Source organism: Brevibacillus formosus (genome assembly GCF_003013405.1).
In the GTDB taxonomy this organism is placed as follows: Bacteria; Bacillota; Bacilli; order Brevibacillales; family Brevibacillaceae; genus Brevibacillus; species Brevibacillus formosus.
Genome location: NZ_PXZL01000034.1, coordinates 115,344 through 157,647, shown reverse-complemented (window position 1 = coordinate 157,647; position 42,304 = coordinate 115,344). Strand labels below are relative to the sequence as shown.

At 46.4% G+C, this 42,304-nt stretch carries 48 protein-coding genes; 36 read left to right on the top strand and 12 right to left on the bottom strand.

Translation table 11 applies throughout. The features are described 5' to 3' along the window. Positions 1-261 precede the first annotated feature (261 nt). Positions 262-423, top strand: a complete 162-nt coding sequence (locus tag C7R91_RS29525) for a hypothetical protein (protein ID WP_160309994.1) — start codon at positions 262-264, stop codon at positions 421-423. Between the two features lie 995 nt (positions 424-1,418). After that, positions 1,419-1,799 (top strand): hypothetical protein, encoded by a 381-nt coding sequence (locus tag C7R91_RS26190; protein WP_307723645.1) that lies wholly within the window; start codon positions 1,419-1,421, stop codon positions 1,797-1,799. Between the two features lie 79 nt (positions 1,800-1,878). Here the strand turns inward: C7R91_RS26190 and C7R91_RS26185 are convergent, their stop codons facing one another. Continuing rightward, positions 1,879-2,334, bottom strand: a complete 456-nt coding sequence (locus C7R91_RS26185; RefSeq protein WP_047074310.1) for a PLAT/LH2 domain-containing protein — start codon at positions 2,332-2,334, stop codon at positions 1,879-1,881. 194 nt (positions 2,335-2,528) lie between these two features. On the opposite strand from C7R91_RS26185, the gene C7R91_RS29520 reads away from it, so the two are divergent. Then, positions 2,529-2,669 (top strand): hypothetical protein, encoded by a 141-nt coding sequence (locus C7R91_RS29520; RefSeq protein ID WP_160309993.1) that lies wholly within the window; start codon positions 2,529-2,531, stop codon positions 2,667-2,669. Positions 2,670-3,298: 629 nt separating this feature from the next. After that, on the top strand, positions 3,299-4,093 hold the full coding sequence (locus C7R91_RS26175) for a hypothetical protein (protein WP_047074309.1): 795 nt from the start codon (positions 3,299-3,301) through the stop codon (positions 4,091-4,093). A gap of 622 nt (positions 4,094-4,715) precedes the next feature. On the opposite strand, the gene C7R91_RS26165 is transcribed toward C7R91_RS26175, so the two are convergent. The 3 genes from C7R91_RS26165 to C7R91_RS26155 all read right to left on the bottom strand — a co-directional run bounded on the left by C7R91_RS26165 (position 4,716) and on the right by C7R91_RS26155 (position 6,725). Further along, on the bottom strand, positions 4,716-5,072 hold the full coding sequence (locus C7R91_RS26165; RefSeq protein ID WP_236697984.1) for a DUF4183 domain-containing protein: 357 nt from the start codon (positions 5,070-5,072) through the stop codon (positions 4,716-4,718). A gap of 209 nt (positions 5,073-5,281) precedes the next feature. Further along, positions 5,282-5,566 (bottom strand): DUF4183 domain-containing protein, encoded by a 285-nt coding sequence (locus C7R91_RS26160; protein WP_047074305.1) that lies wholly within the window; start codon positions 5,564-5,566, stop codon positions 5,282-5,284. Between the two features lie 283 nt (positions 5,567-5,849). Next, positions 5,850-6,725 (bottom strand): hypothetical protein, encoded by an 876-nt coding sequence (locus C7R91_RS26155; RefSeq protein ID WP_047074303.1) that lies wholly within the window; start codon positions 6,723-6,725, stop codon positions 5,850-5,852. A 602-nt stretch (positions 6,726-7,327) separates the two neighbouring features. On the opposite strand from C7R91_RS26155, the gene C7R91_RS26150 reads away from it, so the two are divergent. The 5 genes from C7R91_RS26150 to C7R91_RS26130 all read left to right on the top strand — a co-directional run bounded on the left by C7R91_RS26150 (position 7,328) and on the right by C7R91_RS26130 (position 11,258). Then, entirely contained in the window at positions 7,328-7,921 is a 594-nt protein-coding gene (locus C7R91_RS26150) for a YdeI/OmpD-associated family protein (RefSeq protein WP_047074301.1), read from the top strand. Between the two features lie 153 nt (positions 7,922-8,074). Continuing rightward, complete coding sequence (locus C7R91_RS26145; protein ID WP_047074299.1) at positions 8,075-8,650, top strand: sigma-70 family RNA polymerase sigma factor; 576 nt, start codon at positions 8,075-8,077, stop codon at positions 8,648-8,650. Then, complete coding sequence (locus C7R91_RS26140) at positions 8,640-9,701, top strand: hypothetical protein (protein ID WP_174769389.1); 1,062 nt, start codon at positions 8,640-8,642, stop codon at positions 9,699-9,701. The genes C7R91_RS26145 and C7R91_RS26140 overlap by 11 nt, the downstream gene beginning before the upstream one ends. A 165-nt stretch (positions 9,702-9,866) precedes the next feature. Beyond that, positions 9,867-10,235, top strand: a complete 369-nt coding sequence (locus C7R91_RS26135) for a hypothetical protein (protein WP_047074297.1) — start codon at positions 9,867-9,869, stop codon at positions 10,233-10,235. A gap of 192 nt (positions 10,236-10,427) precedes the next feature. Further along, positions 10,428-11,258 (top strand): S1 family peptidase, encoded by an 831-nt coding sequence (locus tag C7R91_RS26130; protein WP_047074294.1) that lies wholly within the window; start codon positions 10,428-10,430, stop codon positions 11,256-11,258. A gap of 72 nt (positions 11,259-11,330) precedes the next feature. Here C7R91_RS26130 and hcp read toward each other — a convergent pair whose 3' ends face one another. Then, entirely contained in the window at positions 11,331-12,626 is a 1,296-nt protein-coding gene (gene hcp / locus C7R91_RS26125; RefSeq protein WP_047074293.1) for a hydroxylamine reductase, read from the bottom strand. A gap of 145 nt (positions 12,627-12,771) precedes the next feature. Here hcp and C7R91_RS26120 point away from each other — a divergent pair, with 145 nt between their 5' ends. Then, a complete protein-coding gene (locus C7R91_RS26120; protein WP_047074292.1) occupies positions 12,772-14,271 on the top strand; it encodes a nitrate/nitrite transporter in 1,500 nt (499 codons plus the stop codon). Positions 14,272-14,354: 83 nt separating this feature from the next. On the opposite strand, the gene C7R91_RS26115 is transcribed toward C7R91_RS26120, so the two are convergent. Next, on the bottom strand, positions 14,355-15,062 hold the full coding sequence (locus C7R91_RS26115; RefSeq protein ID WP_047074289.1) for a Crp/Fnr family transcriptional regulator: 708 nt from the start codon (positions 15,060-15,062) through the stop codon (positions 14,355-14,357). Positions 15,063-15,247: 185 nt separating this feature from the next. Here C7R91_RS26115 and C7R91_RS26110 point away from each other — a divergent pair, with 185 nt between their 5' ends. From C7R91_RS26110 to C7R91_RS26065, 10 genes are all read left to right on the top strand, one after another. After that, positions 15,248-16,288, top strand: coding sequence for a hypothetical protein (locus tag C7R91_RS26110; protein ID WP_047074287.1), 1,041 nt, complete (start codon positions 15,248-15,250; stop codon positions 16,286-16,288). Beyond that, a complete protein-coding gene (locus tag C7R91_RS26105; RefSeq protein ID WP_047074286.1) occupies positions 16,275-18,449 on the top strand; it encodes a molybdopterin oxidoreductase family protein in 2,175 nt (724 codons plus the stop codon). The genes C7R91_RS26110 and C7R91_RS26105 overlap by 14 nt, the downstream gene beginning before the upstream one ends. Then, complete coding sequence (locus C7R91_RS26100) at positions 18,442-19,011, top strand: 4Fe-4S dicluster domain-containing protein (protein ID WP_047074283.1); 570 nt, start codon at positions 18,442-18,444, stop codon at positions 19,009-19,011. Before C7R91_RS26105 ends, C7R91_RS26100 begins: the two co-directional genes overlap by 8 nt. 16 nt (positions 19,012-19,027) lie before the next feature. Then, entirely contained in the window at positions 19,028-19,561 is a 534-nt protein-coding gene (locus C7R91_RS26095) for a Rieske 2Fe-2S domain-containing protein (RefSeq protein WP_047074281.1), read from the top strand. Further along, a complete protein-coding gene (locus tag C7R91_RS26090) occupies positions 19,545-19,748 on the top strand; it encodes a hypothetical protein (RefSeq protein WP_047074279.1) in 204 nt (67 codons plus the stop codon). Before C7R91_RS26095 ends, C7R91_RS26090 begins: the two co-directional genes overlap by 17 nt. A 28-nt stretch (positions 19,749-19,776) precedes the next feature. Beyond that, positions 19,777-20,094 carry a hypothetical protein gene (locus C7R91_RS26085; protein WP_047074277.1) on the top strand — a complete coding sequence of 106 codons (318 nt, stop codon included), beginning with the start codon at positions 19,777-19,779 and terminating at the stop codon, positions 20,092-20,094. Between the two features lie 57 nt (positions 20,095-20,151). After that, positions 20,152-20,664, top strand: coding sequence for a hemerythrin domain-containing protein (locus C7R91_RS26080; protein WP_047074273.1), 513 nt, complete (start codon positions 20,152-20,154; stop codon positions 20,662-20,664). Between the two features lie 163 nt (positions 20,665-20,827). Next, positions 20,828-21,112 carry a DUF4183 domain-containing protein gene (locus C7R91_RS26075; protein ID WP_047074272.1) on the top strand — a complete coding sequence of 95 codons (285 nt, stop codon included), beginning with the start codon at positions 20,828-20,830 and terminating at the stop codon, positions 21,110-21,112. A 161-nt stretch (positions 21,113-21,273) separates the two neighbouring features. Further along, positions 21,274-21,570 (top strand): DUF4183 domain-containing protein, encoded by a 297-nt coding sequence (locus tag C7R91_RS26070; RefSeq protein ID WP_236697983.1) that lies wholly within the window; start codon positions 21,274-21,276, stop codon positions 21,568-21,570. Positions 21,571-21,706: 136 nt separating this feature from the next. Then, a complete protein-coding gene (locus C7R91_RS26065) occupies positions 21,707-22,606 on the top strand; it encodes an SDR family oxidoreductase (RefSeq protein WP_047074270.1) in 900 nt (299 codons plus the stop codon). A 7-nt stretch (positions 22,607-22,613) separates the two neighbouring features. Here C7R91_RS26065 and C7R91_RS26060 read toward each other — a convergent pair whose 3' ends face one another. Both C7R91_RS26060 and C7R91_RS26055 read right to left on the bottom strand, forming a co-directional pair. Further along, complete coding sequence (locus C7R91_RS26060) at positions 22,614-23,213, bottom strand: undecaprenyl-diphosphatase (protein WP_047074268.1); 600 nt, start codon at positions 23,211-23,213, stop codon at positions 22,614-22,616. A 143-nt stretch (positions 23,214-23,356) separates the two neighbouring features. Then, a complete protein-coding gene (locus C7R91_RS26055) occupies positions 23,357-24,022 on the bottom strand; it encodes a hypothetical protein (RefSeq protein ID WP_047074267.1) in 666 nt (221 codons plus the stop codon). A 272-nt stretch (positions 24,023-24,294) separates the two neighbouring features. Here C7R91_RS26055 and C7R91_RS29850 point away from each other — a divergent pair, with 272 nt between their 5' ends. The 10 genes from C7R91_RS29850 (at position 24,295) to C7R91_RS26010 (ending at position 33,615) form a co-directional block, all read left to right on the top strand. Beyond that, entirely contained in the window at positions 24,295-24,621 is a 327-nt protein-coding gene (locus C7R91_RS29850; protein ID WP_236697980.1) for a MurR/RpiR family transcriptional regulator, read from the top strand. A 9-nt stretch (positions 24,622-24,630) separates the two neighbouring features. Beyond that, positions 24,631-24,888 (top strand): phosphoheptose isomerase family protein, encoded by a 258-nt coding sequence (locus C7R91_RS29845; RefSeq protein WP_236697979.1) that lies wholly within the window; start codon positions 24,631-24,633, stop codon positions 24,886-24,888. A gap of 136 nt (positions 24,889-25,024) precedes the next feature. Beyond that, positions 25,025-26,356, top strand: coding sequence for an ABC transporter substrate-binding protein (locus C7R91_RS26045; protein ID WP_047074266.1), 1,332 nt, complete (start codon positions 25,025-25,027; stop codon positions 26,354-26,356). 29 nt (positions 26,357-26,385) lie between these two features. Next, entirely contained in the window at positions 26,386-27,333 is a 948-nt protein-coding gene (locus tag C7R91_RS26040; RefSeq protein ID WP_047074265.1) for a carbohydrate ABC transporter permease, read from the top strand. Between the two features lie 17 nt (positions 27,334-27,350). Beyond that, complete coding sequence (locus C7R91_RS26035) at positions 27,351-28,178, top strand: carbohydrate ABC transporter permease (protein WP_047074263.1); 828 nt, start codon at positions 27,351-27,353, stop codon at positions 28,176-28,178. 23 nt (positions 28,179-28,201) lie between these two features. Beyond that, positions 28,202-29,164: a GNAT family N-acetyltransferase gene (locus tag C7R91_RS26030; RefSeq protein ID WP_047074262.1), complete on the top strand. Its 963-nt coding sequence runs from the start codon at positions 28,202-28,204 to the stop codon at positions 29,162-29,164. Between the two features lie 31 nt (positions 29,165-29,195). Next, complete coding sequence (locus tag C7R91_RS26025; RefSeq protein ID WP_047074261.1) at positions 29,196-30,782, top strand: glycoside hydrolase family 3 protein; 1,587 nt, start codon at positions 29,196-29,198, stop codon at positions 30,780-30,782. Between the two features lie 65 nt (positions 30,783-30,847). Further along, positions 30,848-31,762 (top strand): N-acetylmuramic acid 6-phosphate etherase, encoded by a 915-nt coding sequence (gene murQ / locus C7R91_RS26020; RefSeq protein ID WP_047074259.1) that lies wholly within the window; start codon positions 30,848-30,850, stop codon positions 31,760-31,762. Positions 31,763-31,936: 174 nt separating this feature from the next. Beyond that, a complete protein-coding gene (locus C7R91_RS26015; protein ID WP_047074257.1) occupies positions 31,937-32,872 on the top strand; it encodes a cation diffusion facilitator family transporter in 936 nt (311 codons plus the stop codon). A gap of 125 nt (positions 32,873-32,997) precedes the next feature. Beyond that, positions 32,998-33,615 carry a DUF3267 domain-containing protein gene (locus C7R91_RS26010; RefSeq protein ID WP_047074255.1) on the top strand — a complete coding sequence of 206 codons (618 nt, stop codon included), beginning with the start codon at positions 32,998-33,000 and terminating at the stop codon, positions 33,613-33,615. Here C7R91_RS26010 and C7R91_RS26005 read toward each other — a convergent pair. Further along, on the bottom strand, positions 33,612-33,953 hold the full coding sequence (locus C7R91_RS26005) for a DoxX family protein (RefSeq protein WP_047074253.1): 342 nt from the start codon (positions 33,951-33,953) through the stop codon (positions 33,612-33,614). The genes C7R91_RS26010 and C7R91_RS26005 overlap by 4 nt on opposite strands. A 109-nt stretch (positions 33,954-34,062) precedes the next feature. On the opposite strand from C7R91_RS26005, the gene C7R91_RS26000 reads away from it, so the two are divergent. Then, positions 34,063-34,809: a Crp/Fnr family transcriptional regulator gene (locus C7R91_RS26000; protein ID WP_083995237.1), complete on the top strand. Its 747-nt coding sequence runs from the start codon at positions 34,063-34,065 to the stop codon at positions 34,807-34,809. On the opposite strand, the gene C7R91_RS25995 is transcribed toward C7R91_RS26000, so the two are convergent. Further along, positions 34,761-34,952: a DUF2569 family protein gene (locus tag C7R91_RS25995; protein ID WP_371863602.1), complete on the bottom strand. Its 192-nt coding sequence runs from the start codon at positions 34,950-34,952 to the stop codon at positions 34,761-34,763. The genes C7R91_RS26000 and C7R91_RS25995 overlap by 49 nt on opposite strands. Before the next feature lie 172 nt (positions 34,953-35,124). Here C7R91_RS25995 and cuyA point away from each other — a divergent pair, with 172 nt between their 5' ends. Further along, the gene (cuyA, locus tag C7R91_RS25990) at positions 35,125-36,129 is read left to right on the top strand and encodes a D-cysteate sulfo-lyase (protein WP_047074251.1); all 1,005 of its coding nucleotides are present in this window, start codon (positions 35,125-35,127) and stop codon (positions 36,127-36,129) included. Positions 36,130-36,207: 78 nt separating this feature from the next. Here the strand turns inward: cuyA and C7R91_RS25985 are convergent, their stop codons facing one another. Next, the gene (locus C7R91_RS25985; RefSeq protein WP_047074249.1) at positions 36,208-37,461 is read right to left on the bottom strand and encodes an MFS transporter; all 1,254 of its coding nucleotides are present in this window, start codon (positions 37,459-37,461) and stop codon (positions 36,208-36,210) included. Between the two features lie 191 nt (positions 37,462-37,652). Then, positions 37,653-38,177, bottom strand: a complete 525-nt coding sequence (locus C7R91_RS25980; RefSeq protein WP_047074248.1) for a DinB family protein — start codon at positions 38,175-38,177, stop codon at positions 37,653-37,655. Positions 38,178-38,492: 315 nt separating this feature from the next. Between C7R91_RS25980 and C7R91_RS25975 the strand changes: the two genes are divergently transcribed. From C7R91_RS25975 to C7R91_RS25960, 4 genes are all read left to right on the top strand, one after another. Continuing rightward, positions 38,493-39,458: a PfkB family carbohydrate kinase gene (locus C7R91_RS25975; protein WP_047074247.1), complete on the top strand. Its 966-nt coding sequence runs from the start codon at positions 38,493-38,495 to the stop codon at positions 39,456-39,458. Between the two features lie 12 nt (positions 39,459-39,470). Then, a complete protein-coding gene (locus C7R91_RS25970) occupies positions 39,471-40,364 on the top strand; it encodes an AEC family transporter (RefSeq protein WP_047074246.1) in 894 nt (297 codons plus the stop codon). Positions 40,365-40,393: 29 nt separating this feature from the next. Beyond that, on the top strand, positions 40,394-41,170 hold the full coding sequence (locus C7R91_RS25965) for a GNAT family N-acetyltransferase (RefSeq protein WP_047074244.1): 777 nt from the start codon (positions 40,394-40,396) through the stop codon (positions 41,168-41,170). 140 nt (positions 41,171-41,310) lie between these two features. Next, positions 41,311-42,294 (top strand): helix-turn-helix transcriptional regulator, encoded by a 984-nt coding sequence (locus C7R91_RS25960; RefSeq protein ID WP_047074242.1) that lies wholly within the window; start codon positions 41,311-41,313, stop codon positions 42,292-42,294. Positions 42,295-42,304: the final 10 nt, after the last annotated feature.

Below are 42,304 nucleotides of genomic sequence, written 5' to 3'. Positions count from 1 at the left end.
ACGAAATGGGGTCTTGACCAATCCTTAAAAGCTCCCTTTTTAATCAGTTAGGAACTTTATCTACACTCTGACCCGTCGTCTTTGGACGGGTCTTTTTTATTGGGAGGTTTTCGACAGAATCACGACCGTCTATTGCTTAGATGCTTGCAAATGTGATTGTTACAATAATTATATGGAAAATTAGATGAGCAATCAGGGAAGCAGGATGTTCTTCTTTCTTGGTGCAAAACAAACTCGAACAACAGTGGTGATGATCATTTAGTGCGCCAGTTTATTGATACTGGAACCGGAGAAATATTTTATTCGGAAGAAGTGCTACGCCGGCCAGACGAAATAGATGGCGCTGCGGTGGCAGCACTCCGTAAATATGCGGAAGTAACAACCAATGGAAATCTGAGCAAAGACATTGCCCGATTGGCTTGATTCCACCGTTAATGAAAAAAAGAAGGATTTGAAAGCCTTCGCCATCGGACCAGATCGATATAAGGTTGTAGTGGCTATGACAAAGAATCTGTTGCAGCGTGGTTCAAGTAGAAGTCAGGGATTAGCGAAGAAGATTGGCAAGATTATGAGGTAAACGACTACCCAATGGATGAACCATTTCAAGTTGAATCCAGGAAGGAATATGGCTACGAATCCATAACGGTGAGGGAATGGATTCATGACGTTAAATCGTTCCCTTGCACAGCTGGGTGGTGTGAATAATTTATCAGATCGGTAACAAAGTAAAGTCCGCTGGATAAGCGGACCTTTACATTACTTTTGTTGAAAGATAAAAGATCCATTGGCTACTCCCCTAGATTGTATATAAATCCTCGTGGGGAACCCTGGCGATGATATATAAATTCTGGCTATACCGTAAGGCTTTACCCTAAACTCCTTTACTCCATCCAAGATAAGCCAAAATGGTTTCCCACTGCTGTTGGAAATTGCAAATGTTCCGCCTACACTTTTTGGAACTCGAAGTATTAATTTTCTACCAGCTTTCTGATAAGCAAAGGAACCGGAGAAGGAAAATTTACTCACTTAATTACACCACCCTTACTATTTTGTACAGATTATTCCAAGAAGTGGTTGGTGCTTGGGTAATTGTTGAAGGAAACTGCCTATTTTACTTCAATTTCGATTTATAAAACAGAAATTGTAAAAATGGGGAATGGATATGAGGCATGGGAGCAAACCTGATGGTTTTCTGATGGAGACGTTTGACTCTCCAGAAGGTGCATATGACGCTGCTCGATCCGCTTACGATGAAAGTAGGCTATTTCATGAGGTTGTCATCGACGATAAACCATTCACCAGCCATGGGCGACGTTAATCGCGCTTGGTGAAAAGAAATTTGAAACGAGCAGCTGGTCTACAAGTACCACGGCCCCATTGTGATCCACGCTGCCAAGAAAGTGGACAAGGGGATTTGCGTGGAAGAGGCTTTTCGCAGCATTTTGGCAGTGTACGGGTATACGGCTGAAAACCTGCCGGTGGGCGCGGTGGTTGCAATTGCAAACCTCACGGAGTGCTGGCGTAGTTTAGGTAAGGGGTATTTGAGTGGCGTGCCAATTCTCCAGAATGGGAAAAAAGGTCAAACAAAACAGATAAGTCCCCAGAAGGATTCGTTTGGATGGTTTGAATCGGGACGGGATGCCTCGGAAATGGCAGCTGTAAATCAGATCGATCCGGTGCCAGTAAAAAGGACAGCAAGAACTCTGGAATTGGGGAGGGGAACGGGATGCTTGCAGGACGTGAGATTGAATTCCGAGGCATCGGGGGGAAACGGTGAATGGCTGTTGGAAGCTAGTTAACTTTGATAAAGAAAAAAGACCATGGGGATACCATGATCTTCAATCCAATCATTTTCTTAACTGCTTTCTGTGCTTTTAATTAACGAGTTAAAGTGACTGTTTCAGGGCCATTATCACCAATCCACTTATCATTGTAGAATTTCCAAGTTGAAGTGTCTTTTTGTATTACAAAGGAGTACGGTAACCATCCTGGCTTGTTACCTTTGCCATCAGATTTGATTTCAATTTTTTGAATACTCCCAAGAACGGCGGATGCGGTTACGTAATATACACCTGTAGCACCTTGCTCAAAATCATCACCAGCACTGTCTAAGGTTGTCCATGGGGAATCCTTCTTGGAGCCATGTAATTTAATTTGAATTTTCGAATTTGTTCCTGCGTCATCTGCATTGTTTGTTTTGATAGTAACTTTATAGGTGTAAGATGCAAGTGGTTCAATTTGATTTGAGTTTTGGAGGTTCTCAGAAGCATAAGCGCTTGCTCCACTTAACATTAATGCAAAAGCTAAGACAGTGGAGATCCCTAAACGTTTCATTTAAAACACTCCTTTAAATCGGTATATTGGAAGCAATGAAATTATACAAAACATTCACTGTAATGTAAATATATGGTTATTTGTAACGGGTGTGTAATTGATAAAAATAGATATGAAGGGTGCCAGCAAGTTAAGGGGGATAAAAAGAAATGCAGGAAGCAGTAGTTAGCTGGAGCATGTAAGAGATAGGTGAGTTGGACAAGCGTGATTCAGCGGTGGACTTGGCAATGTGTGAAGCAGCTACGCCAGGACCGAGGGAACTGGAGCCGATGACGATGAAGGACTTGTCATCTGGAGAAAAATTGAAGAGCACCCGGGAAGGTCAGAAGGCGTAATTGCTTAATCCCGAGTGCCATTTACGAAGAAGCAGATATCAACTTCATCATGGAGGCTCGTACCGCTCTGCCTCATTGGATTCAGCGAGCTACAGCAGCAGAAGCCGAGGTCGAGCAGTATAAAAAACATCTACATTGAAGGAGACAGCTTTGGTGATGAGTTGATGAACGAGATAAAGAGAATCACTACTTAACAAAAGAGAAATTGTGATGAACTATGTTAATCCTTCTTATCGATTAACTTGGTAAGCAGGTCTTCGATTCTCTGTAAATGTTGATTGGTTTGCTTCAGCAGATAATACAAATTTACAATTGAGATCATTACCACAATCCCAAAAACTAATACATCCATTTTAATACCACCTTAATTGGCAATCATTAGGTAATTTGTGTCTTTGTGAATGATAGCATGAAAGTAAAGAAAGCTGGCAGAATTATATCTGATCGAAATGAATGTTACCCGAGAAATAATTCAAGATTATCTATCCGTACTTATTGCGGCCAGATTAAGCGAATAATCTATGAAGGGTGTTTTTGTCTTTTTACTGCAAAAAAACGAAATACTTTGTCACGAAATCCCTCCAGCTGGATCAAATAAGTTATCTAAAAATAGAAGGGAAGTCAACGAAATGAAAAAACAAACGTTTTTAGCCGTTAGTATGATGACATTGCTATTGTCAGCAGCAGTTCCATTTGCGAACATGCCAGCACCAGCTTATGCAGACACTCAGGCGCAATCGGCCCCGGAAGCAATGAAGAAACTCGCACAATTGGACAAAAATGTTGTAGAGACTGCCAAACAAGCCATGCAGAAGGAGGCGGGCAGTCTGCCGATCGAGTTGGATGAGATTACAGGGATAAACGCCGATTGCTGGGTGATCTCAGCCAAAGACAACAGAGGCGAGGTTCTGGTTACCAAAAAAGAGGGAACGGTCGTATCAGTACATGTTAACTTCAAGTTCAGTGAAGTGGCTACAGATTTGCAAAATACTATTATGAGCACGTTGAAAAGCATGGATAGCACACAGGCTTTTACATTTGATAAGGTAGAGCGAGTCAGCTCGGATATGGAAAATAGGTGGGTGTTTAAGGGGGAGAATGTAACGGCATCCATCGACGCGAAAACAGGGAAAGCTGTTTCAGCCATCATGCACAATGAATTCGGAGATAGCAACTATGTTTCGGACGAAGATATTCCAAAAGTATTTGCCAAACCGTTCTATACGAAAGAAAAAGCGATTGCTGCTGCTAATCCAATGGTGAAGAAAGTCTTTCATATGGATTTGACAGGCTACAATGTTTCAACGAAATACAACGAATATACCTTTACGAAAAAGGGAAAACCGACTGTTACGGCATCGATCAATAAAAAAGGGGTTTTTTATGATTTTACCGTCACTCCGGAAAACGGCATGATCAACTAGACCGTTAATCCCAACAGGATGTGGAGGCTCGGTCGATGCTTGTCTACTCATGGGCAGAATCAGCAGTGGCGCAAGGTGATCCTTGGAAAGAGTAGAGGTTTGCTTGGGATTGATCAGGGGGAAAGAGGCGGTGAATATCCGTCTCTTTTTTATGTTATTGGAAATGATTTCCCAAGCTCCTCTTCCTAACGATCCAGAGGCAATTTCCTACCGCGAAAGGGTTAGGAAATTTGTTTGGTCCGAAGAAACTCCGGACACTGTCTTATCAGTGACTGGTTTTCTACAGGATGATGTGTCTATGAGGAAATGATTCAAGCTGGTGAGCGATGGGTAGCTGATTGGATTAACGTGGAAGTCCTTGTGAGTGTGACGAAGTAATTGTAAATATCTGATTGTTGAGTATAGCATTATGTATATACTACAATAGATACAACGACCAATAACCTTACATTTTCTCCTCGACGTGTTCGTCGGGGATTTTTTAGTTTTGGAGATCGGCGGCCATTGCCAGACCTTATTACGAAGAACGGAGTCAAAAGAATGACAAACGTCACCTCCAAACTGTATCATTATCTCCTACGACAACCGGCGTGACGACTTACGCATACGCAAGGCTTGACTATCAGGAAGTGGAGATTTGGATAAACTGCACGATGATAGGAACGCCTTGAAAAGGGACATCACTCAGCATCAGGACACCCGGCTGGACTACATACGTATTTGAAGGCTGAAGAATACCGTTGATAAAAAGATTGACAATCGATACGGTGCTGGGGTCGAGAATTCCGGAAGTACTAAACTGTAGTGAGGCATCGGCATTCGTATACACATTTTTTTGTCCATCCGAAAAAGTCGTGTATTGAGAAACCACCGTTGTCAGCAGTCCAGGCGTACAGGGGCACGGTGGACATGGTGGACATGGTTGGCAGGTCGGGCAAGGTTGCCCGGGAAAGATATTAGGGCATCCGAGTGGCGGCATTACTGGGTAACAGGTACTCAGATTATTGGATCGAGTCACTACTATTCTTTTACTGGTTTTTTGCTGCATGGTCTCCAGCCCTTTCTCATAGTAATGAAGGTGTGCAAGAATCTGAGGCTGCAACACGTTCTTGGCATGTTACTCTCTTGATGGAATATTCCCCAGGCGTGTATCCCCTCCTGGGGAATTTCTTATTCACTTTCTAGTTGTCAGTTGATGACGAATTCTACGATCAATGGTGTTCCGCCATTTTCGGCATCACCGTCAGGAATCGTAATCGCCGTTGTTGTGACTGTGGAAGTATTCCCTGCCTGAAGTACTCCATTAATGTAGAGATTGTAAAAAGCAAACGAACCAGGAAATGCTGTGGCAGCAGCACCTGCATCATTCGTAAACGAAGTTGCCGCAATGGCAAATGTTGCTCCAGTCCCTGTTCCAGCCCCCATCGTCGAAGTGAACCTGAGCGACGTCATAAATGGTTTGGTAATCGGCATTCAACCAACTCCTACCTGTAGTTTTGTAAGGTAAATCCTTACATCGTTTATTGAATGCACACTGTTTCTTTCCCGAAACGTACAAACACCCTCTGAGTAAAAAAATTCCATCAAAAATAACTTGTCATTGCTTTGTAGAGACGGGTTTTATTAATTAATAGTCGACTAATGGTTACATAAGAGTATGTACGGTGATCCTTAGAAAGAGCAGAGGTTTGCTTGGGATTGATCGGATGAAAAGAGGTGAGGCACCTGCCTGTTTTACAGGAGGTGCCTCGGCGTGTTATTTGGTATATTCCATGACTTCAAAGGATTGAATCTTGCTGAATGTTACATAATCTTTTCTAGAAGTAAATGGCCCCTTGTTAAAGTCCTTATCGAACATATATGTTTCTTTGCCACGTCCGTCTGCACGGCCATTATACCAGTCGATGAAGTCCTGCACTTCGGATGCAGTTAGTTCAAATTCTTTTTCAAGACCACTGAGCATTTTAATTACAAGAAGTGCGTTGTCCCCAGTTGGCTCTGGGTCAGTGCCAGGATCGGTGCCTGGATCGGTGCCTGGATCAGTGCCTGGATCAGTGCCTGGATCAGTGCCAGGATTGTTCTTTTCAAACATCTCCAGTTCAGCAATAATGCTTGCGTTACCTTGGGCAAATACAGATGCCGTAATGTTTAGGCGGTACTTAATATATGCGTTATCGTTACTAAATGAGAATTCTTGCTTTTTGGATGGGATAGTATACCAATTTCTTATGTTTGTTTGCTTATCGAGTTGAACCCATTCTGTACCATTCCAGCCATCAAAAGTCCAATTTGCTGGTGCAGTATTCTCGTTCCAATAAGTAATGGAATATTTTTCGATTTTTTGGGGAGTTGGAAACTCATACTCTAGTGCTCCAGGAAGTACGGTGGCATACCAGCCTGTATTTGGATTATGGTCAAAGGCTTTCCATGGATAAAAAGCATCCCAAAGTTTGGAGGAAGAAAAAGCATGACCAGAAGGTGTAGTTTCCCCAGTCATAACTGGAATTACGTTATCTGTGTACTCACTATCTTCCGCTTGTACGAAACTATGACCAGAAAAAATAATGCCTAACATTAATACCAGTCCTAAAATATTTCGAGTACCTTTCCAATTTCTCTTTACAAATTTCATAAAAACCTCCTTGAACTGTAAAAGGTGGATAATTTCACATAGAAATATATTACAGTTTGTTGGTTTGGGCAAAACAGTAAAAGGAATAAATTCAAATCAAAGGAATAAACAGTTAAAAAGTTCAATTTATGTTCAAAAAATAGTAAACTCGCCTCTGTTTTTAGGAGACGGGGCCATATCATGATCAAAGGCATTAGCATAGTATCTACCACTTGCATTTTTTGGCTTTTAATGGTGTTTGGAGTGAAGCGTCTCGATTAGGGAATGAGTGCCAATATTCCTGTAAGAAAGGTTGAATCCAATGTGGCCTGCCCATTTTTTCAGCCCTCAGTCGAAATAATATGGGAGGAATATCACCTTTCAGTATTACTTCTGCCGATTTTAACAGAGACGGCTTCATATACTGACCAAGGCTATAACTGCACCCGCTCAATGTCCTTCTCACATATTGCTTTGTGACGATTCGATCAATCATCACCTCTTACTCTGCTAGAGCTTATTCTTTAAAAGAAGGAACCTGAATACATGATGATAGAATAATACAAATACGAAAATGTCAAAACTAAAAATTGACATGACACCAAGATGAGGGGTGTTCCTTGATGACAACAAGTAAAACGAATCCGAAGGTTGATGAATTTTTAAGCAAGACGAAAAAGTGGAAGGCTGAATTTGAGAAGCTCAGAAGTATTGTTCTTGACTGTGAGCTGACCGAAGATTTTAAGTGGATGCATCCTTGTTACACGTTTGAGAAAAAAAACATCGTTTTAATACATGGATTTAAAGAATATTGTGCGCTACTGTTTCAAAAAGGTGCCTTGTTGAAAGATCCAAACGGGATTCTCATTCAACAAACGGAGAATGTACAGGCTGCGCGCCAGATCCGGTTTACCAATGTGGAAGAAATTATGGAAATGGAATCTATTTTGAAGGCCTATATTCAAGAAGCTATTAAAGTTGAAAAATCCGGCTTGGAAGTGAACTATAAAAAGCATGAAGAATACAGCATTCCTGAAGAATTTCAAAAAAAATTGGATGAAATCCCTGCCTTGAAAACTGCTTTTGAAGCATTGACTCCGGGACGGCAAAGAGCCTACCTTCTTCACTTTTCAGCACCCAAACAAGCCAAAACGCGAGAGTCAAGGGTGGAAAAATGCATGCAGCAAATTCTCGAGGGAAAGGGATTAAATGATTGATTGTAAGAAAAGAGGCGGAAGCTACCGCCTCTTTTTCGTGCTTCGCCAAACGGGTCGTTGCATTTTCTAAAAAAAATTATGAAGAAAACCGAACCTTTTTCCGATCGAGAGACAATATAGGGTGTAAGCTGCTTACTCAGGAGGGCCCTCTGAATGGAAAATGAAGAGATGTACCAATTACTTATAAAAATGAAAGAGGGGGATGAACAGGCATTTCATACGATGTATGATGCGACCTTTCAGGACGTATACCGGACCGTCTCCTTTCTGGTGGATCATAAGCAGGATCGGGAAGATGTCATGAATGAAATCTATATGCAAATGTGGACCTCACTTGCTAATTACGATACGAACCGTCCTTTCCAGTTCTGGCTGCATGGCCTGGTAATCCGTCAAGTGCAGAGATTTCGGGTCAAGAGCTGGAGGAGATTCCGCATTGTTGAACGAATCCGTGCCTTCTCTCACGAAGAGTCTTATTTGGATGAACATACTGCGTTGATGGATGGAACAAACCAAATGATATCCCAGTCCATACGAAAACTGACCGACAAACAGCGGACAGTGATTATCTTTCGCTTTTATCACGACTATACTCTTGAGGAAATTGCGACCTTGCTTGATATTCCGCTGGGTACAGTCAAGTCCAGATATCATGCTGGCCTCCAGGCGCTTCGAAAATACTTAGGGAATCTCCCCCTGGAAAGGATGGAAAAGATCAATGACTATTGAACGCAAAATCCGTGAACATCTGCACGAAGAGGCAGAAACGATGGAGTGTCCGCCGGCCATTTCCAAACGAATCGAACAATCCTATTCTCACTATTTGCAACGAAAAAGGAGCGAAATAACCATGAAAAAACGATTAATTGGTGGAATTGTTGCTGCTGCGATTTTGATTCCAACCGCAGCATTTGCGGCCCCTGTTGTGATTGACATGCTTACGCGAGCACCAATGACTTCTGAACAAGTCAAGCTGGATGAGGCTGGCAAAGCAACACTTGAGAAGCTGTATAGCGCGTTTCCCGAAACAAAATCGTTTGAGATTATCGATGCAAGCTACCTTGGAGACCCCAATGATTCAACCAAAAAGGTCCAACTGAGCATCGTCTTGCAGGAAAATGGGGGAACTGGCAAAAAGATTACCCTCCATACAAACGGTATTACGGATGAGATTCAAGACCTAACGCAAGAGAATTGGGAGCCTAAGGAGAAGCCACTCATTACTTTACCCGATCAGGAAATCAAGGGGAAGGTAGATCAACTTATTGATAAATTGTACGGCAACATCAAAGATTATGAGGTTGCCATGGAGCAAATGGACAATCCCAATCAAAAAACATTTATCTTGAATTACACCAAGAAGGGATCAGGAGGAGAGGGTTACCAAGTATTTGTTCAGGGGAATAGCATTAGTCTTGCTCCGGTAGATTTTGAACCATCTAACGCTGAAGTAGAAGGTTATTTCTCTAGAGACGGTAAGCCCGATTATTATGCTGATAATTTTTTAAACGATGAAAAACTGTTTGCTCTACTAAAAATGAGCCCGACAGAGTTAAAAGAAGAACTAGCAAAAGGGAAATCTGTTGTGGAGATTGCAGCCTCGAAAAATATCTCGAAACAACAAGTCATTGATGTGATTGCAAGAACACAAGCTGAAGGACAGCTTCAAGATGGAAAAAATAAAGTAACGATCAGCGATGATTTACTGAAACAAATGATGAAAGAAGTAGAACCAAAAGTCGTACACATAATTGAACACAAGACGGAAACGAAATGGTAGTAGTTTGCTAGGAATTGAATGGAATAAAGAGAGGCGGGAAACCGTCTCTTTTTTCGTCAAAAATAAAGTTGTGCGTCCGCCTACGGGAAGATTCATGATGGCTACGTATACTGTAACGTACTATTTTGACTTCACGCTCAAGTCAATCGAAAGGAGAGGTCGACCGTGGCAATTGGACAGACGACTCGGGTCAGCTTGCCGTACCCCTCTACATGGGAAATTCAAGCGAGCTTCGGTGGAAGACCCACCACGTTGGGCACATTGGTGATTTCCAATGTCTTGAATGGCAGGGTCAGTGGTACCGTTAATTTCCGTGGTACTCCGATTCCCATACAAGGAAGGTGGGATGAGAGGTCCAGGCAAATCACGATTGAATCACCTTATGCCAATTTTGTTGGCACCTTTGCGTACAAAGCCGAGCCAACACTTGGGTTGCGACATTATGTATTAAGAGGAACGGTTCGAATGAAGCCCCCATCTGTGCGGGCAGGAGAAGTGGGAACATGGACGGCTGTTACGAATTTGCCGCTGTAAGGAAATAGGAGGGTCTTATCTACCGATAGATAGGGCCTTTTTTTAATTCCAACTGGATTACTCTCAATGGGAAAAAATGAAATGTTTGGTAAAATAATAATAGAACAAGTGGAATCTCAACCGCTTGGTCTGCAGGGATTCCGGCAAGAAATGAAGACTGGCGAACACAAGACTAGAGAAGGAGGAAAAGCTGTGAATAAACAGGCGGACAAGCAGACCATAGAGGCATTAAAGGTATTACAAAACCAATCAGTCATCCAATCAGCTGATTACTGGATACATAACGCTTATGAAGGCGGAGTTGTCCGTGGAGACTTGGTAGCATTCCTCATCCAAAACATGGCGAAAAAACTGACTGCAACAGTTCCTTCACCCGAGCCGCCAGAAAAGCCGAAGCCTGAACCAATTCCAGAACCTAAGCCTGCCAAGCAACCGAAGCCTTGGAGTGAAATCGAGAAGCTGGCAAAGGCTGCTTCGGTTCACATTGACATTGGATTCGGAGGAACGGGTGTATTATTGAAAGGCGGCCTATTGCTGACGGCAAAACACGTATCCAAAGGCAGAGTCTCTTTTAGAGCGAAAACGTACTCTCGGGATTGGTTAGACGCGACTCTGGTTGCGGAGCACCCGGGAATAGGAAAAGATGCAGTTGATCTGGCGCTGTATAAGATTGAGCGACCGTCAGCAAAATTACCATTCCTGCCTTTGAGTGCCGATCCACTTGTGAGTGGTCAAAAGCTAGTGACTGTTGAAGCGGAGTATACAGACTGGATTGTAAGGACTGGTGAGTTGTGTCAGCTAAGTACCAAGATGCAACCGTGGGAATTTGACTGCTCTGTTCCTGTGGAGAATGGCAACAGCGGCGGAGCTGCCGTCAATGAATATGGAGAACTGGTCGGTATTTTCGTTAACATAACGTCTGTAGGCATCCAACGAGGAAGCGTCCGGGAAAGCGTTCCTGGTGGAGAAGCAATCAATTTGCAGCACCAAGCTGTTTCAGAATGGCTTGCAAAATGGTTATAAAAAGGTAGAATGAGGCACCTCTCTGTAATAAGAAGGTGCCTCATTTTATGATTGGCGGTCACAGGCGACAGCCTATTGTGTGATTCCGAGCATTTGCTTCATATCTTCTTGGGCATCGCCAATCAACTGAATATAGAACAAGTCTTGCAATACTTGCAGAACACCGGGTTGAATGAACTCAGGCAATTTTGGACCGATCCGTATATCTTGTATCCCCAGGCTAAACAGACCGAGCAGGATGGCAACCGCTTTTTGTTCAAACCAGGAAAGAACAATACTTACCGGCAGCTCGTTCACTTCACACTCGAAGGCATCGGCTAATGCAGCCGCAATCGTAATGGTAGAAACCGAGTTATTGCACTGTCCCAAATCGATATATCGTGGGATGCCGGTACCTGGCACGGTGCCGAAATCTACATCGTTAAAACGGAATTTTCCGCAGGAGGTCGTAAGAATGACTGTTTCTGGCGGTAAGGACGTAGCCAATTCACGGTAATACTCGCCTCCCTTGCCAGGAGCGTCGCAACCAGCGATGACGAAGAAGCGTTTGATCTTTCCTTCCTTGACTGCCTGAATAATTTCAGGAGCGATGCCGAGAACCGTTTTGTGATGATAGCCGGTCGTCAAAGTCAGTTCCGATTCGATGGAAACCTCAGGAAGAGACAATGCTTTTTCAATGAGCGGCGCAAAATCGTTATCTACAATTTTCGTCACATTTTCCAAACCGGTTATATCATACGAAAAGAAACGATCGGCGTAGCTGCCTCGAATAGGCATCACACAGTTTGTTGTAGCCAGTATGGCGCCAGGAAATTTCTCGAACAATTGGCGTTGATCGTACCATGCTTTCCCAATGTTACCTTTCAAATGAGGATATTTCTTCAGTGCGGGATAGCCATGTGCAGGCAGCATTTCGGAATGGGTATACACATTGATTCCTTTGCCTTCCGTCTGTTTTAACAGTTCTTCGAGAGCAAACAGATTGTGTCCCGTAACAACGATGCATTTTCCTTCTATTTTATTCTGCGAGACAGTGATTGGCTGCGGGACTCCGAAATGATCTGTATGGGCCCGATCCAAAAGCTCCATGACTTTTATCGCGGCTTTCCCTACTTTCATAGCCATTTGCAAATGTTCATCCAAGTTAAAATTCACATTCGTCAATGTAAAATAAAGAGCTTCCTGTGTAATCCCATCCACTTCAGGATCGATATAGCCTAGTTGTCGAGCATGTGTGGCATAAGCTGCAATTCCTTTTAAAGCAAAAATAATGGTATCCTGAATACTCGCAAGATCTTCATTCTTTCCGCAAACGCCGATGACCTTACAACCACCTGTTGGAGTCTGTTCACATTGATAACAAAACATGTATAATCCACTCCTTCGATTCAAGATTTCGCCTTGATTATAAGCGGGTTGCCGGGAAGGAGCTGTGATTAAAATCACAACGAAACCAAACTTTGCCTCTTATCATAGTGGATGAAGAAGATTTCCCAAGTGAGGGGTGTTGTTTATGGTACGAAAATGGCAGTTGCCATTACAGACGTTGAGTCTTACGGTCGGTTTCATGGTATGGGTCATTCTGTCATCGCTCATGCCTTTTATCAAGGAAACCGTCCCTATGAGTGCAAGTGAAGTGGCGTGGGTGACAGCGATTCCTGTTCTTCTAGGATCGTTGCTGAGAATCCCCGTTGGATATTGGAGTAACCGATTTGGCGCGAGAATTTTATTTAGCATAAGCTTTCTCTTGCTGCTGGCTCCTGTCTTTTATATTAGCCAGGCGACTACTTATACAGATTTGTTAATCGGCGGGCTATTTATAGGGATAGGCGGAGCGGTGTTCTCCGTTGGTGTCACTTCTCTACCTAAATACTACCCGAAAGAAAAGCATGGTTCTGTAAACGGGATCTACGGTATGGGGAATATTGGTACGGCGATAACCACTTTTTCAGCGCCAGTTCTGGCTAAATCGTTTGGATGGGCAACTACTGTACAGATGTTCATGTTATTGCTTGTGGGATTCGCAGTGCTAACCTTCTTGATGGGGGATAAAAATGAACCTAAGGTAGTGACTCCTCTTGGTCAGCAGATAAAGAGTGTGTACAAAAACGAAAAGCTGTGGCTAATCAGCTTGTTCTACTTTATTACGTTTGGCTGTTTCGTTGCTTTCACCGTGTATCTCCCGAATTTTTTAGTTAGCCATTTCCAACTGGATAAAGTAGATGCAGGTATGAGAACAGCAGGGTTCATTCTTTTGGCGACACTTGCGAGACCATTGGGAGGCTGGCTAGGAGATAGGTGGAACCCCTTCAAGGCATTGATGATTGTGTTTGCCGGGCTCGCCTTGTCTGGTATTGTCTTATCGTTCTCACCATCGATTTTGATGTACACGGTAGGCTGCTTGTTGGTAGCGCTATGTGCCGGAATTGGTAACGGTGCCGTGTTCAAATTAGTGCCGATGTATTTCTCGCGGCAAGCGGGGATTGTGAATGGGATCGTATCTGCCATGGGGGGATTAGGAGGATTTTTCCCGCCGTTGATCTTAACGATGCTGTTTAATCTGACCGGGCATTATGCGATTGGTTTCATGGCTTTATCTCAGTTTGCACTTGTTAGCTTGGTCTTGGTGATGTGGATGTTCTATCAAGAGAAGCTGCAGCTCGCCGCCACCATTATGGAAAAGACGGGAGAGGCGATACTGATTACCGATACACGAGGGGTCATTAAAAGTGCGAACCACGCTTTTACAAAAGTGACCGGTTATGAGATGAATGAGGTGATTGGCAAGTCCCCCAATATTTTAAAATCTGGCAGGCAGGATGCCGATTTCTATCAAAAGATGTGGGACTCGATCAAGAAGAATGGCTATTGGCAAGGGGAGATCTGGAATCGCCGGAAGAATGGAGATCAGTATCTCCAATGGTTAACGATCAGTGCGATTCTGGACGATGCAGGAGATGTCGAGTACTATGCTGGCATGTTCAGCGAACTCGCGGAGCAAAGACACGGATAAAAAAGCTTGAATCACTCATGAAAAAAAGTCTTGGACGGACAAGTCCAGGACTTTTTTTGTTCAAGAAAGGATGTAGACTTTGCTTACATTTGGCAAATATCTGGAGGGCAGTCATCGCAATAAATCGCCTCTTTTAAATAGGCAAGGTCCTTTATCAAGATATGCCCGTGGGGAAGCAGATCGATGGAGTCCTGTTTTTTCAGATCGGAAAGCATCCGGTTGACACTTTCTCGTGTCAGACCAATGAATTGTGCCAAATCGCGATTGGTAAGAGAAAGGTCGATGAGGATTCCGTCGGGGTGTGGCTTGCCGTATGTGTTACTCATGCGGATGAGCGTTGAATACAAGGCACCAATTTTGCCATTGAGTAGCAAATCGCGAAATTTGGACTGCATCCGCCTGTTCATCAATCCCATCCAACGGAGGAAGTCTACGCAAAATTGACCGTTTTTGATGAGCATTTTTTCCAACGCTTGTCGCGGGATGATCCATACCTCACCCTCCATCAACATGGTGCCTGTGGAGGTATACGTCAATTCCTGTTCGAAGAGCCCTGAGACGCCGACTAGCTCTCCTGCACCAAATACTTGCAGTGTTAATTCTTTTCCATCGTTCGTGTTTTTTGTGAGCTTGATTTGGCCTGACGAAATTAAGAATAGCTGATCGGCTCTTTCGCCATCCAAAAACAGAACGGCTCCGGGAACAAAACTTTTCCGAACAGAAAACGTTTCAAGGCTATTCACAAAATCGGAAGAAATCTGCTCGACAAAGGTTGTGCCATTTCCGGTCATGTGGGTCCCCCCTACAACAAGGATACATAGGTAACTCATTATATCATCCGAATTCGATGGTTGGGGGGAGAAAATTGTCCTGATTGTGGCAGTGGTGTGAGGTAAATCACAACCTGGGTCTCGAGCCGTTGCTACAATGGACTCAAGCGAAAGGAAAAAATGAGCAGCAGCAGGGAGGGTGTTGTATGAACTATCTATTTGCTTCCAAAGTGGCGAAGCGTGCTTTTATCATCATTGCTTGCTTGTTCGTCCTAAGTTACGTGGGAACACGTTTTTTCACGCATATTGATTTGGCGCTTTACGGCTATATGGTGGGGACTCTTGTCTTTATCGGAGGCTTCCTTTACCGATTTTCTGCGTGGGCAGATCGCCCGCCAACGAATGTCATTTTGAAAAAGGGGCTACGCCTTCTCTTTCGTAAAAGCACGGCGAATACAACGGTGGATCATTTGGCCATCTATCGCTTTATTTGGAATCGGGGATGGTACCGCTGGACGCAGCACATTTTGCTGGGATGGGGATGCATCTTGGCCGCGTTTGTCACCTTTCCATTAGTGTTTGGTTGGATGTATTTCACGATGACGGACAATGGCTACTATCAGGTCGTGTTCATGGGTGTGGATGTTCTGACCGTACAAGCGGATGGCTGGGTTGCCTTTCTCTTTTACAACGCGTTGAACATTACGGCTTTTATGGTCATCGGCGGAGCAGTCATGGCTTTGTATCGCAGATATAAGAACATGCAGGCACGGGCTGAACAATCCTTTGTCTACGACTTTTTGCCTTTATATCTGCTACTGTTTATCAGCGTGACAGGCTTGATGTTAACTGCAAGCAACATGTTCTTAGGGGGCTTTGGGCACCCGGTCATATCAGTCACTCATCAATTTGCAGTGATTGTGACATTGATTTATCTGCCATTCGGAAAACTGGCTCACATACCGTTCCGTCCCATGAGTGTGTTTGCTCGCAACTATCGCGAGCACTATGGCGAGCAGGAAATGAAAAAGTGCAAAGTGTGCAGCAATGAGTTTGTTTCTGCGGAACAGTCGGCAGATGTAATCAACGTGCTGGGTAAAAACGAAATGGCTTTTCAAATGGAAGAAGGATTCCACTTGGCTGAACTTTGCTTGCCGTGCCGCAGAAAATACCGGATGTTCCGCTTCACAGGAGTTCCTACGCACGAGATCAATGCCAGGGAGGCAAATCAACATGCCAAAGGATAAATTTTTTAAAGTAGTGGAAAACAAGATTCATCCTAACGAGAAATTGGTCAGCACGCATTGCTGCTATTGCGGTATGCAATGCGGGATGAACCTGCGTGTAGATACAACGACGAACAAGATTATCGGAGTGGAGCCACGGTACGATTTCCCTGTCAATCTGGGGAAGATGTGCCCCAAAGGGGTGACGGCTTATCAGCAGGTGAACCATCCGGATCGGATACAGCGGCCGTTGATTCGATCAGATGCTTCATTAAAAGGCACGGCGGAAGGTTTTCGGGAAGCGTCATGGGAGGAAGCGCTTGACTTGATCGTTTCCAAGTTCAAGGAGTTGCAGCACAACTATGGCAAAGATACTTTGTCTGTTTACTCTGGCGTTTCCATGACGAACGAAAAATGCTACCTCACGGGTAAGTTTGCGCGGGTCGCCTTGCAAACCCGCTATATCGACTACAATGGCCGCTTCTGCATGTCCTCCGCTGCGGCGGGATTGAATCGAAGTTTGGGGATTGACCGCGGTTCTACCGTTCCCTGGACGGATATTCACCAAACAGACTGCTTGTTTTTGGCTGGTTCAAATGCGGCTGAATGTCATCCAACCAGCATGTTTCGTATTTGGGAAGTGCAAAATCGAGGCGGTTATCTGATCGTAGCCGATCCAAGGGAAACACCTTTGGCACGTCGCGCAGATATCCATCTGGATTTGCGGCCCGGCACAGATTTGGCGCTGGCAAACGGAATCGTTCATCTCCTGATCAAGAATGGGCATATCGATGAAGACTTTATACGAAATCATACGAATGGTTTTGAAGAAACAAAAGAAGTAGTTGCTACCTTCACACCGGAGTATGTCAGCGAAATAACAGGGGTTTCGGTGGAGAAGATTGTGCGGGCTGCCGACATTTTCGGGAGGGCACCTGATGCGATTGTAATGTTCTGCCGTGGTGTGGAACAGCAGTCGAAAGGGACAGACAACGTATCTGCCTATACCAACATGTCGCTCGTCACAGGCAAGATTGGCCGTCCAAAATCGGGTGTTGCAACCCTTACCGGTCAAGGCAACGGTCAGGGGGGACGGGAACACGGGCAAAAAGCCGATCAATTGCCTGGCTACCGCAAGCTCGACAATCCTGAACATGTGCGTGAAATAGCGTGTGCCTGGGGCATCCCAGCGGAAGAGATGCCACAGAAAGGCGTCTCTGCCTATGAGATGTTCCAGCTCATGAAGGATAAAACGATTCGCAGCTTATACTTACTCTGCTCCAATCCGGTTGTAAGTGCGCCAAATCTAAACCATGTTCGGGAGTCCCTGAAAAGTCTTGATTTTATGGTTTGCTGCGACTTTTACTTGTCGGAATCAGCTGAATACGCCGATGTCGTTCTTCCCGTTACGTCTTGGGCAGAGGACGATGGAACGACAACCAATCTCGAAGGACGCATCATTCGTCACCGTCAGGCACAGGAATGGTTTGCAGAATCCAAGCCTGACTGGTGGATTCAGATAGAAATCGCCAAAAGAATGGGGCGCGGACAATTCTTTACTCACTTGAAGTCTCCACAGGATATTTTCAATGAAATACGTCAGGTCTCCAAAGGCGGAATAGCTGACTATTATGGGGTCACCTACGAGAAAATTGATCAAAACAATGGTGTTTTCTGGCCGTGCCGCGAGGAAGGCGACGAGGGACAGCCCCATTTATTCCTGGATAAAAAATTTTATCACCCGGATGGCAAAGCCAAAATATGTGCGCTGCCTTACCGCCCGCCAGCGGAGGAGCCGGATGAAGAATATCCTTTGCGGTTAACTACGGGACGAGTTGTGTTCCACTATTTGTCCGGGAATCAGACAAGACGAATCCCGTTTTTGAAGGACATGTATCCTGATCCTCTGCTAGAGGTTCACCCAAAAACAGCGACACGCTACGGTATTGAACACGATGAGCTGGTCACTCTGAAAACAAGAAGAGGCGAGGCGCAGTACCGCGTGAAAGTTATCGAGGCGATTCGAGAGGATACGGTGTTTGTTCCGTACCACTGGGGAAAAGCGCAGTCTATCAATCTGCTGACCAACCCGGCATTGGACCCTTACAGTAAAATGCCTGAGTTTAAAGCGTGCGCCGCGAAAATCATCAAGCACAAACATGGAGGAGTTCGCCATGGGTAAACAAGTCTTATACATCGAAATGGACAATTGCATCGGTTGTCGAAGCTGCTTGGCGGCGTGTACACAATGTGGAGGTCACGACAACCGAAACCGAAATTACGTGCTGGATGTGGACCCGTTTATCAGCAGACAAACGATTCCTCTCATGTGCTTTCATTGTGTCAATCCTGCTTGTGCCCGCAGCTGTCCTGCTCAGGCGATTCAAATCGCAGATAATGGGGCCGTATTGTCAGCCTTGGTAGAGAAATGCATCGGTTGTCAAAATTGTACGATTGCCTGCCCCTATGGGATTCCGAAATTTGATGAAGAGCAGAATCTCATGTACAAATGCGATCTATGCTACGACCGTACGAAAGAGGGAATCCCGCCGATGTGCGCTTCGGTTTGCCCGACAAACACCTTGCAGTGGATTGAGGAAGCAGAGCTGGAAGAAAAACGGGCACAGATTCCTTTGGCCAATCGCAAATGGACTGCCAGCCACGACCCAGATGTGCTGGAAGGCGAAACCAATGTAAAAATTAGCCTGCCTGGCATTCTGCAGGGCAAACAGAAGCTATTCTAGAGGGGAGATATACCTTATGGAGAACGAGAAAACCCGCCCCATTCCGTTGAAGGATGACAATTATACACATAACATCAATCGTTCCAATGAGCGTAGTCTGGATCGACGGAGTTTTATGAAAAAAATGGTAGGAGCGGCCGGTCTTTTCGCGGCATCTACTCTGCCATGGGGAGCATTAGCTGCCAAGGAGCTGATGAGTTCATCCAGCAAGTCGTATCCCACACAAAAAATCGCGAATCTCAGCGATATAAAACCCGGAGATGCGATCGAGTTTGCTTATCCAGGAGAGCATGACAGCGCGTTGTTCGTATATGTGAAGGAAAAGGAATACAAGGCGTATCAAAATGCATGCACCCATCTGCGTTGTCCGGTATTTTGGGACCGAGATGAGAAAGAGCTGCTATGTCCTTGCCATCATGGGAAATTTGATGTCGCCACAGGTAAGCCGCTTGCTGGTCCCCCAAGAAGACCACTTCCGGAAATTATGCTTCAAGAAAAAGATGGAGCCGTATACGCTGTAGGGGTGAAGAGATATGAAGAGCAGCTATAGAGGTGTCATCCTATTAGCATTGATCTTGTTCGCCAGCATTGTTTGCACCCAGTACACAGTCAATATGTATTTTGCACAGCGATATATGGAGGTGCTTTTGCTAAGCGGTGCAACGGTGGTGTTGTTCCCACTGGCATGGATGGTATTGAGAAAAGACCAGCGAGATCGGGGAGAGCAAGGGAAATAATCCGGGGAAGGAAGTGTGATCAGGTGCCATGAATCCTAGTAAGCGAACGATTGCGGAGCTTCATCAAGAGCTGCCTGCCTTAGTGGATAAAAAAATGGGGATACTCATTCAAGATTTGGCGGATGATGCCGAACCACACAGTCCGGCTCTCTTGGAAAGGCAGCTGGCAAAGTGGGAGATCACGGAGGACGAGGAGTATCTGCGACTCTATTTTAATCCCTGCCAGTTTGTTGCGATTCCCATCCAGAATGGACCGATTGTTTTTTCGCAAGAGGATGACTGTATTCGAATGGTTGCTAGGGACAATCGGGGACAGTTAGCGTATCATATTTCTTTTGGTAACTAACTTCCACACGTAGATGGAGGGATTGTAATGGGACCACCGCCTATAGGATGTATGGGGATGATGCAGGAGTTTGAAGGGAGAAGGAAGCTGTGTCCAGCTCTGGAAAAATTGAAAGAAGAGCACCTATCATTAGCTGAGCAGATGAATGAGCTCGTACATCTAGCAAATAACCTGAAATCTACTGCCGAACCTACGAAAAGAAAGAAAGGCTTAACAGAGCTTCATGAGCTGGCGTCCTCGTTTCGGTCGGAACTGGAGAAACACTCCAGACGCGAGGAAGAAGACCTGTATCCCCTGATGGCTAATTATATCGAACGGGAGATGGGACCGATTGCTGCCATGGAGGAAGAGCATGATCTTATTCATGAAAGCCTGATGTCGTTCATGCGAATCGTAGAAAAGGAGAAATCTGATCCAGTTGAAATAGAAGCTGTCCACACTCATTTGTTGAGGTCAATAGAAATACTCATGGAACATTTCTTTAAAGAAGAGAGTGTGCTGTTCCCGATGGCAGAATACGTATTGAGTGACGCAGAGAAAGAGCAGTTGCGAGTACTGGTTCAAGACTAGAAATCATGTCGCCCTCCTACTGGAAAAAGTGGGAGGGTGACTTTATTTTCCAATTATATTCTTTTGAGGGGAAATGTGCGTGTTTCTACTGTCATTTGTCGGTTTCAATCGGATGAAATCAATCATTTACTAGTAGGGATAATTAGAGGAGGAGGGGTTCTAAGTGCCGATTGTTAAACCGTATTTAACCTCATTGAGATTTACGTCCACCATGGGTGCTGGAACTGGTACTGGCGCTACGTTTGCCATTGCGGCAACTGCATTTACCACTGACACTGGCGCTGCTGCCACAGCATTTCCTGGTACGTTTGCTTTTTACAATCTTTACATCAATGGGGTCATTCAGGCAGGTAATACTTCCACAATCACCACGACAGCGATCACGATTCCAGATGGAGATGCTGAAAACGGGGGGACACCTATAGTTGTAGAGTTTGTCGTTAACTAAGGTAAATAGGGTGGTGGCCCCAGGTGGATGGAATGTGCTTGGGGTTCACTCCTATGTGTAAATTGGAGTGAATGATCGAAGCACTTCGAGAAAGGGCGGGTGATTTCATGAGGCACTATGTCACACAGTCATACACAGTGAGGAGACAGAGTTTGCAAATCGTGCCGGCGTGCCCCCCATGCCCATGTACGCCTGGTTTAATACGAGCAGAAACCTATCAGTATACGGCAATTTCAGATGGAGTCAAAAATACGTATACCAACAGTGATGCTGTCATGCTATTCAGTACTTCCGGCATTCTAGATCCGAATGAAGTTTCTGTTGTGAATCTTTTTATAAATGGAATGCTTCAGCCTCCCAATCTATATGTTGTCCAGCCGGGAGTTTTGATTTTAAGTGACATTCCTGTACAAGGAGTTCCTCTTATACTTCAGTTCATCAAGATGATTGCCGCATAAATGGGAAAAGGTCATGTTATACATACATGTCATTTTCCTTCCATGCTGTGCCCTTGATGGCGCACACGGCGCACACCCAGAAGGGTAGGCGAATATCATGGCGATATCGACTGCATCTGTACAGGAGGTATTTTCCATGTATCCGAGTTACCCATATTACAGTTACAAGACGACTTGCGAAGAGACTCCCCTTACGTTTCCGCCGCAGCATCAGGATCGACAACCGGGGATGGAATACTTGATGGTCCCGCGACCGATTTTCGATAATCCTGACTATATCGGGAGTGGAAAGCTTCGGGGAAAGGTAGCGATTATAACTGGTGGAGACAGCGGGATTGGCCGTGCCGTAGCGGTTGCTTTTGCGAAGGAGGGGGCAGCTGTAGCGATTCCTTATTTGGATGAGCACATCGACGCCGAGGAGACCAAGCAAGTCATCGAGTATTACGGAGGGCAATGTTTGCTGCTGCCGGGAGACTTGCGCGACGAGGCTTGGTGTCGGGAGGTGGTACACCAAACGATTGGCTGTTTTGGCAAATTGGATGTGCTCGTTTTGAATCAAGGCGTACAGTTTCCACAAGAAAGCATTCTCTATATAAGTCGTGAGCAACTGGAAGACACATTTCGGACCAACCTTTTCCCCTTATTTTACATCACACAAGAGGCGTTGCCGCATTTGCAGCCAGGCAGTTCCATCATTAGTACGACATCAGTTACTGCCTATGCTGGTCATCCGCAATTGGTCGATTATTCAGCAACCAAAGGGGCCATCGTCTCCTTTACCCGTTCCTTGTCCCTTCAATTGGTCAAGCAGGGCATCAGGGTGAATGCAGTTGCTCCTGGACCAATCTGGACACCGCTGCAGGTATCTAGCTATTCGGCAGAATACATCACGACTTTGGGTGTAGACACACCGATGCGGCGCGCAGGGCAGCCGTTCGAGCTGGCTCCAACCTATGTCTACCTGGCCTCGGATGATTCGGGATATGTCACAGGCCAGGTATTGCACGTCAATGGTGGGACGATGACAGAGACGTAGCGGTGAATCAAAAGTCTCTCGTTTTCGATTTCGTAGGCAAGATCGATTGCTCTCCTTTTTCATAGAAAGCAAGTAGAGTATGGACAAAACCCAATCTCGGCACGATTATATAGACGGCCAGGGCAGACCCAATGCTGATCAGGGCACCCACAATGACATCTGCCGGATAATGAACGCCTACCAAAATGCGAGAAAGCCCGACACAAGCAGCTAGCAGCATCCAGAGTGGCCCCGTCGTCTTTCTAAAAAGCCAGTAGGTCATGCAAAAGGAAAAAAACAGGATCGTATGGTCGCTGGGAAATGAATTGTCGATTGCTTTTTGTACCAATTGATTTACGTCCGCAAGCTCTGCAAATGGCTGATTATTTGCATGAAAGCTTCCGGCTACTTTCCCGAATAGCTCGGCAATAACAAACGTAAACGTCGCGCAAATGATCATGATGCGATTCTCGTGTTTTCTCGTAAACCAATACACCAAAGCACTCAACGCAAGAATAAACACCATATATTCCGCTACGAAAAAAGCCACCGGATTGAGAGCCGGATACTCTTTCCCCAAGTCATTAATCAGGCGAAAATAGTGAATGTTAATTTCCATTCCATTCATTTTTAGTGATCCTCCTTTACATGTAACAGGAGAATCTTACTCGATAACAGAGAAATGGGAAATTGATTTACCTTACGAAATATTACAGCGTTGTAAGGTTGAGTTCATAGCATCAAAAAAGAGACGGCAGAACCGTCTCTTTTTCATTGGACAAAAGGCTCATGTAATTTTTTTTTGCCGGCTGCTTTAGGGTAGATGTCTTTTTTGACAGCCTTTAATTTTCCGACACGATCCATGGTTACATTGATGGAATGATCCGGGGAAGTGTATATAACAAATATCTGTGTCTTGTTATCCTGGACAGTAGAGGAGTAGATTTGTGAGAACTTGTATTTTTCCGAGTGCTTTCCAAACAGCAGTTTGAGATGCTCCTTGCCTTTTTTGATCGCTTCCTCATCACCTAAAACTTCTTTCGAAGAGGGACGTCCGTTTTGAATGTCGACGCTGATCAGCTCTCCTGTACTTGCGTTCACATGGACAACTACGAAGTCTGGGGTCGTACCCTCCGGTGTGCTCGACAAGATCACTTCCAGACGTTCGATCGGACCAGAAGTGGTGACGACATTCTCTTTTACGATGGAGGTGATGTGATAGTTCTTCAGGTCTGGGATGACTTCTTTGACGTGATTTAGAGTCGCTTTTGTTTTTTGATTCAGATCTTTTATGGAAAGCTCTTCTAACTTGGTCGCAGTTACAGTTGCTTTCGCTTTGTGGGAGGAGGCTGCTGCGGCTTCGTTGGACAGAACAGGTGTGTTTGGCAAAAGGAGTGCCGCTATCAGGGTGAATGCTAGTGCCTTACGCTTGGTCATTTTGATCATCCCCAGTATTTGTCAATTGGGTGTACATGGTTTATTACGAAAAGAGATTCGAAAAGTAACTGTAAAAATTGTGAAAAATTTATTACAAATCGACGAAAGGGAGAAAGTGTCGAAAAATAGCTTTGAAATTTTATTTCAAATCTGACAATTGATCTTGATATTTTATTTCGAGTGTCTATAATACAAAATATGTAATGAATTACCAACGTTACGCTTGAATGTAAGCGCTTAATAATTCGTGGACGAAAAGGGGTGGTATGGTGTTGAATGGCGGGTTGCTGCGCATCCGCGAATCGTTGCACAATATCAAGCGTTCTGAACAAAACGCAGCGCATTGCATTTTAGCCAATCCGGATGAGGTGATTCGTCTTTCCATCAAGGAGCTCGCGGAAGGAAGTGAATCCAGCCAAGCGCCATCATACGGATGTGCAAAAGTATCGGTTTCGCTCAACAACCTCCTCTCTTTGCGAGAAACGATCAAAATTTTGGAGACAAAAGCAGTGGAGCAGGCGATTGGTGAGCTGTTCCGAGCCACTCGGATTGATTTTTACGGAGTGGGTGCTTTGCAACTGGTTGCCCAGGATGCCTGACATAAATTTTTGCGCATCGATAAAAGGTGCACGGCCCATTCGGATTCCCACTGGCAGCTTGCTTCGGCAGTCACCTTCACAGCTGGTGATGTGGCAGTCGGCATCTCGAATTCGGGGGAAACCTCGCAGATCATAACCACGTTTTCAACAAAAGCGGATGAACGCAGTGCCGCCACTTCTGCCAAAAATTACGACGTCTCCGCTGCGTACTTGCGCCAGACACGTAAAGCTGTTCGGGAGCAATACAAACAAGCAAATCCTCCTTAGAATACACAAAATCCTGCCTTTATCCTTTTATCCTTATCAGTCAGTAAAGAGCCCCTTATCTTCAAAGTACGTGAGGCGTTTGGAAATATCATTAGCTATGCAAGTTTTCCATTTCATGCAATTGGGGAGGTTTTCCATGAAAAAGAGAAGGTTTCTCTCAGTACTCGGTTTGATTGGCTTAACCGCGGCATTGCTTATTTCTGGATGTAGCAGCCAGTCCTCCACACAGCAGGGGGATAAAGTCGAATTGTATATGGGCTACAGCTCTGATCCACCGACGAAGAAAAAGATGGAAGAAATTATTGCAAAATTCGAACAATCGCATCCTCACATCAAAATCAAAACGATGACGGCTCCTTATGATGACTTCTATCAAAAGCTGACGACTCAGATCGCGGCCGGGAATGCGCCTGATCTTTGGCAGAGTGACGGGACAAAAGTGTTTGGCTACGCTCAACGCGGCGCGATTCTCGACATCACCGACTACGTCACGAAAGAAATCAGCAAAGAGGAGCTCAACGGTCTGGAGTTCAACAAAGACTCAGACGGGAAGTATTGGGGCGTGCCGCAGGGTATCCAAGTCGGAGCCCTTTTCTACAACAAGGATTTGTTCGACAAAGCGGGCGTACCATACCCTACGGCTGACTGGACCTGGGATGATTTGAAGGCGGCTTCTGTCAAGCTGACCCTCGATGCCAACGGGAAAAATGCAGACGATCCTGCTTTTGACAAAAAATCAGTGAAGCAGTACGGCTTCGCGTTTTTTGGCAGCTCACGCGGTGCGTTTAACATCTTGAAAGCGTATGGTGGCGGGGTATTGGACCCGACGTTGACAAAATCGATTATCAACAGCCCGGAAAACAAAAAAGCGGTCGAGTGGATGGTAGACGGCATGCAGCGCAAGCTATTCCCGAATCCGGCTGATCTAAAGGCGTTCCAAAGCAATTTCAAAGCGTTTTTGAGCGGGGCTGTGGCGATGCAAATCGATATTTACGCAGCAACAACCTCGATGAATGGTGCAGGGTTGAATTACGATGTCGCTCCCATGCCAAAAGGACCGGACGGCAAACGCTTCGCACCCGTAATTGCCAACTCATGGGTCATCAACAAAAAAGCAGAGGAAGAGAAGGTCAAGGCCGCAAAAGAATGGATCACCTACTGGACGACATCAGATGAAGCACAAAAAGAGTGGACAGCAGTAGGGGAAGCCATTCCGGTGAAAAAATCAGTGGCGAATTCCGAAATGTTCCTCAACCCAGCGACGAAGCCGGAAAACAAAAAAGTGTTCCTCGACACCTTGGAGTTCGCAGGCACGATTGATACCAACGCTGTCTTTACCGAGTGGGTGAAGGTGTTCACGGATAATTTGGCGGAGCTGTTCATGGATAAATACGGAACAGATGAATTCATTACGAAAACAGACCAAGGCATTCAAAAAGTTCTGGATGATTTCTTCAAGAAGCAGTAGTCATCTATCAGTGAGGATGTGTGCCAACCATGCTAGAGCTTTCAACCAAGCAACAGGAGAAGCCTGCTGTAAAAAAGAGAAAATGGTTGGATAGCGAGGGGAGATGGGGACTGCTCATGGTCTCCCCTTATCTCATCCACTTTCTCGTATTCGTCGTGGGAACATCGGTTGCGTCATTGTACTTCAGCTTTTCGGACTACGATATTTTAAATCCTCCTAAATGGACGGGCTTGGACAACTATGAAAAGCTGTTTGAAGACCCGCTGTTTTATCGCTCGTTATGGAATACGGTCTATTTTACGATCCTGTACGTCCCGGCCAAAACGTTTTTGGCGCTGCTGTTAGCAGTAGCCCTGAATCAAAAGCTGAAGGGCCTGAAATTTTTCAGGATGGTTCACTTTTTGCCGGTTATCTCCTCATGGACGGTGATCGCGTATGTAGCGGATGCGGTATTTAACCAGCGGATCGGTTTTGCCAATGCTTTTCTGACCAAACTGGGAATCGCCCCGCAAAACTGGCTGATTGATGAATTTTGGGTCATTCCGGTATTGGTTCTCATCGCCATTTGGAAGTCAGTCGGCTACATGATGATTATTTTTCTCGCTGGACTGCAAGGAATTTCTTCTGATATGTACGAGGCAGCCTCGATTGATGGAGCGAACGCTTGGCAAAAGTTTTGGCGGGTGACGGTCCCGATGATTTCCGGCACGACGTTTCTGGTCGTCATCTTGAATACGATTTACTCCTTCCAAAACTTCGAGCAGATTTTTGTCATGACTGGGGGATCTACGGAGGCGGGCTCGACAGGTGGTGCGAACAACGCCAGCCTCGTCCTGATGCTGTTCATGTTCCGCCAAGCATTCAGCTTTTTCAAAATGGGCTACGCTTCTGCTATTGCGTGGGTGTTATTCCTTATTTTGCTTGCCATTACGCTCATCCAATTCAAGCTGCAAAAGAAATGGGTTCATTATGATTAAGAGGCAAGGAGGTAGCCATGCAAAAGCGTTTTCCTCTCAATAAAATCGTTGGATACCTGTTTGTCATAGCGAGTGCGTTGATTATGCTGGTTCCGTTTTTGACGACTGTGTTTAACTCGCTGAAAACTTACAAGCAGTACATGCAATTTCCGCCGGAATGGCTGCCCAATCCAGCCCAGTGGAGCAACTATACAACGGTATGGGAACAGGCGAATTTTAGCAGCTATACGATCAACAGTCTGATTGTCGCGATTCTTTCGGTTATCGGGGCCTTATTGTCCAGCTCGATGATTGCCTTTGCTTTTGCCAGGCTGCGCTTTCCTTTCCGCGACACGCTGTTCATGATTGTGCTTGGAACGATGATGATCCCGGGGATCGTCACGATAGTCCCGCAGTTTATTATCTTTAAAAATTTGGGACTGCTCGACACGTTTGCTCCGCTTTGGATATTGGAGTGGCTCGGACAGCCGTTTGCCATTTTTTTAATGAGGCAAGCATTCTTGAACATCCCGAAGGATTACGAGGAAGCGGCAAAGCTGGATGGCTGCAATCCGTTCCAGATTTACTGGCGGGTGTTTTTGCCGATGTGCAAGCCTTCTTTGGCTACACTGGCGGTCTTTACGTTTATGGGAAAGTGGAATGAGATTTTGGCCCCAGTCATTTATCTCATTTCGGACGAGAACTTTACGCTGCCGATCGGGATTTTGTCTTTGAGCGGTCAGTACAAGACAGAGGATCAACTGCTTGTGGCAGGGGCCTTGATTAGCTTGATCCCGATTTTGATCGTGTTTTTGTTTGCGGAGAAATATTTTGTGGAAGGCTCCAAAACTTCTGGATTGAAATAGGGCGTAAGGGAGGCAAGTATCCGGTGCAATACGTACCTTGGGACGATCAATATGCGTACGCTCTGTGCGAGCTGTGGAATCAGGAGTTGGGCGATCGCTTTCCCATGCGGCCTGGGCTCATGCGGCAAAACAGCTTTGAGGATCAGAATGTAGTCAAAGCCGGGTCGTGGATTGCGATAGATGCTGTGACGCAGCGTCCTGTCGGTTTTGTCGTGGCCAAATGCTGGCAGGAAAAGCTCGACATTCAGTTGGGAAAAGGCATTGGCTGGATTCAGGTGTTGCTCGTGTCTACAGCACATCGCGGGCAAGGGGTCGGGCGTGAATTGCTGGCAAGGGCAGAAAATGCGTTGCGAGAGCAAGGGGTGGAAAAGGTCTTGCTGGGACGCGATCCGTATCATTATTTCCCGGGCATACCCGATGAATCTGCGGACGTAAAAGCGTGGTTCGAGCGACAAGGGTATCACTCGGAGGACCGGTTAGAGAACGATCTGTTAGGCCAGTATCTCGAACCAGCGGAGCTGGAATTGCCAAAGGTACCGGATGGCCGCTTTCGACTGTTGACGAGGGCGGACGAGGATGCCTTTTTGGCCTTCTTGCATCGGTGCTTTCCCGGACGCTGGGAGTATGAAGCCATTCACTATTTCCAACGAGGAGGAACCGGACGCGAATTTGTCGTGGTGGAGCTGCACGGCGAGATCGTCGGTTTTTGCCGGATCAATGATGCCGATTCTCCATTTATTGCCCAAAACGTATACTGGGCACCTTTGTTTGCAGATGGGCTGGGCGGCATCGGTCCGTTGGGTGTAGATGCGGAATATAGGGGACGGGGGTTGGGACTGGCGATTGTAGAGGCGGGCATTGTAGCTTTGCGTAATCGAGGTATCTCAAACATTGTCATCGATTGGACGACGCTGGTTGATTTCTATGCGAGGCTCGGGTATCGCAGCTGGAAGCAGTATGCGAAGTACGGCAAAGTATTCTCATAAAAAGATTCAAGTCGGTAGGGAGGAGGATTCCATGCAAGCCGAACATATGACAGTAGAACAGAAGGTTGGGCAACTGCTGATGATCGGTTACCCTACGCTGGATATTCCCGAAGAAATGGAAGTATGGATTAAACAAAAACAGATTGGCAACGTGATTCTTTTTAGCCGCAACATCGGGACACCGGAGGAGACCTATCAGCGCGTACAGAAGCTCCAGAGCTGGGCGCATGAGTCTTGGCATCCCTATCCGCTGTTGATCGGGACCGATCAGGAAAATGGTGTGGTTTCCCGTCTGCAAAAAGGGGCGACGCGCTTTCCAGGAGCGATGGCTTTGGGTGCGACAGGCGATCTCGATCAAGCCAAGCGCATCTACCAGGCAACAGGTGAGGAGCTGCGTGCAGCAGGGATTTCAGTCAATTTCGCCCCGACGGTCGATGTGAACAACAATGCAGACAATCCGGTTATTGGGGTGCGGTCTTTCGGAGAAGCGCCAGAGCAGGTGGCGCGGTTTGGTGAGGCCGCCATTCAAGGCTTGCTTGCGAGTGGTGTCATTCCCTCTATCAAGCACTTCCCCGGTCATGGCGATACGAGCACCGATTCTCATGAAGCTGTTCCTGTGCTCGGGCATGATCGGACGCGGCTGGATCAGGTCGAGTTGGTTCCATTCCAGCGCATTATCGCGGCAGGAGTCCCCATGGTGATGGTTGGACATATCAGTTTGCCCAGTATGGATGAGTCAGGCTCTCCTGCTACGTATTCCAAGGAGATCGTGACGGGAATATTACGTGAGTCCCTCGGCTTTGATGGTGTCGCGATTACGGATTGTATGGAGATGGCTGCCATTGCGGGTACCATCGGGGTTGCGGAAGCGGCGGTGCGTTGTGTGCAGGCTGGCATCGATCTTGTTCTGGTTTCCCATACGCATGAAGTTCAGCAAAAAACGTACGAACGACTCGTTGCGGCCATTCATTCAGGGGAGCTGTCAGATGAGCGGGTCAACGAAGCCGTAAATCGCGTGCTTCAATTAAAGAAACGATTTCTTTCCTGGGAGCATTGCTTGCGAGCAAAAGGCCCTTCCTTTGATCGTCATCAGCATGCAGACATGGCGAGAAGTGCGCTCGCCCAAGCCATAACCTTGGTGAAAAATGAACATCAGCTGCTTCCTTTACAAAGAGGCAGGCAACCGCTCGGCGTGATTTTTCCGGGGATTGCCAACCTCACTTTGGCAGAGGATGGGCAAGCAGCTTCTGGAGAATTGATCGCACCGTTGAGAAAATATCGTGAAGTTGACTACCATAGGATGTCGACGCTCAACCCGACAGAGGATGAAGTGGAGCTTGTGGCGCATGTGATGTCAGCTGCGGAGCACATCGTCGTTTTTACGTACAATGCCCATATCTTTAAAGGCCAATCGCTGCTGGTGAATCGGTTAGTTCAACAGGGGAAAAAGGTCGTGGCTGTCGCCCTGCGAAACCCGTATGATCTCCTGGTAATGCCACAGGTCGATGCGTATCTCGCCGTTTACGACCATACGTACCATGCTATAGAGCTTGTGGCAGACATTTTGTTCGGGGAAAGAAAGGCCGTTGGACATCTTCCGGTCAGCCTGTTTCCATAGGAGAAAAAGCAGCATAGTGTGGGGTAGAAAGAGAAGATGAGTGTAGATGGGTGGGAGGTAACTGGATGAAGTTTCACCTGCGTGATTTAACAACAGAAACAAGGAATCGGAATACGGAAGAGCTGGATAAATTCTCTACGATGGAAATTGTCCAGATTATGAATGAAGAGGATAAAACAGTTGCGTTTGCCGTTGAAAAGGAGCTGGCTTCGATTGCAGCGGCTGTTGACTTAATCGCAGAATGTCTGGAAAATGGCGGAAGACTCTTTTATTTTGGAGCGGGAACGAGTGGGAGATTGGGCTTGCTCGATGCTGCTGAATGCCCCCCGACCTTTGGGACGGACCCCTCATTGGTGCAGGGAGTCATAGCAGGCGGGGAAAAAGCGATCGTTAGGGCAGTCGAAGGAGCCGAAGACGTGGAGCAGAACGGCAGAGAAGATGTGATTGCCTATGGCGTAAAGGCAGGGGATGCCGTGGTGGGAATTGCAGCGAGTGGTCGGACACCCTATGTCATCGGAGCATTGGCGGAAGCAAGAGGGCAGCAGGCCAAAATCATTTCGTTGTCCTGCAACCAGGAGGCGCAGATCAGCCAAGGTGCGGATGTGGCGATTAATGTGGTAGTCGGGCCAGAGGTAGTGACTGGATCGACTCGCTTAAAAGCAGCGACGGCGCAGAAGATGGTTCTCAATATGATTACGACCGGATGCATGGTGCGGTTAGGGAAAGTGTACAAAAATTTGATGGTCAATGTGCAGGTAACCAATGAGAAACTAAAGGAACGGGCAAAACAAATTGTCGCCGAAGCGACCAACGTCTCTGCCGACGAGGCAGACGTACTGTTGAACAAGGCAGACGGTGACGCAAAACTGGCAATCGTGATGCAGAAGACAGGGCTGCAAGCAGAGGAAGCAAGCCGCTTGCTCACCCAGTACAAGGGCAATATTCGAAGGATTTTGGAAGGGAATCACAAACCGGAATGATCAGCCTAATCCTTTTGGATGAGGCTTTTTTTGTCTTGGTACGACATGACTGGTAATGAAAATCACTTGTATGATCCATAAAATGTTCATTTGAATATCGTTGAAAAAAGGGATATGATTACATTAATTCTTAGATTGTAATTTTTATAATTTAAATGGACAGAGGTGATACGTATGAAAAAGGGTGATTATCATCATCTTGATCATGTGAAAGAACAGCAAACATCGAAGAAAACTTTGTGGATTACGCTCTTATTGACGTTGTTTTTTACGATCGTGGAAGTGGTGGGGGGCTTGATGTCCAATTCACTCGCGCTCCTGTCCGATTCCGCCCATATGATTTCTGACGTCTTCGCATTAGGGTTGAGTATGACTGCTATTTATATGGCGACACGTAAGCCGACTAAGAAGTACACGTTTGGATTTCTCCGTTTTGAAATCATTGCTTCATTCTTGAATGGCTTGGCTCTTGCCGTGATTGCGATCGGGATTGTTATTGAAGGGATCAAGCGGATGATCAATCCGCAAGACGTTGATTTGCAGTTGATGCTGACCATTGCATCCATCGGCTTGGTTGTAAACATCGTGCTGACGATCGTACTTTCCCGCAGTATGAAGGAAGAAGACAATCTCAATGTAAAAAGCGCGTTATGGCACTTTATCGGAGATTTGCTCAGCTCTGTCGGTGTAATTACATCGGCGATTCTCATTTACATGACAGGCTACTACTTGTTCGACCCGTTGATCAGCTTGGTGATTGGGGGAATTATTTTTACAGGTGGTGCCAAAATCATTCGTGAGTCGCTGCTCGTGTTGATGGAATCTGTTCCAGAGCAGTTTGATCTCGAGCAAATCCGTCAGGACCTCAATGAGGTAGAGGGCGTGGAGGATGTTCATGAGCTGCACCTGTGGGCGGTATCCACGGAGCATTACTCCCTGACAGCGCATGTGTTCGTTCGTGAAGGCATTCAGCCGTATTGTGTCATTCTGGCGATTAATCACATTTTGCAAACGAAGTACGGAATTGACCATTCGACGATTCAGATCGAGCACCCGACGATTCTGGATCACGGGGAATATGGTAAGCAGTTTTTGCTTAAGCAAGCATAATATGACCACGAGAAAAAGGCTAGTCTCCAAGCCAGCTCAGGAGATTAGCCTTTTTTTATTTATCTCCCCATTAAAGAAACTGATCACATAGGGTGAACGTCTTACTAGAAAGGGGAGGTTTTTTTATGAGAATCACAACCAAATTGCCACAGTATCATGAAAATGTACATGTTGAGTTGATGAAAAATGAATGGGTTCCACTGAATGAACCACAGAGTTTGGGCAGGGCAACTCTTTTATCGATTCCTTTCATGCTGATTAACGCACTCATCGTTTTTGGGATCATCCATTTTTTTTCGCCAATAACCTTGGAGGAATTGGGGCTGACATCTGATTCGCTATCCATATCCATTGACTTCGGTGCGATATTCTCTCTACTCGCCTTGGTCATTATTCATGAATGCTTGCATTTGATTTTTATCCCGAATTTCTTGAGATCAGAAAAAACATGGATGGGGCTTACGTTGTTTGGCGGGTTTGTAGCAACGGAAGAAAAGATTCCAAAAGCAAGATACATCCTGATTACCATCGCTCCATTCATTCTCATTTCGATTATGTTGCCTGTTCTTTTAGGTTTTTTGGGGCTGTTCACTACTGTATTAAAATTTATGATTTTAATAAACGCAATCGCTTCTTCGGTCGATATGCTGAATCTTTTTCTGGTGATGAAGCAAGTTCCGAAACAGGCAATCTTGATCAGTAACGGACAAAAGACGTACTGGAAAGCGCTCGGAAACGATTAAAGCCAAAGAAGAAGCAACGAGCAAATTAGCATAAATACCGCATTTATCGCCATGACGGGCTTATGTTTTGCCCGAAAAAGATGGGCATGGATAGCACCAAGCATGAGGATGGCGAACAGGGTGCAAGCGAGTGTTAGTACCCCAGGAATCCAAAAGGAGCTAATTACGCCGATGACTCCGACCAGCTCAAGTGAGGCAATCACGTCCATAAACCAAAGGGGGTACCTGTATTCCTTCCAGTGCTGGAGCATAGAGTTTGCGCGTAAAAATTTCATTAACACAGAGATGGAAAACATCAAAGCCAAAATCAGTGAAAGAATCATGATGAATGTGTTCAACGATTTACACTCCTTTGTTCATTCGAAATCCATTGCTTAACGAGGAGTATAATGGGAGTGATCCATACAATATGTAGTCCAGCCTACAGTGAGCAGGAGGCAGTACACAGTGATTGAAAAGGAGAAGTTTTTATCCCGTATCAATTTGTTTCAGTCGTTAAGTGAAGATGAGCTGGCCCAATTGGAACCGGCGACTCCTATGGAAGTGGTCAAAAAAGGAACGATGATCTCCTCCCCTCATCTGGAGCAGAAAAGGCTGTTTTTGATCAAGGCTGGGAAGGTTCGCCTATACAAGCTGTCGGCTGACGGCAAAGAGCTGACGATTGATTTGCTCGGCACAGGCCATGTGTTTGGCGAGGTCGGGTCGTTTACGATTAGTTCAACGAATATGTACGCTGAAGCGTGGGAAGATTCGTTGATTTGTTCGATTGATAAAGGAAAATTTGAAGAGCTGATGCTGGAGAAGCCGAGGCTTGCCTTGCATTTTATCGAGATTGTTTCAAATCGCTTACGAGAGGTAGAAGAAATGATGGAGCTCATGGCGTATGGAAGTGTGCGACAGCGTCTTGTCTATTTGCTCGGCAGGCTGTGTGAAAAATACGGAGGGGAGCGCCAGGCTGACGCACCAGAATGGATCGAGCTGGCAGTGAACCTGACGCATCAGGAGCTGGCGACGATGATGGGGTGTATTCGTGAAACTGTAACAGAGACGCTCCATGAGCTAACTGCAGAAGGCATCGTGAAGAAGACAGGACTGCGTAAGCCGTTATGGGTCCATCGGGAGCGATTGAGGGAAGCGCTGGCCCCTCATTCATTCACAAATGTATTCTTCACTCGCTTGGACAAGCGGAAATAGGGAACCCAGATCATTGCGGTGATACAAGTATGAAGCAAGCTTAGTCCCGATTGCTTGACATACTGACTTGTGTCTCCGAAAAGATTGTCAAAGCTCGCCCAAGCCAACAAATCGATCATGTTCAAGATGAGATAAAAAAGAATCAGGCCAACAAATAAATGCGGAGCACGTTTCTTTTTCCGGAAATAAATTTAATGTTTTCTTACCTCTCTGTTCGTAATGTTATGGATACCAGATAATGGTATAGAATCAAAGGGGTAAGTCAATTGTGAAAAAAAGTCACATAACAAACGCCAAGCAGAAGGGGAGAAAAGCATGAACCAAATCCGTTACCATCGCAGAAAATACACGCAGGGTCATACACCAATCGAAAGGCTGGAGCGTTTGTCCAAGGAGTTAGGCGGACCGAGTATTTCTATCAAGCGAGACGACATGCTTGGCTTGACAGCAGGGGGAAACAAGACGCGAAAGCTGGAGTATTTGGTGGCGGAGGCAATTGAGCAAGGGGCAGATACATTGATTACATGCGGAGCTGTCCAATCCAATCACTGCCGGTTGACTCTGGCGGCGGCAGTTCGCGAAGGTCTGCACTGCCAGCTCGTGCTGTCCGCGCCTGAGACGGGCGACTACCAACCGCAAGCGAGCGGCAATCATCTGTTGTTCCACTTGCTCGGAGCAGAAAAAATCGAGGTCATTCCCGCAGAGGCAGATTTGCTTGCAGCTATGGAAGAGCTCGGTGAAGGTCTGCGAAAACAGGGCAGAAAACCATATCTGATCCCTGTAGGAGGCTCCAACGAAGTCGGGTCCTTGGGGTACATGGCGTGTGCGGAAGAAATCGAGCAGCAGGCTTGGGAAACGACGACACCGTACGATTATGTCGTGACGGCAACGGGAAGCGGCGGTACGCAAGCCGGTCTGCTTGCCGGTTTTATGGCGCGCCAGTCCAACACAAAAGTAATCGGGATCAATGTCAGCCGCGATCGTGCTGCACAAGAAGCAAAGGTGATGGGGTTACTGCGCAGTTCGGCTGCACTGATCGGTTTGCAAGGGGACATACGAGCAGAAGCCGTGCTTTGCGACGACAGATTTGTCGGGCCAGGCTATGCGATTCCGACGGATGGTATGATCGAGGCCGTTCAGCTGGTCGCTCGGACAGAGGGAATTTTGCTAGATCCAGTTTATACGGGGAAGGCAATGGCAGGCTTGATCGGCATGATTCGCGAAGGTCGTTTTAGTCGGAACGATCAGGTGCTGTTCCTGCATACGGGTGGTGCCCCAGCGCTGTATACCGTTCCGCAGCTGTTTTTGCCATCCAAATAACGTAGCAGGCAGCGGTAGTCTAGGATGTACTTTCACGTCCATAGCTACCGCTGTCTTTTTATAGGAAAGCTGACAGACTTAGTGCTTCATAGTGCCTTGGTCTGCCACAGCATCGGTGGTGTCTACCCGCTGGATCAGCATACCCATGGAAAAGACGATTCCTAGTGTGGCCGTTACCAAAAGACCTGCCAATACAAGGTAACCGACTGATCCGCCTGTTGAATCTAGCATGAGAGTAAATAGAGCGAGTAATAACAGCCGCATGCATGTACCAATCGACCGAAAAAAGCTCAGGACCCTGCCTATAAAACGATTAGGTAGCAGTTCCATATAGATGGTCTGTCGGATCAGTCTGGTTGATACATTGCACCAGCCCATAAACGCAGAGAGTAACACAAAAACCGAGCCCACTGGGATCACAACGGTCATTACAAGAGCAATCGCCATCAAGATGTAATTCCCTACCATATAAGGAAAAGCACCGATTTTTCCACGAAACCAGGTAAGAAGAAATCCCGCCAGCACTGCACCGATGGAATACGTAACCTCTCCCATGGAATAGATCGCCACATCTTCCCCCAAAACTTGGCTAACAAAGATAGGGTTGAGCAGGTTCGTCAGCATAACGGCGAGGAATGGTATCAACGCAGCAATTCCGAATACGATAAACCCTCGTTTTTCTTTGATATAGACCCAGCTTTGCTGAAATTGTGACACCCAGGATGTTCGGAGGTCTTTTTCTACTTGTTTTTCTTGTGTAAACACATAATCGATTCCGGTTAAGGAGAGAAAAGCGATCAGATAGGTCAAAGTGTTAAGGATCAGCACTATATGTAATCCGTATTTCCCCAATAGAAAACCTGCGAAAGCTCCTGCGAGGACCAAAGCGGTCTGGTTTTGAATTTCCATGGTAGAATTGATCACATTGTAGTGCTTTTGCTCAAAGGTTTCCTGTACGAAGGCTGACTGTGCAGGTTCGTGAACCTGAAACATGAACATCGACGCCAAAAAAATGAGTACCATCATCCACTCTTGATAAGTCCCCCAAAATCCCCAAGCTGTTACAAGAGCGAGCACCGAGAAGCCTCCTAGCTGTTCCAGCTGTAGAATGGCCTTGCGGGAAAAGCGGTCAATCAATGTACCCAAATAAGGTCCGATGAACAGTGTCATTATCGAGGAGAGAAGCATGGTGGAACCAAGTAGGCTGGCTGAGCCTGTGGATTCTACCAAATACCAAGATATCCCGATCATGGTCATCCCCTGGCCAAAGCCTGAAAACAAATTGGAAAGAAACAGCCTGCGAAAATTGCGATTGCGAAAAATCTCGTTCACTCTCGTCACTCCCTTTTCCGTAATAGGGCAGTTGAGCAGCCCTATTACAAACATAAAGGAGCCTGATTATTCACGAGGGTCGCCCTTCATCAATAATCAGGCTCCGGGAAGTTCCGAGAGCTCTTTTATGAAATCTTATACCATAAATCGTATCACTTTTTTCTTAAGTCAGCAAGATGGAGAACCAAGCGTTACTTATTCAAGATACCTAAATATTCCCGCCAGGGTCCAACATCCGCTGTGTATCTTTTGGCGATGACCCGTACGATTTGCGCCGTATGCGTTAAATCGTGAACGACCCACGTAGAGAGCAATTCCCGCATTTTTACGACCCCAAAAGCGGGATGGAGTCCGGTTAATTCCAGATGCTTTTCCGGTTCCACGAGCGTTCGCAGCTTGGCGAGGTTTTGGGCACGAAGCGTTTTGAATTCCAGCAGCTTTTGCTCGAATGATCTAACCGAGGTTTCCTGTAAGTGAGCGAAACGATCAAATGGAGGAAACGGTTTCCTCTCTCCCTCTTGAAGAATGATCTCCAGACGTGGGAGCCAATTCGTTTTCTCTGCCTCGATCAGGTGTTCAATCACCTCAATAGCATGCCAGGTGCCGTCGCCTTCGTTGTTCTGCAACCACCCATTCGATAAGCCCGTTAACAAGGATTCCAATGCTTGTGGCGTACGCTCTAGAACCTCAATCGCTTCATCCAGATTAAAATTCATGGTACGACTCCTTTCGGTATGGAATCCGGAGTTATTCGCCTTTTACCAATGTCATTCCTTCCCATTTGTTTGGAGAAGGGTGGATTTGTTTGTGTGAATCTGTATAGAATGGTCGTAAGCAAAGGCTCGTCTGAATAGAAGCGCAGAGGTTGATAGTGGGAAAAAGAAATGGCTAGAGATCACAGATCATGTCTGGATCTTTAGCCATTTTTTGCTCTTCGGAATCGAAAATCAACATACAGCTGCTGGCTTTCATTGGCAAAAAAAAGAACCTGTGACATACTGGAGCTATCACGGTCATCGGAGGAAATCAACATGGTAGATGTGGTTGCATGTGGAGAGCTATTGATTGATTTTACACCTGTAAAGCAGAAGGAAAAGCCGGGCAGCATTGCATTTGAGCAAAACCCTGGAGGAGCGCCTGCCAATGTACTTGCCGCCCTGTCGCGCTTCGGGAAGCGGACTTCCTTTATCGGCGCGGTGGGAAACGATGGGTTTGGGCGTTTTTTGCAACAGACCTTGATCCGACAGAATATTGGCACAGAAGGACTGGTACTTACGGAGGAAGCGCCTACGACATTGGCTTTTGTTCATCTCGATGAGACAGGCGATCGTTCGTTTCACTTTTACCGCAATCCGGGTGCAGACATTATGCTGCGGGAGCAAGACGTGAACGAGGCGCTGATTGCACAGGCAGCTATTTTTCATTTCGGTACATTGTCCTTGACGCACGAGCCAGCCAGATCAGCGACCTGGAAAGCCGTCGAGTACGCGAAAAAGCATCAGCGGCTCCTTTCATTTGACCCGAATATTCGAGCGTCCTTATGGGTGGATCTGGAGGAAGCGAAGGCTATGGCCCTCAAAGGAATGGTGCAGGCCGATATCGTCAAGCTGTCCGAAGAAGAGCTGGCTTTTCTCGTGGGGAGCGAGGATGTCGTGGAAGCGACAGCGTGGATGCTTGCGCAATATGATCTGCACGCTGTTTTTGTCACGTTGGGGGAAAAGGGATGCTTTTACCGCACACGAAATCAATTCGGTACAGTAGGTGGCTTTCAAGTAACCGCGATCGATACGACTGGCGCGGGAGACGCGTTTGTGGGCGCGCTGCTCTATCAGCTTCTTGAGGTGCGGGAAAGCACGCTGGATATCCCACAAGCCACGTTAGAGGACATGGTGCGCTTTGCTAATGCCGCGGGTGCACTCACGACAACAAGATCAGGTGCCATTCCCGCCATGCCTACGCTCTCTGAGGTCAAAAGCTTCATGGAAGCAGCACGGTAGGAGGTAAGAGTCATGATTTTTGTGGAAGTCATCCTGCCTGTCCTGCTCATTTTTCTTAGCGGCTACATTTTGCAGCGCATTTTCAAAATGGATTTGAAGCCGATTTCTTCCCTGGCGATTTACATCTTGTCAACGGCGCTTGTCTTTCGTACGTTCTACAAAACACAGCTCGACTTGCAATTATTTTATATCGTCGTGATTTCGCTGCTTTTGCTGGCTGCGCTCGTTGTGATCACGCAATTGACGGCACGGATGTTCAAATACGACAAGCAGCAGGAAAGCGCACTGATGCTCGCGACCGCCTTCATGAACAGTGGCAACTACGGGACGCCAATTATTTTGTTCGCCTTCGGAGAGGCTGGCTTTACGTATGCGGTGCAAATCATGGTTCTCCACTCGATCATGATGGGCGTATTCGGCGTGTATTTTGCCTCCCGAGGCGGCAATGGGATGGTGACGGCCATCAAGGCGATCTTCAAGCAGCCGTCGAATTACGCTGTGGTTCTCGCGATTTTGCTCCAGCAGCTGCAAATCGTCATCCCGCAAAGCTACTACCAGGCGATTGATCTCGTTGCACAGGCGGCGATTCCAGTTGTGATGCTCATCTTGGGCATGCAGCTCGCCAATGTATCTGCCAAAGCGCTAGAGTGGCAGGGACTCAGTGCCGCGAGTGTCATTCGGCTGGTGGCGTCACCACTTTTGGCGTACCTTATCTGTCTGTTATTCCCAATTGATCCGCTTCTGCAAAAGGTGTTGGTCGTTCTGGCAGCCATGCCTTCTGCCGCAACTACTGCGATCTATGCGATCCAATTCAATATGCGACCACAATTCGTCTCCAGCAGCGTGTTGGTTACGACGGTTATCAGTATTGGTACATTAACGTTTTTGCTGAACATTTTGCACTAGTCCTGATGTAGACAAGGGAGGAAGAAAACATGAACAAGGCAGAAGTATTGCGGCTTTTTGACAAAGAGATGAGGGTGGAAATCACCTATCCGCCACTCCGGCGGGAGGAGACAGATCACCTTGTTCGCCATGTCTCACCGACCCCGGATGATTCAGGAGTCGTCTTGTTTTCCAAGCTGTCTGAAGAAAATGCAGAGGAAGTGATCAAGCAGGAACTTGCTTATTTCTCAAGTCTACAGCAATCCTTTGAGTGGAAGCTGTTTGATTATGACCAACCGGCTAATTTGCTTGAGAGGCTGAAAGGTCATGGTTTTACAGTTGATGAGGAGGAGGCGCTGCTTGTGTTGGAGGTGGCGCAGGCAGAGGAGTTGCGAAGCCTTGTCATTCCCCCAGAGATACGGCAAATCACTGACTCAGCGGGCATTGATGATATCATGCAGTTGAAAGAGCAGCTATGGGGCAGTGTGAATGCCGAGCTTGCTGCGAGATTAAAACGGGATTTGGCGGAAGATCCTGAGCACCTGCTCGTGTATGCTGCGTACAGTGGCGATCAGGCAGTGAGTGCAGCTTGGATGTACTTGCATGAGGATACGTCCTTTGGCAGTTTGTGGGGAGGCTCTACTTTGCCTGAATTCCGAAACAAAGGCTATTATACGGCACTCGTGGCAGTACGGGTACAAGCAGCACAGGAACGCGGGTATCCGCTGTTGATGGTGGATGCGAGTCCGATGAGTCGACCGATTTTGGAGAAAAAAGACTTTGAATTTCTCGCCTATTCTTATCCTTGTTTTTATGAGTATAAATAGTATCGTATCGTGAAAATGGAAGCTGCCCAATGCTCTGAGGGGCAGCTTTTGTAGTTGCAGATCGTCGCCTGTGTAACTATTATGAGAATAAGAATCATTTGCAAAAATTATCCTACATATGATTAGGCAGGGAGAAGGTCATGGAGCAAGCATCTGTACATTCCATATACGATAGCTATATCAATGCATTGCCCTCTACTAAAAGTGATCGCATTGTGTCCGAAGCGAATCGGTATACACTGACGAATAGTGATGGCTACCTTCGGAGAGTGATTCCTCGACCGGGATTGGAGCTGGTCGAATCCAGCTATTCCCTTCAGGAAAACCGCGTCATGAATATACAGTCGCAGGCAGCCATGGTTGAGCTCAGCTTTTGTCTGGAGGGGAGTGGGGAGTTCGTCGTTTCGGGAAGTCAGCATGAGTTTTTGCCTGGGAGCTGCTCCCTTCAATTGATGAATGACTTTCATGCGAATTTTATGTACCGGGCGGATGTCCCCCACCGCTCTGTCGGCATCGGTATATCCGTAGAGCAATTTAATGAATGGGTGGCTGACAGCGATGTGGGAGCAGCGTATTCATTTCAAGGGCTGCTTGGCAATCAAGCCTATCGTTTGTTCCGGATGCCGTTGCAACCGAATATGGCTCGGATGCTTCAGCAGTTGAACGATTTTTCATCCTCCCATCAGAAGCTGCGGAGATTGCATACAGAAGGCAAGATTCTTGAGATAGTGTCGTCGGCACTGGATATGTTTTTGTTTGAGCGGGAAGAGAATCGACCAAGGACACAGTTATCTCGGAGTGATCGAGAAAAGATTCACAACGCCCGTGACATTTTACTCGAAAATATGGAGTCTCCGCCTTCTTTGATCGAACTGGCGCGTTTGGCGCAGCTCAATGAATACAAGCTGAAGATTGGCTTCAAAGAAGAGTTCGGGACAAGTGTATTTGCCTATTTGCGGGAAAGGCGTTTGGAAAAAGCGCTTGGACTGCTGCGGGAGGGCAATCTGAATGTCAGTGAGGTTGCCCTCATCGTGGGATTCTCCAACTTCAGTCATTTCTCCGAGGCGTTTCGCAAGCAGTATGGACTCAATCCTTCCGAGGTGAAGCGGGGGAGATTTTGCTAGTTTTACCAAT

What these genes read in the sequence shown, in the direction of transcription:
- hcp (WP_047074293.1), bottom strand. Translation starts at nt 12,626, where the DNA reads ATGTTTTGTTATCAATGTGAACAGACTCCAACAGGTGGTTGTAAGGTC.
- C7R91_RS26160 (WP_047074305.1), bottom strand. Translation starts at nt 5,566, where the DNA reads ATGCCGATTACCAAACCATTTATGACGTCGCTCAGGTTCACTTCGACG.
- C7R91_RS25980 (WP_047074248.1), bottom strand. Translation starts at nt 38,177, where the DNA reads ATGAATTTTAATCTGGATGAAGCGATTGAGGTTCTAGAGCGTACGCCA.
- C7R91_RS26025 (WP_047074261.1), top strand. Translation starts at nt 29,196, where the DNA reads ATGCAAGCCGAACATATGACAGTAGAACAGAAGGTTGGGCAACTGCTG.
- C7R91_RS26100 (WP_047074283.1), top strand. Translation starts at nt 18,442, where the DNA reads ATGGGTAAACAAGTCTTATACATCGAAATGGACAATTGCATCGGTTGT.
- C7R91_RS26080 (WP_047074273.1), top strand. Translation starts at nt 20,152, where the DNA reads ATGATGCAGGAGTTTGAAGGGAGAAGGAAGCTGTGTCCAGCTCTGGAA.
- C7R91_RS26015 (WP_047074257.1), top strand. Translation starts at nt 31,937, where the DNA reads ATGAAAAAGGGTGATTATCATCATCTTGATCATGTGAAAGAACAGCAA.
- C7R91_RS26010 (WP_047074255.1), top strand. Translation starts at nt 32,998, where the DNA reads ATGAGAATCACAACCAAATTGCCACAGTATCATGAAAATGTACATGTT.
- cuyA (WP_047074251.1), top strand. Translation starts at nt 35,125, where the DNA reads ATGAACCAAATCCGTTACCATCGCAGAAAATACACGCAGGGTCATACA.
- C7R91_RS26065 (WP_047074270.1), top strand. Translation starts at nt 21,707, where the DNA reads ATGTATCCGAGTTACCCATATTACAGTTACAAGACGACTTGCGAAGAG.
- C7R91_RS26165 (WP_236697984.1), bottom strand. Translation starts at nt 5,072, where the DNA reads ATGCCGCCACTCGGATGCCCTAATATCTTTCCCGGGCAACCTTGCCCG.
- C7R91_RS26060 (WP_047074268.1), bottom strand. Translation starts at nt 23,213, where the DNA reads ATGAATGGAATGGAAATTAACATTCACTATTTTCGCCTGATTAATGAC.
- C7R91_RS26040 (WP_047074265.1), top strand. Translation starts at nt 26,386, where the DNA reads ATGCTAGAGCTTTCAACCAAGCAACAGGAGAAGCCTGCTGTAAAAAAG.
- C7R91_RS26140 (WP_174769389.1), top strand. Translation starts at nt 8,640, where the DNA reads ATGACTATTGAACGCAAAATCCGTGAACATCTGCACGAAGAGGCAGAA.
- C7R91_RS25960 (WP_047074242.1), top strand. Translation starts at nt 41,311, where the DNA reads ATGGAGCAAGCATCTGTACATTCCATATACGATAGCTATATCAATGCA.
- C7R91_RS26095 (WP_047074281.1), top strand. Translation starts at nt 19,028, where the DNA reads ATGGAGAACGAGAAAACCCGCCCCATTCCGTTGAAGGATGACAATTAT.
- C7R91_RS26110 (WP_047074287.1), top strand. Translation starts at nt 15,248, where the DNA reads ATGAACTATCTATTTGCTTCCAAAGTGGCGAAGCGTGCTTTTATCATC.
- C7R91_RS26105 (WP_047074286.1), top strand. Translation starts at nt 16,275, where the DNA reads ATGCCAAAGGATAAATTTTTTAAAGTAGTGGAAAACAAGATTCATCCT.
- C7R91_RS25965 (WP_047074244.1), top strand. Translation starts at nt 40,394, where the DNA reads ATGAACAAGGCAGAAGTATTGCGGCTTTTTGACAAAGAGATGAGGGTG.
- C7R91_RS25970 (WP_047074246.1), top strand. Translation starts at nt 39,471, where the DNA reads ATGATTTTTGTGGAAGTCATCCTGCCTGTCCTGCTCATTTTTCTTAGC.
- C7R91_RS26115 (WP_047074289.1), bottom strand. Translation starts at nt 15,062, where the DNA reads ATGACCGGAAATGGCACAACCTTTGTCGAGCAGATTTCTTCCGATTTT.
- C7R91_RS26085 (WP_047074277.1), top strand. Translation starts at nt 19,777, where the DNA reads ATGAATCCTAGTAAGCGAACGATTGCGGAGCTTCATCAAGAGCTGCCT.
- C7R91_RS26120 (WP_047074292.1), top strand. Translation starts at nt 12,772, where the DNA reads ATGGTACGAAAATGGCAGTTGCCATTACAGACGTTGAGTCTTACGGTC.
- C7R91_RS26055 (WP_047074267.1), bottom strand. Translation starts at nt 24,022, where the DNA reads ATGACCAAGCGTAAGGCACTAGCATTCACCCTGATAGCGGCACTCCTT.
- C7R91_RS26185 (WP_047074310.1), bottom strand. Translation starts at nt 2,334, where the DNA reads ATGAAACGTTTAGGGATCTCCACTGTCTTAGCTTTTGCATTAATGTTA.
- C7R91_RS26045 (WP_047074266.1), top strand. Translation starts at nt 25,025, where the DNA reads ATGAAAAAGAGAAGGTTTCTCTCAGTACTCGGTTTGATTGGCTTAACC.
- C7R91_RS26090 (WP_047074279.1), top strand. Translation starts at nt 19,545, where the DNA reads ATGAAGAGCAGCTATAGAGGTGTCATCCTATTAGCATTGATCTTGTTC.
- C7R91_RS26145 (WP_047074299.1), top strand. Translation starts at nt 8,075, where the DNA reads ATGGAAAATGAAGAGATGTACCAATTACTTATAAAAATGAAAGAGGGG.
- C7R91_RS26155 (WP_047074303.1), bottom strand. Translation starts at nt 6,725, where the DNA reads ATGAAATTTGTAAAGAGAAATTGGAAAGGTACTCGAAATATTTTAGGA.
- C7R91_RS26175 (WP_047074309.1), top strand. Translation starts at nt 3,299, where the DNA reads ATGAAAAAACAAACGTTTTTAGCCGTTAGTATGATGACATTGCTATTG.
- murQ (WP_047074259.1), top strand. Translation starts at nt 30,848, where the DNA reads ATGAAGTTTCACCTGCGTGATTTAACAACAGAAACAAGGAATCGGAAT.
- C7R91_RS25975 (WP_047074247.1), top strand. Translation starts at nt 38,493, where the DNA reads ATGGTAGATGTGGTTGCATGTGGAGAGCTATTGATTGATTTTACACCT.
- C7R91_RS26035 (WP_047074263.1), top strand. Translation starts at nt 27,351, where the DNA reads ATGCAAAAGCGTTTTCCTCTCAATAAAATCGTTGGATACCTGTTTGTC.
- C7R91_RS26150 (WP_047074301.1), top strand. Translation starts at nt 7,328, where the DNA reads ATGACAACAAGTAAAACGAATCCGAAGGTTGATGAATTTTTAAGCAAG.